Source organism: Pseudomonas sp. B1(2018) (genome assembly GCF_003097365.1).
GTDB lineage: Bacteria > Pseudomonadota > Gammaproteobacteria > Pseudomonadales > Pseudomonadaceae > Aquipseudomonas > Aquipseudomonas laurylsulfatiphila.
Window position 1 is genome coordinate 1 of the sequence record NZ_PYUK01000004.1, and the last position, 55,553, is coordinate 55,553.

Annotated in this window: 53 protein-coding genes and 2 tRNA genes (1 of these 55 running past the window's edge); 22 read left to right on the forward strand and 33 right to left on the reverse strand. The window is 60.2% G+C overall.

What is annotated here, in order from left to right; genetic code table 11:
- Positions 1 to 42: 42 nt before the first annotated feature.
- Together C9422_RS07015 and C9422_RS07020 are read right to left on the reverse strand one after the other, a co-directional pair.
- A tRNA-Met gene (locus C9422_RS07015) sits at positions 43 to 119 on the reverse strand.
- Between the two features lie 231 nt (positions 120 to 350).
- Positions 351 to 427 (reverse strand) — tRNA-Met (locus tag C9422_RS07020).
- A gap of 301 nt (positions 428 to 728) precedes the next feature.
- Here C9422_RS07020 and dinB point away from each other — a divergent pair.
- Complete coding sequence (dinB, locus tag C9422_RS07025) at positions 729 to 1,790, forward strand: DNA polymerase IV (RefSeq protein ID WP_007977673.1); 1,062 nt, start codon at positions 729 to 731, stop codon at positions 1,788 to 1,790.
- Positions 1,791 to 1,879: 89 nt separating this feature from the next.
- On the opposite strand, the gene C9422_RS07030 is transcribed toward dinB, so the two are convergent.
- The 4 genes from C9422_RS07030 to C9422_RS07045 all read right to left on the reverse strand — a co-directional run bounded on the left by C9422_RS07030 (position 1,880) and on the right by C9422_RS07045 (position 6,669).
- Positions 1,880 to 2,833, reverse strand: coding sequence for a hypothetical protein (locus tag C9422_RS07030; protein WP_102674170.1), 954 nt, complete (start codon positions 2,831 to 2,833; stop codon positions 1,880 to 1,882).
- A gap of 19 nt (positions 2,834 to 2,852) precedes the next feature.
- Entirely contained in the window at positions 2,853 to 4,568 is a 1,716-nt protein-coding gene (locus C9422_RS07035; RefSeq protein ID WP_116580135.1) for a proline--tRNA ligase, read from the reverse strand.
- 143 nt (positions 4,569 to 4,711) lie between these two features.
- A complete protein-coding gene (locus C9422_RS07040; protein ID WP_116580136.1) occupies positions 4,712 to 6,271 on the reverse strand; it encodes an AmpG family muropeptide MFS transporter in 1,560 nt (519 codons plus the stop codon).
- A 44-nt stretch (positions 6,272 to 6,315) separates the two neighbouring features.
- Complete coding sequence (locus C9422_RS07045; protein WP_007971652.1) at positions 6,316 to 6,669, reverse strand: MGMT family protein; 354 nt, start codon at positions 6,667 to 6,669, stop codon at positions 6,316 to 6,318.
- 164 nt (positions 6,670 to 6,833) lie between these two features.
- Here C9422_RS07045 and C9422_RS07050 point away from each other — a divergent pair, with 164 nt between their 5' ends.
- Entirely contained in the window at positions 6,834 to 7,841 is a 1,008-nt protein-coding gene (locus C9422_RS07050) for a DUF481 domain-containing protein (protein ID WP_116580137.1), read from the forward strand.
- A 125-nt stretch (positions 7,842 to 7,966) separates the two neighbouring features.
- Here the strand turns inward: C9422_RS07050 and C9422_RS07055 are convergent, their stop codons facing one another.
- Entirely contained in the window at positions 7,967 to 8,176 is a 210-nt protein-coding gene (locus tag C9422_RS07055) for a cold-shock protein (RefSeq protein WP_002554837.1), read from the reverse strand.
- A 353-nt stretch (positions 8,177 to 8,529) separates the two neighbouring features.
- Between C9422_RS07055 and dcd the strand changes: the two genes are divergently transcribed.
- The 3 genes from dcd to C9422_RS07070 all read left to right on the forward strand — a co-directional run bounded on the left by dcd (position 8,530) and on the right by C9422_RS07070 (position 10,041).
- A complete protein-coding gene (dcd, locus tag C9422_RS07060) occupies positions 8,530 to 9,096 on the forward strand; it encodes a dCTP deaminase (RefSeq protein WP_007940589.1) in 567 nt (188 codons plus the stop codon).
- Between the two features lie 107 nt (positions 9,097 to 9,203).
- Positions 9,204 to 9,413, forward strand: a complete 210-nt coding sequence (locus tag C9422_RS07065; RefSeq protein ID WP_033047523.1) for a hypothetical protein — start codon at positions 9,204 to 9,206, stop codon at positions 9,411 to 9,413.
- Between the two features lie 247 nt (positions 9,414 to 9,660).
- Complete coding sequence (locus C9422_RS07070) at positions 9,661 to 10,041, forward strand: hypothetical protein (RefSeq protein ID WP_256589874.1); 381 nt, start codon at positions 9,661 to 9,663, stop codon at positions 10,039 to 10,041.
- A 55-nt stretch (positions 10,042 to 10,096) separates the two neighbouring features.
- Here the strand turns inward: C9422_RS07070 and C9422_RS07075 are convergent, their stop codons facing one another.
- The 8 genes from C9422_RS07075 to C9422_RS07110 form a co-directional block, all read right to left on the reverse strand.
- A complete protein-coding gene (locus tag C9422_RS07075; RefSeq protein WP_116580139.1) occupies positions 10,097 to 10,861 on the reverse strand; it encodes an ABC transporter ATP-binding protein in 765 nt (254 codons plus the stop codon).
- A gap of 13 nt (positions 10,862 to 10,874) precedes the next feature.
- Entirely contained in the window at positions 10,875 to 11,993 is a 1,119-nt protein-coding gene (locus C9422_RS07080; RefSeq protein ID WP_116580140.1) for a succinylglutamate desuccinylase/aspartoacylase family protein, read from the reverse strand.
- A gap of 26 nt (positions 11,994 to 12,019) precedes the next feature.
- Positions 12,020 to 12,730 (reverse strand): ABC transporter permease, encoded by a 711-nt coding sequence (locus C9422_RS07085; protein ID WP_007971647.1) that lies wholly within the window; start codon positions 12,728 to 12,730, stop codon positions 12,020 to 12,022.
- Positions 12,727 to 13,455, reverse strand: coding sequence for an ABC transporter permease (locus tag C9422_RS07090; RefSeq protein ID WP_007971646.1), 729 nt, complete (start codon positions 13,453 to 13,455; stop codon positions 12,727 to 12,729). The genes C9422_RS07085 and C9422_RS07090 overlap by 4 nt, the downstream gene beginning before the upstream one ends.
- Positions 13,456 to 13,511: 56 nt before the next feature.
- Positions 13,512 to 14,294, reverse strand: a complete 783-nt coding sequence (locus tag C9422_RS07095) for a transporter substrate-binding domain-containing protein (protein ID WP_056720873.1) — start codon at positions 14,292 to 14,294, stop codon at positions 13,512 to 13,514.
- A 225-nt stretch (positions 14,295 to 14,519) separates the two neighbouring features.
- Entirely contained in the window at positions 14,520 to 16,190 is a 1,671-nt protein-coding gene (locus tag C9422_RS07100) for an ATP-dependent DNA ligase (RefSeq protein WP_116580141.1), read from the reverse strand.
- A complete protein-coding gene (locus C9422_RS07105; RefSeq protein ID WP_116580142.1) occupies positions 16,187 to 17,221 on the reverse strand; it encodes a ligase-associated DNA damage response exonuclease in 1,035 nt (344 codons plus the stop codon). Before C9422_RS07105 ends, C9422_RS07100 begins: the two co-directional genes overlap by 4 nt.
- 216 nt (positions 17,222 to 17,437) lie before the next feature.
- Positions 17,438 to 19,888: a penicillin acylase family protein gene (locus C9422_RS07110; RefSeq protein WP_116580143.1), complete on the reverse strand. Its 2,451-nt coding sequence runs from the start codon at positions 19,886 to 19,888 to the stop codon at positions 17,438 to 17,440.
- Positions 19,889 to 20,121: 233 nt separating this feature from the next.
- Here C9422_RS07110 and C9422_RS07115 point away from each other — a divergent pair, with 233 nt between their 5' ends.
- A complete protein-coding gene (locus C9422_RS07115) occupies positions 20,122 to 20,679 on the forward strand; it encodes a cysteine hydrolase family protein (protein WP_116580144.1) in 558 nt (185 codons plus the stop codon).
- A gap of 121 nt (positions 20,680 to 20,800) precedes the next feature.
- Here the strand turns inward: C9422_RS07115 and C9422_RS07120 are convergent, their stop codons facing one another.
- The 4 genes from C9422_RS07120 to C9422_RS07135 all read right to left on the reverse strand — a co-directional run bounded on the left by C9422_RS07120 (position 20,801) and on the right by C9422_RS07135 (position 22,568).
- Entirely contained in the window at positions 20,801 to 21,013 is a 213-nt protein-coding gene (locus tag C9422_RS07120) for an SEC-C metal-binding domain-containing protein (protein ID WP_015093814.1), read from the reverse strand.
- Positions 21,010 to 21,504 (reverse strand): LEA type 2 family protein, encoded by a 495-nt coding sequence (locus C9422_RS07125; protein WP_116580145.1) that lies wholly within the window; start codon positions 21,502 to 21,504, stop codon positions 21,010 to 21,012. The genes C9422_RS07120 and C9422_RS07125 overlap by 4 nt, the downstream gene beginning before the upstream one ends.
- Positions 21,505 to 21,579: 75 nt before the next feature.
- Entirely contained in the window at positions 21,580 to 22,068 is a 489-nt protein-coding gene (locus tag C9422_RS07130; RefSeq protein WP_116580146.1) for a YchJ family protein, read from the reverse strand.
- A 2-nt stretch (positions 22,069 to 22,070) separates the two neighbouring features.
- Entirely contained in the window at positions 22,071 to 22,568 is a 498-nt protein-coding gene (locus tag C9422_RS07135; RefSeq protein WP_007971634.1) for a DUF6231 family protein, read from the reverse strand.
- Between the two features lie 189 nt (positions 22,569 to 22,757).
- On the opposite strand from C9422_RS07135, the gene C9422_RS07140 reads away from it, so the two are divergent.
- From C9422_RS07140 to C9422_RS07155, 4 genes are all read left to right on the forward strand, one after another.
- Positions 22,758 to 23,447 carry an OmpA family protein gene (locus C9422_RS07140; protein WP_007971631.1) on the forward strand — a complete coding sequence of 230 codons (690 nt, stop codon included), beginning with the start codon at positions 22,758 to 22,760 and terminating at the stop codon, positions 23,445 to 23,447.
- 91 nt (positions 23,448 to 23,538) lie between these two features.
- Positions 23,539 to 24,246 carry an OmpA family protein gene (locus C9422_RS07145; RefSeq protein ID WP_116580147.1) on the forward strand — a complete coding sequence of 236 codons (708 nt, stop codon included), beginning with the start codon at positions 23,539 to 23,541 and terminating at the stop codon, positions 24,244 to 24,246.
- Between the two features lie 148 nt (positions 24,247 to 24,394).
- On the forward strand, positions 24,395 to 24,673 hold the full coding sequence (locus C9422_RS07150) for a DUF1145 domain-containing protein (RefSeq protein ID WP_007971627.1): 279 nt from the start codon (positions 24,395 to 24,397) through the stop codon (positions 24,671 to 24,673).
- A complete protein-coding gene (locus C9422_RS07155) occupies positions 24,666 to 25,424 on the forward strand; it encodes a collagen-like protein (RefSeq protein WP_116580148.1) in 759 nt (252 codons plus the stop codon). Before C9422_RS07150 ends, C9422_RS07155 begins: the two co-directional genes overlap by 8 nt.
- 174 nt (positions 25,425 to 25,598) lie before the next feature.
- Here C9422_RS07155 and C9422_RS07160 read toward each other — a convergent pair whose 3' ends face one another.
- Positions 25,599 to 26,063, reverse strand: coding sequence for a CopD family protein (locus C9422_RS07160; protein WP_102702551.1), 465 nt, complete (start codon positions 26,061 to 26,063; stop codon positions 25,599 to 25,601).
- A gap of 99 nt (positions 26,064 to 26,162) precedes the next feature.
- On the opposite strand from C9422_RS07160, the gene dinG reads away from it, so the two are divergent.
- From dinG to pdxH, 5 genes are all read left to right on the forward strand, one after another.
- Entirely contained in the window at positions 26,163 to 28,307 is a 2,145-nt protein-coding gene (gene dinG, locus C9422_RS07165; RefSeq protein ID WP_007971623.1) for an ATP-dependent DNA helicase DinG, read from the forward strand.
- Positions 28,308 to 28,403: 96 nt separating this feature from the next.
- On the forward strand, positions 28,404 to 30,902 hold the full coding sequence (locus tag C9422_RS07170; RefSeq protein ID WP_116580149.1) for a beta-galactosidase: 2,499 nt from the start codon (positions 28,404 to 28,406) through the stop codon (positions 30,900 to 30,902).
- A gap of 191 nt (positions 30,903 to 31,093) precedes the next feature.
- Positions 31,094 to 32,239 (forward strand): serine hydrolase domain-containing protein, encoded by a 1,146-nt coding sequence (locus C9422_RS07175; protein ID WP_116580150.1) that lies wholly within the window; start codon positions 31,094 to 31,096, stop codon positions 32,237 to 32,239.
- 112 nt (positions 32,240 to 32,351) lie between these two features.
- Positions 32,352 to 33,365: an OmpA family protein gene (locus C9422_RS07180; RefSeq protein ID WP_116580151.1), complete on the forward strand. Its 1,014-nt coding sequence runs from the start codon at positions 32,352 to 32,354 to the stop codon at positions 33,363 to 33,365.
- A 24-nt stretch (positions 33,366 to 33,389) separates the two neighbouring features.
- Positions 33,390 to 34,037, forward strand: a complete 648-nt coding sequence (gene pdxH / locus C9422_RS07185) for a pyridoxamine 5'-phosphate oxidase (RefSeq protein ID WP_116580152.1) — start codon at positions 33,390 to 33,392, stop codon at positions 34,035 to 34,037.
- Between the two features lie 5 nt (positions 34,038 to 34,042).
- On the opposite strand, the gene C9422_RS07190 is transcribed toward pdxH, so the two are convergent.
- Positions 34,043 to 34,279 (reverse strand): hypothetical protein, encoded by a 237-nt coding sequence (locus C9422_RS07190; RefSeq protein ID WP_116580153.1) that lies wholly within the window; start codon positions 34,277 to 34,279, stop codon positions 34,043 to 34,045.
- A 164-nt stretch (positions 34,280 to 34,443) separates the two neighbouring features.
- Between C9422_RS07190 and C9422_RS07195 the strand changes: the two genes are divergently transcribed.
- Positions 34,444 to 34,908, forward strand: coding sequence for a glycine zipper 2TM domain-containing protein (locus C9422_RS07195; protein WP_007971612.1), 465 nt, complete (start codon positions 34,444 to 34,446; stop codon positions 34,906 to 34,908).
- Between the two features lie 104 nt (positions 34,909 to 35,012).
- Here C9422_RS07195 and nhaA read toward each other — a convergent pair whose 3' ends face one another.
- The gene (gene nhaA, locus C9422_RS07200) at positions 35,013 to 36,200 is read right to left on the reverse strand and encodes a Na+/H+ antiporter NhaA (RefSeq protein ID WP_116580154.1); all 1,188 of its coding nucleotides are present in this window, start codon (positions 36,198 to 36,200) and stop codon (positions 35,013 to 35,015) included.
- Positions 36,201 to 36,447: 247 nt separating this feature from the next.
- On the opposite strand from nhaA, the gene C9422_RS07205 reads away from it, so the two are divergent.
- Entirely contained in the window at positions 36,448 to 37,545 is a 1,098-nt protein-coding gene (locus tag C9422_RS07205; protein WP_178082416.1) for a PLP-dependent cysteine synthase family protein, read from the forward strand.
- A gap of 123 nt (positions 37,546 to 37,668) precedes the next feature.
- Here C9422_RS07205 and C9422_RS07210 read toward each other — a convergent pair whose 3' ends face one another.
- Positions 37,669 to 39,282 (reverse strand): NAD(P)/FAD-dependent oxidoreductase, encoded by a 1,614-nt coding sequence (locus tag C9422_RS07210; RefSeq protein WP_116580156.1) that lies wholly within the window; start codon positions 39,280 to 39,282, stop codon positions 37,669 to 37,671.
- Positions 39,283 to 39,377: 95 nt separating this feature from the next.
- On the reverse strand, positions 39,378 to 40,046 hold the full coding sequence (locus tag C9422_RS07215; protein WP_116580157.1) for a COG3650 family protein: 669 nt from the start codon (positions 40,044 to 40,046) through the stop codon (positions 39,378 to 39,380).
- Between the two features lie 173 nt (positions 40,047 to 40,219).
- Here C9422_RS07215 and C9422_RS07220 point away from each other — a divergent pair, with 173 nt between their 5' ends.
- Positions 40,220 to 40,576, forward strand: coding sequence for a hypothetical protein (locus tag C9422_RS07220; protein WP_116580158.1), 357 nt, complete (start codon positions 40,220 to 40,222; stop codon positions 40,574 to 40,576).
- 12 nt (positions 40,577 to 40,588) lie between these two features.
- Here the strand turns inward: C9422_RS07220 and C9422_RS07225 are convergent, their stop codons facing one another.
- Positions 40,589 to 41,188, reverse strand: coding sequence for a short chain dehydrogenase (locus C9422_RS07225; RefSeq protein ID WP_116580159.1), 600 nt, complete (start codon positions 41,186 to 41,188; stop codon positions 40,589 to 40,591).
- A gap of 106 nt (positions 41,189 to 41,294) precedes the next feature.
- On the opposite strand from C9422_RS07225, the gene C9422_RS07230 reads away from it, so the two are divergent.
- The gene (locus C9422_RS07230) at positions 41,295 to 42,203 is read left to right on the forward strand and encodes a LysR family transcriptional regulator (protein ID WP_116580160.1); all 909 of its coding nucleotides are present in this window, start codon (positions 41,295 to 41,297) and stop codon (positions 42,201 to 42,203) included.
- A 163-nt stretch (positions 42,204 to 42,366) separates the two neighbouring features.
- Here C9422_RS07230 and C9422_RS07235 read toward each other — a convergent pair whose 3' ends face one another.
- The 5 genes from C9422_RS07235 to C9422_RS07255 all read right to left on the reverse strand — a co-directional run bounded on the left by C9422_RS07235 (position 42,367) and on the right by C9422_RS07255 (position 47,370).
- The gene (locus C9422_RS07235) at positions 42,367 to 43,068 is read right to left on the reverse strand and encodes an ABC transporter ATP-binding protein (protein ID WP_015093834.1); all 702 of its coding nucleotides are present in this window, start codon (positions 43,066 to 43,068) and stop codon (positions 42,367 to 42,369) included.
- Positions 43,069 to 43,836, reverse strand: a complete 768-nt coding sequence (livG, locus tag C9422_RS07240) for a high-affinity branched-chain amino acid ABC transporter ATP-binding protein LivG (protein WP_007976644.1) — start codon at positions 43,834 to 43,836, stop codon at positions 43,069 to 43,071.
- Entirely contained in the window at positions 43,833 to 45,089 is a 1,257-nt protein-coding gene (locus C9422_RS07245; RefSeq protein ID WP_007976646.1) for a high-affinity branched-chain amino acid ABC transporter permease LivM, read from the reverse strand. Before C9422_RS07245 ends, livG begins: the two co-directional genes overlap by 4 nt.
- Entirely contained in the window at positions 45,086 to 46,009 is a 924-nt protein-coding gene (gene livH, locus C9422_RS07250; protein ID WP_007976647.1) for a high-affinity branched-chain amino acid ABC transporter permease LivH, read from the reverse strand. Before livH ends, C9422_RS07245 begins: the two co-directional genes overlap by 4 nt.
- A gap of 233 nt (positions 46,010 to 46,242) precedes the next feature.
- Positions 46,243 to 47,370: a branched-chain amino acid ABC transporter substrate-binding protein gene (locus tag C9422_RS07255; protein WP_116580161.1), complete on the reverse strand. Its 1,128-nt coding sequence runs from the start codon at positions 47,368 to 47,370 to the stop codon at positions 46,243 to 46,245.
- Between the two features lie 350 nt (positions 47,371 to 47,720).
- Here C9422_RS07255 and C9422_RS07260 point away from each other — a divergent pair, with 350 nt between their 5' ends.
- Complete coding sequence (locus tag C9422_RS07260) at positions 47,721 to 48,026, forward strand: DUF2288 domain-containing protein (RefSeq protein WP_102674187.1); 306 nt, start codon at positions 47,721 to 47,723, stop codon at positions 48,024 to 48,026.
- A 284-nt stretch (positions 48,027 to 48,310) separates the two neighbouring features.
- Here the strand turns inward: C9422_RS07260 and C9422_RS07265 are convergent, their stop codons facing one another.
- The gene (locus C9422_RS07265; protein ID WP_116580162.1) at positions 48,311 to 50,509 is read right to left on the reverse strand and encodes a hypothetical protein; all 2,199 of its coding nucleotides are present in this window, start codon (positions 50,507 to 50,509) and stop codon (positions 48,311 to 48,313) included.
- A 196-nt stretch (positions 50,510 to 50,705) separates the two neighbouring features.
- Between C9422_RS07265 and C9422_RS07270 the strand changes: the two genes are divergently transcribed.
- Positions 50,706 to 51,602, forward strand: a complete 897-nt coding sequence (locus C9422_RS07270) for an NAD(P)-dependent oxidoreductase (protein WP_116580163.1) — start codon at positions 50,706 to 50,708, stop codon at positions 51,600 to 51,602.
- Here the strand turns inward: C9422_RS07270 and C9422_RS07275 are convergent.
- Both C9422_RS07275 and C9422_RS07280 read right to left on the reverse strand, forming a co-directional pair.
- Positions 51,559 to 53,775, reverse strand: a complete 2,217-nt coding sequence (locus tag C9422_RS07275) for a bifunctional diguanylate cyclase/phosphodiesterase (RefSeq protein ID WP_305887998.1) — start codon at positions 53,773 to 53,775, stop codon at positions 51,559 to 51,561. The two genes, C9422_RS07270 and C9422_RS07275, sit on opposite strands and share 44 nt — an antisense overlap.
- 146 nt (positions 53,776 to 53,921) lie before the next feature.
- A complete protein-coding gene (locus tag C9422_RS07280) occupies positions 53,922 to 54,287 on the reverse strand; it encodes a YkgJ family cysteine cluster protein (protein ID WP_116580165.1) in 366 nt (121 codons plus the stop codon).
- A gap of 268 nt (positions 54,288 to 54,555) precedes the next feature.
- On the opposite strand from C9422_RS07280, the gene C9422_RS07285 reads away from it, so the two are divergent.
- On the forward strand, positions 54,556 to 55,553 hold the 5' portion of the coding sequence (locus tag C9422_RS07285) for an MFS transporter (RefSeq protein ID WP_116580166.1). 352 nt of this gene lie beyond the right edge of the window; 998 of the gene's 1,350 nt are visible here — the first part of the coding sequence; it begins with the start codon at positions 54,556 to 54,558; the stop codon falls past the right edge of the window.

Below are 55,553 nucleotides of genomic sequence, written 5' to 3' on the forward strand. Positions count from 1 at the left end.
ATACAAAAAAGGCCACTCTTTCGAGTAGCCTTTTTTGATGTTTGGTTGCGGGAGCCGGATTTGAACCGACGACCTTCGGGTTATGAGCCCGACGAGCTACCAGACTGCTCCATCCCGCGTCTGTGTGGCGGCATTCTATAGAGAATCGTCAGGGTGTCAACCGTTAATCCCGAACCAGGTCAAATAAACGTTAAAGCGCGGCAAACGGTCGCAGCCTTCGCCTAAGTTTCGGAATCAGAACGATTTCTGCTGACTGCTCGGGCCAGCAGGGATGGCGAGTTTCGCTGCCGGCGTTACAAAACAGGCACGCACAAAAAAGGCCACTCTTTCGAGTAGCCTTTTTTGATGTTTGGTTGCGGGAGCCGGATTTGAACCGACGACCTTCGGGTTATGAGCCCGACGAGCTACCAGACTGCTCCATCCCGCGTCTGTGTGTCGGCATTCTATAGAGATACGCTGGGGTGTCAACCTGCAATTCAGATAAAACCTGTTCATCTTCAATCGGTTAGCTTGCCGATGAGTGGGTTGGTCAGCCTGTGAGGCAGGCGGGGCAAGGCCTGCGGCTCTATCGGGAATGTTTTTCTGATTGAAAAAATAAATTTACCAACGACATTTCCCACGCCTCGAAAAGAACATTCAGACTACTGGTGCTATATACAGGTGTCGGTGAGATACTGGATGTCCGTCACACCAATACGCCTTTTCCTTGCCATGAACTCTGCTTTGCCATGACTCAGCGAAAGATCATCCACGTCGACTGTGACTGTTTCTACGCCGCCATTGAGATGCGTGATGACCCGCGTCTGGCCGGCAAGCCATTGGCGGTGGGCGGGTCGGCGGACCGGCGCGGGGTGATCGCCACCTGCAATTATGAGGCGCGGGCGTACGGGGTGCGTTCGGCGATGTCTTCAGGGCATGCCTTGAAGCTGTGCCCGGACCTGACCATCGTCAAGCCACGCATGGATGCCTATCGAGAAGCGTCCAGGGAAATCCACACGATCTTTCGCGATTACACCGAGATCATCGAACCGCTCTCGCTCGATGAGGCCTACCTCGATGTGTCGGACAGCGCGCATTTCGCTGGCAGTGCAACGCGAATTGCCCAGGACATCCGGCGCCGGGTCTCCAATCAGTTGCACATCACCGTGTCGGCGGGCGTGGCGCCGAACAAGTTTCTGGCCAAGATCGCCAGTGACTGGAAAAAGCCCAACGGACTGTTCGTCATCACGCCGGATCAGGTCGAGGACTTTGTCAGTGGCTTGCCGGTGAGCAAGCTGCACGGGGTCGGCAAAGTCACTGCCGACAAGCTTGGCAAGCTGGGTATCACGGATTGCCTGCAATTGCGCGAATGGGACAAGTTGGCGCTGGTGCGTGAGTTCGGCAGCTTTGGCGAGCGACTCTGGAGCCTGGCCCGTGGGATTGATGAGCGTGTGGTGCACAATGACAGTCGTCGTCAGTCAATCAGTGTCGAAAATACCTACGACGTTGACCTGCCGGACCTGAAGAGTTGTCTGGATAAGTTGCCCGAGCTGCTGGAGACCCTGGCCGGTCGCATGGCGCGAATCGACAGCAGTTATCGTCCGGGCAAGCCATTCGTCAAAGTGAAATTTCACGACTTCACGCAGACGACATTGGAGCAGGCCGGGGCAGGGCGGGATCTGGGAAGTTATCAGTTGATGCTGACCCAGGCCTTCAATCGTGGCGGTAAACCGGTGCGGTTGTTGGGCGTGGGCGTGCGGCTGGAGGACTTGCGGGGCGGGTTCGAGCAGATGGAGTTGTTTGAGCGGTAGGCCTGAAACATAAAAGATCGCAGCCTGCGGCAGCTCCTACAGAAGAATGCGATCTGTTGTAGGAGCTGCCGCAGGCTGCGATCTTTTGGTTAGTTCAGCCCCGGATTCGCCACCAGTCGCTCGCCGTTGCGGGCCAGCGACTTCAGGAACTCGGTCTGCAATTCCGGATCGTTGCGCGTCAGCTCGATCAGGCTCTGTTCCAGCTCACTGGCTTCTTCTTCAAGACCCAGCTCCGACAGGCGTTTGACCCGGTGGACCCACTGGCTGACTTCGTCGCCTTCGAGATCGTCATAAATCAGCCCGTGGGCCTCATAGAGCTTGCTGCGCAAGGTGCTGCTGACGGCCAGGGTGGCATCGGTGTGCACGTTGTCCTGGGCAGCCTCAACACGAATCAGCAAGCGGCTCAGATGATTGATGTCATGTTCAGCGAACGGGTTATCCAACAGATTCAGGCGCAACACGCCGTTTTTGTCGGTGGTCAGTTCGAAGATTTCCTTGCCGGCCTTGACCTCGACCGGGCGCTCGCTCCAGGGCAGGCTTGAGTACTCCGTGCGTTTGTCGCGCTGGACTTCATCAATACCGGCCAGGTTCTGCTGCGCTCGGCCATGGGACTGCACGTTCATGAACGGGTTGAGCCCGGCGAAACCGTAGCTCAGCCAGTCTTTGGTCACGCTGTCCGGCAGATTGCCGAGGGCGAACACATTGACCACGTTGGCACCGACACCCGCCACCACGGCCACCGCGCCCAGCGGGATTTCATAGATCTCCCGCCAGGGTTGGTACGGCGTATAGCGGTCATAGTGACGCGTGACTTCGTACTCGGTGACTTCGAAAGTCTTCTGCTCGTGGATTTTCACCCGCCGTTGCGGCAGCTCAAGCACCTTGGGCTCACCGACATCGATCTGCAGGCTGTGATCGAGCAATTTGCGCTCGACCCGTTCCTCGTGCTCGCTGCGTTGTGACATGTGGTTGGCACAGCCGCTGACCAGCAGGGTGCCGCACAAGGCGGCACCACCGAGGCCTAAGGTGTTTCGCTTGAACATGACGTCTCTATATCTGCTATCAGCGGCGGATGCGGGCCTGAAGGAAGGACAGCACGTCGGCGACCGGCAGCGCTTGTGCGTCGGCCTCGGTACGGCTCTTGTATTCCAGGTTGCCTTCGGCCAGGCCGCGGTCGCTGACCACGATCCGGTGTGGAATGCCGATCAGTTCCATGTCCGCGAACTTGATGCCCGGGCTGGTTTTCTTGTCACGGTCGTCCAGCAGCACTTCGAAGCCGGCAGCGGTCAGTTCCGCGTACAGCTTGTCGGTGGCTTCGCGAACCTGCTCGGTTTCGTAGCGCAGCGGCACCAGGGCAATCTGGAACGGCGCGAGCGTGTCGCTCCAGATGATCCCGTTTTCGTCGTTGTTCTGCTCGATGGCAGCCGCCACCACGCGGGACACGCCAATGCCGTAGCAGCCCATTTCCAGGGTGACCGGCTTGCCGTTCTCGCCCAGTACTTCGCACTTCATCGCTTTGCTGTACTTGTTGCCCAGCTGGAAGATGTGCCCGACTTCGATGCCGCGCTTGATTTCCAGGGTGCCTTTGCCGTCCGGGCTCGGGTCACCGGCCACGACGTTGCGCAGGTCGGCAACGGTCGGAACAGGCAGGTCGCGCTCCCAGTTCACGCCGAAGTAGTGTTTGTCGTCGATGTTGGCACCGATGCCGAAGTCGCTCATCAGCTCGACCGAGCGGTCGATGATGATCGGCAGCGGCAGGTTCAACGGGCCGAGGGAACCGGCGCCGGCGCCAATGGCTTCGCGCAGTTCGCTTTCCGAGGCCATGACCAGAGGGCTGGCCACGCCTGGTTGGTTGGCGGCCTTGATTTCGTTCAGCTCATGGTCGCCACGGATGATCAGGGCGATCAGCTTGCCTTTCTCTTCAGCGTGCACCACGAGGGTCTTGATGGTTTTCTCGATCGGCAGGTTGAAGCCTTCGACCAGTTGCGCAATGGTCTTGGCGTTCGGGGTGTCGACGAGGCGCAGTTGTTCGGTCGCAGCGGCGCGCGAGGTTTCCCGTGGCACGGCTTCGGCTTTCTCGATGTTCGCGGCGTAGTCGGAGCCGTTGCTGAACACGATGTCGTCTTCACCGGACTCGGCCAGCACGTGGAACTCGTGGGAGCCGGCGCCGCCGATGGAGCCGTTGTCGGCTTCAACAGGGCGGAACTTCAGGCCCAGACGGGTGAACACGTTGCAGTAGGCCTGGTGCATGCGATCGTAGGTGACCTGCAGCGAAGGCTGGTCGGCGTGGAACGAGTAGGCGTCCTTCATGATGAATTCGCGGCCGCGCATCAAGCCGAAGCGTGGGCGGATTTCGTCACGGAATTTGGTCTGGATCTGGTACAGGTTGATCGGCAGCTGCTTGTAGCTGCTCAACTCGTTGCGCATCAGATCGGTGATGACTTCTTCGTGGGTCGGGCCGGCGCAGAAGTCGCGGCCGTGGCGATCCTTGAAGCGCAGCAATTCAGGGCCGTACTCTTCCCAGCGCCCGGATTCCTGCCACAGCTCGGCCGGTTGCGTGCTCGGCATCAACACTTCGAGAGAGCCGGCGGCGTTCATTTCTTCACGAACGACGGCTTCGACCTTGCGCATTACCCGCAAGCCCATCGGCAGCCAGGTGTACAGGCCCGAGGCAAGCTTGCGGATCATGCCGGCGCGCAGCATCAGCTGGTGGCTGATCACGACCGCGTCGGAAGGCGTTTCTTTTTGTGTGGCGAGCAAAAATTGACTGGTGCGCATGGTTGGCCGTTATCGATTGCTGATGACGAGAAATGACGGAGCATTGTACGGGCGAGATCCGCTGGCGTACAGGCGTGCGGTCGGTGGTGTGGCAGGAGGGCGCGATTCACTCGGCCCTCCGCGATTATTCCTGCGTAAAAAACCTACGATTCTTCGGCAATCGGGGTCTGCAGCGGTTCCGGGGTGGGTGTCGGACCTGCGCGGCGGTTCTCCTGGAACCAGTGCAGGGCGATCAGCAGCAGGGTCGGGACGCCCAGCAGGGCGGTAATCAGGAAGAAATCGTGATAACCGAACTTCTCCACCATGACCCCTGAGTAGCCGCCGATCAGGCGCGGCAGCAACAGCATGATCGAGCTGAGCAGGGCGTACTGGGTGGCGGAGAACTTGAGGTTGGTCAGGCTCGACAGGTAGGCCACGAAGGCCGAGGTGGCCAGGCCTGAACTGAAGTTGTCCAGGGATATGGTCAGTACCAGCATGTTCAGGTTGGGACCCATGTCGGCGAGCATCAGGAACAGGATGTTGGTCGCCGCGGATGCGAGGCCGCCGATGAACAGGATCGGCAGGATGCCGAAACGCACGATCAGCAAGCCGCCCATGCCGGCGCCGACCAGGGTCATGATCAGGCCGAAGATCTTGCTCACGCTGGCGATCTGGTCCTTGGTGAAGCCCTGGTCGATATAGAACACGTTGGCCATCACCCCCATGACCGTATCGGACATCCGATAGGTGGCGATCAGGCCGAGCAACAGCAGCGCTTGCCAGCGGTATCGCAGGATGAAGTCGTTGACCGGCGTCAGCACCGGTGCCAGGCCACGACGGCCCATGGCCGAGAGGCACAGGGCGGTGAGCGTGATGTAGAGGATGGCCCGCAGGAATGCGCGGTCTTCAAGCAGCAGGTCGAGCAGGCTCACGCCTTCGAACAGTACGCTGGTGAAGTCGGTGTTGTAGAGCTGGGTGAACATGGCGGGCACGGACACCAGCAAAATGATCAGCACGAACACCGAGGCCAGCTGATGCATGAAGCTGTAGCGCCCGGCCTGCAGTTGCGTGCGCAACGGCACGGGTGGTTCGCGCATGAACAGGGATGTCAGCAGTGCCGGGACCATCAGCGCGCCGAACAGGATGTAAGTGCCGGCCCAGGCCGAATGCTTGTAGTTGAAGCCGGTGGAGCCAAAGCCTTCGGCGAAGTACAGCGCGCCTGCGGTCGCCAGCAGCGCAGCGACCCGGTAACCGGACATGTAGCTGGCGGCCAGGGCGGCCTGGCGATTGTCTTCGGCGATTTCCAGGCGATAGGCGTCTACTGCAATGTCTTGCGTCGCTGATGCGAAAGCGACGACCACGGCAATGGCGATCAGCCAGGACAGATGCTTTTGCGGGTCACAGAAACCCATCCCGATCAGGCCCAGGATGACCAGTGCCTGGGACAATACGAGCCAGGATCGTCGTCGGCCGAGTTTGCCGAGCAATGGCAGTCGCCATTGGTCGAGCAAGGGCGACCAGACCCATTTGAAGGCATAGGCCAGGCCGATCAGGCTTGCATAACCAATGGTTTCACGCGCCACGCCGGCTTCACGGAGCCAGACCGAAAGTGTCGAAAACACCAGCATGTAGGGCAGGCCGGCGGCGAAGCCAAGCAGCAACAGCACGAGTGTCGAGGGGCTGGCATAAGCGGCGAGCGCGGCGCGCCAGGTTTTACGGGGCATGGGCTGGAGTCTGCCTCAAGAAATACGGAAACAAAGCGCGCACTCTAACCGCTGTGCTCTACCGGACGCCAGCCATGGCGCTGAATATCAACACGATTATTCAGGACACTGATGCCCTCCATGCGTAATCGTGCGCGCTGCTCATCGCCCGAAGGGCTGCCGACCGGCAGGCTGATACGCCCGTTTGCGCCCAGAACGCGGTGCCAGGGCAGTTTGCTGTCGCTCGGCAATTGGCTGAGCGTGCGGCCTACCCAGCGAGCGGCGCGACCCAACCCTGCAAGCTCGGCCAACTGGCCGTAGCTGACGACTTTGCCCTCGGGAACTTGCGCCAGAGTCAGGTACAGCGCCGTGCGTCGGATTTGCGCTGCGCTCTCGGGTTCATCGGTTGGATCGGTCACGTCCGTCAGTCCTGAAGAAGTCTGCTTTACCGTCTGTAGAGTAATTCCTGCACGGGCGCTTGAGAAATGAACTCAATAGAAATAGTCGGGTCAGTCCTTGTCAGGGCCTTATTCCTACGGATAATGCCGATTTTTTCGCAATCCCGAGCGCCTGTATTTTGCTTATGTTGTCCAGATCCCTGCTATGTCTCGCCGTCCTTGGCGCCTCCACTCCCTTGCTAGCCGATACCGTGTGGTTGAAGAACGGTGACAAGCTCAGTGGCAAGATCACGCTGTTCGATGGCGGCAAGCTGCTGATCCAGACCGAGTATGCCGGTGCGGTGACGATCGACTGGAAGCAGGTCAAGACCCTGGACAGCGATCAGGAGTTGCTGGTCAAGCAGGATGCCTACACGGGCGAGAAAGCCAAGTCGCTGAAAGCGGCGGACGCCGGCAAGGTCACGCTGGCCAATGGCGAGGCGCCGAAGACGGTCGAACTGGCAAGCATTCAGCAGATTCTCAAGCCAAAACCGGTGGTCGAGGATCTGGTGTGGAAAGGCAATGTCGATGTCGCGCTGGATTATCAGCGGGCGGAAAACGACACCGATGACTACGACATCGATTTCAAGACCACTGCGCGCCACGGTCGCTGGCGGCATACCGCTGAAGGCGAATACAACCGCGAGTTCCAGGACGACGTGGTGACCACGGACAACTGGCGGGCCGAGTATTCCATCGACCGGTTCCTGACCGAGCAATGGTTCTGGCAGGGGCGCCTGGTGTACAAGCGCGACAAGGTCGAAGACCTTTCCCGTCAACGCACCGTTGGTACGGGCCCTGGCTATCAGTTCTGGGATAACGAACTCGGGGCGTTCTCCCTGGGCTCGCTGGTCAACCGCACGGACTATGAGTTCGCCGATGGCAGCAAGGAAAATTTCTACGCCCTGGCCATGACGTGGGACTACAACCGCTACCTGATCGGCAAACGTGTGGAGTTCTTCACCAATGGTGAGGTCGGCAAGCCGTTGTCGGGTGTGGCTGACTACGCACTCGATGCCGAGATGGGGTTGCGCTACAAGGTGACTGACTGGGCTTCGCTGAACCTGAAGGCGGAGCGGGACATCATCAGCGGCACCGACGATGCGGATCTGGACAAGACACGCTACACCGCAGGGTTTGGCGTGACCTGGTAAGACGCTAAAAGATCGCAGCCTGTAGGAGCTGCCGCAGGCTGCGATCTTTTTTACCTGTGAAAAACACACAGGCACAAAAAAGCCCCGCTGTTGAGGGCGGGGCTTTTTACTAAAGCAAGTACAAGTTAGATAACTTGAACTTCTTCAGCTTGCATGCCTTTCTGACCGCGGGTAGCGATGAAAGAAACCTGTTGGCCTTCTTTCAGGCTTTTGAAGCCGTCGGACTGGATAGCTTTGAAGTGAACGAACAGGTCGTCACCGGATTGTGGGGTGATGAAGCCGAAGCCTTTTTCATCGTTGAACCACTTAACGGTACCGGTTTGGCGATTAGACATGGTGTAACTCCTTGAACAAAGATAACTGCGACTCAGGAAGAACCCTGGCCGAGACTGAGTGCAAAGAGCAGGAAAAATTCTTGTAGATGGTTGGATCGAAATTCAACATATCGTGTAGAGATTCTCAGTGACACAAGCAGCACAGTGGCGCCACCTTAACCCTTTTTCCGAGACGTGCCAATGCTTCTTGCGAAGGTTTCTCTGTTTTAAGGATCGGCGGTGTGACGGTTCGTCGCCAACGCGCGTAATTCCTGCCTGTTCAGCGAGAATTGCACCCCGGACTTTGAACCCGGCGGCGCGCCCGGTAAGATGCCGGACAGAATTTTTCGACCTCGCAATTCAGGACACCCGCCATGAGCATCAAATCGGACAAGTGGATTCGCCGCATGGCGCAGGAACACGGCATGATCGAGCCTTTCGTCGAGCGCCAGATGCGCGGCAGCGACGATAGCCGTGTGATCTCCTACGGCGTGTCGAGCTACGGCTACGACGTGCGTTGCACTAATCATTTCAAGGTGTTCACCAACATCAATTCGGCCATCGTCGACCCGAAAAACTTCGATGCCGGCAGCTTCGTCGATATCCACAGCGACGTGTGCATCATTCCGCCGAACTCCTTCGCCCTGGCCAGCACCGTCGAATATTTCCGCATTCCGCGCAATGTATTGACCATTTGCCTGGGTAAAAGCACCTACGCGCGCTGCGGCATCATCGTCAACGTCACGCCGCTCGAGCCTGAGTGGGAAGGTCACGTGACCCTGGAGTTCTCCAACACCACCAATCTGCCGGCGAAAATCTACGCCAACGAAGGCGTGGCACAGATGCTGTTCCTCGAGTCGGACGAAGAGTGTGAAGTGTCCTACAAGGACCGTGGCGGCAAGTATCAGGGCCAGCGTGGCGTGACCCTGCCGCGTACCTGAGTCAACCGTCCGACAAATGTCGGGAATTCCTGGGCGGGCGTACACTCTATGGAGTGTACTGTTCCGATCCGCGCAAGGCGGGTCGGGCCATCGCCCAGGAGCGCCGAATGAAGATCGATCCGCGAATCAGTGCCGAGCTGGCAAGGCTTGAACCCAATCAGGTTGGCGTTCTGGCCTGGTCGTTATTGGCACATCCGCCCGTCAGCATGGCAGGGGGCATCCCCGGCCAGCCTGATCCTGATACCCCGAATGAACAGCCCAACGAGCCAGGAGAGCCTACCCTGCCGGATGAGCCACCGCCTGCGCCTGTTGCCTGATTTTCGATGTCCGCCATTTATGGTCGGTGAACGGGGGGGTGTCTTCAGCAAGCAGGCCTGCGTCTGTTGTTGCCGTTCACGAACCTGGCGTCTGAGTCAGCCTGAACATATTCGGAAGTAACTGTGTCTGTCGTCGAAACCAATCGACGGGTATGGCCGTGGTTCTATCTGTGAGCCGCGTGCCCTGTGGCCGTTGGCAATGGGGGGCGCCAGTCAGTTAACGACGAATATGAAAAGGAACATTCAGATGAGTGCAAATCGATCGGGACATATGAGTGCCGAGGTCATCACGACAGACGGCTCCATGCAGTTTCGCGTAACGGATGGACTCGATTTTTACCAGCAGTCAAACATTCATTGCATTGAGGCGGATAACGGTCAGGGGACAGCGTTTTTAGTGTACTTGCCGATAGGCATCCAGAGTGGCAGCTTCAGCTTGGAGCTCAGCGGGACAACTCCCAAGGTCATCCATGTGACCGGTAACTCGGAGGCTGAGCTTTATCCAGGAACGCTCGAGTTGACGGTGGGAGGTGACGCGGAGTTTGCCGGACGCTTCAGCGGGACGGACGCTAATGGTCTGCAAGTGAGTAATGGCAGTTTCAGGTTGGAAAACCAAGCGGGGGCATAACGGTTGATGGATGTTGGAAGCCGGGCAAGCCGGCTTCCACTCTTGCTGCCGGTGGTTATTTCAGGTTGCCACTGAGGAACTGCTTCAACCGCTCGCTTTTCGGGTTACCCAGCACGTCTTCCGGCGCGCCTTCTTCCTCCACCAGGCCCTGGTGCAGAAACAGCACCTGGCTCGACACTTTGCGGGCAAAGCTCATTTCGTGGGTCACCATGATCATGGTCCGGCCCTCTTCGGCAAGGCCCTGGATCACCTTGAGCACTTCGCCCACCAGTTCCGGGTCCAGCGCCGAGGTCGGTTCGTCGAACAGCATGACTTCCGGTTCCATGGCCAGTGCGCGTGCAATCGCCACCCGTTGTTGCTGGCCGCCGGACAGGAACGCCGGGTATTGGTCCGCCACACGGGAGGCCAGCCCTACCTTGTCGAGATAGCGCCGGGCGCGGTCCTCGGCTTCTTTCCTGTCGCAGCCCAGCACCCGGCGCGGCGCCATGGTGATGTTTTCCAGCACCGTCATGTGGCTCCACAGGTTGAAGTGCTGGAACACCATGGCCAGGCGTGTGCGAATCCGCTGCAGTTCCGCGGCATCGGCCACGTGCATGCCGTGGCGATCCTTGATCATGCGGATGTTCTGCCCGTCGAGGCTCATGGCGCCGTCGTTGGGTTGTTCCAGGAAATTGATGCAACGCAGAAAGGTACTTTTACCCGAGCCGCTGGCGCCGATCAGGCTGATGACGTCGCCGGTCTTGGCCTTGAGCGAAACACCTTTGAGGACTTCATGGTCGCCATAGCTTTTATGCAGGCCTTCGATGGTCAATTTGTACATGGGGCGTGCATCCTCAAGGCGAAAGTAGATAGCCGCTGCGATAGGCTTCGGTGCCCGCGACGTGGGCGATCACCATGCCGGCAGTGGCCATGCGACGCAGCGAGCGGGCGTACATCAGCCCGGCGGCGCAGCAGTGGACGGGAGTGACGCGATCGTTGATCGGATCAATGACCTCGGCGATCAGTTGCCCGGCTTCCAGGTATTGCCCCGGCAGCGCGGTGAACACCAGCAGCCCGCCGGCAGGCGTGGCCACTGGCTCTACACCGGCCAGCGGTGTCGCCGGATAGGGCAGGTCGGGCAGGGGCGCAGGTTCACCGGCGATTGCGCCGAAATGGATCAGGTAGTCGATCAGCGCCTGGCAGTCGAGGCTGGCCAGCGGGTGGTTGACATCGCCCTGACCGCGCAATTCGACGGTCACCGAAAAACTGCCCGGTGGAATGTCGAAGTGTTCGCCGAAGCGCTCTTTCAACTGCCACCACAGCAGGGTGAAGCATTCATCGAACGACTGACCGCCAGAGTCCGTCGCCAGCAGGCTGGCTTCGGCGCCGATGTAACGGGCCAGCGGCTCGACCTGCGGCCAGGCATCCGGGGTGGTGTACAGATGCGCGACCGCTTCGAAGTCGCAATGCAGGTCGAGCACCATGTCGGCGTCACAGGCCAGTCGTTGGAGGGTCAGGCGCTGGGATTGCAGTTGGGTGTCGGCAGTCTGCCGGGCCAGCGCTTCGCGCAGGCTGCTGCGGATCAGTTGCTGGTTGCGCTGCGGATCGTCACCGAGCTTGCCCTCGATCGCATTGCCGACTTCTTCACTGAGGTCGAGGAACCAGCGGTTGAAGTTCTGGCCGCTTTCCAGCTCGTAGCGGCCCAGCGGCACATCCATCAGCACCTGTTCCAGGCCCACCGGGTTGGCGATGGGCACGAGCACGATTTCGCTGCGCAGGCGACCGGCGGCTTCCAGCTCTGCCAGGCGTTGCTTGAGGTGCCAGGCCACCAGCATGCCGGGCATTTCGTCCGCGTGCAGGGAGGCCTGGATGTAGATCTTGCCGTTGGCCGGTTGTGGGCCGAAGTGAAAACTGTGGATCTGTCGTGCGGTCCCCGGCAGCGGGGCCAGCAGGTCATGTTTCTGGTGGCGCATCTGTTGTTCCTGAAGCAGGTTGAGACCTAGTGGGTCGGCCCGAGGAAGGCCAGCCATCGGCGTTCGGCAAGGCGGAACAGGCCGACCAGCGCAAAAGTGACGGTCAGGTAGATCAGCGCGGCGATGCCGAACGACTGGAAGGTCAGGAAGGTTGCCGAGTTGGCGTCCCGTGCGACTTTCAGGATGTCCGGGATGGTCGCGGTGAAGGCCACGGTGGTCGAGTGCAGCATCAGAATCACTTCGTTGCTGTAGTACGGCAACGAGCGACGCAGGGCCGACGGCATGATCACGTAGGCATACAGCTTCCAGCCTGTCAGGCCGTAAGCCTTGGCCGCTTCCACTTCACCATGGGCCATGCTGCGGATTGCCCCGGCGAAAATCTCCGTGGTGTAGGCGCAGGTGTTCAGGGCGAAGGCCAGGATCGTGCAGTTCATCGCATCGCGAAAGAATGCGTCCAGTACTGGCTGGGCCCGAATGGCGGCCAGGCTGTAGATCCCGGTGTAACAGATCAGCAACTGGATATAGAGCGGCGTGCCACGGAACAGGTAGGTATAGAACTGCACCGGCCAACGGATGTAGAAGTGCGGCGATACACGGGCGATGGACAGCGGGATCGACACGAGAAAACCGAAGAAGATCGACGCGCTGAGCAGCCACATGGTCATGGCCAGGCCGGTGATGTTGTTGCCGTCGCTATAGAGGAAGGGTTTCCAGTATTCCTGCAGAAGTTCGATCATCGTACGGCCTCCCGGGTACCGGCGGAGTAACGACGCTCAAGCCAGCGCAGAATGAAGTTGGACGCGCTGGTGATCACCAGGTAGATCAATGCGGCAAGCACCAGGAAGTAAAACAGCTGATAGGTACTTTTACCGGCGTCCTGGGCTGCCTTGACCAGGTCGGCGAGGCCGATGATCGACACCAGGGCGGTGGCCTTGAGCATCACCATCCAGTTGTTGCCGATCCCCGGCAGGGCATAACGCATCATCTGCGGGAACACCACGATCCAGAAACGCTGGCCGCGCTTGAGGCCATAAGCTGTGGCCGCTTCGACCTGACCCCGTGGGACGGCGAGGATCGCGCCACGGAAGGTTTCGGTGAAATACGCACCGTAGATGAAGCCCAGGGTGATGACCCCGGCACTGAACGGGTTGATCTCGATGTATTCCCATTCCATGTAATCGGTAAAGGAGGTCAGCCAGGTTTGCAGGCTGTAGAAGATCAACAGCATCAGGACCAGGTCCGGAACGCCGCGAATGAGGGTGGTGTAGAGTTGGGCAGGCACGCGCATCAGTTTGACTTTTGACAGCTTGGCACTGGCGCCGAGCAGCCCGAGCAACACGGCCACCAACAGCGACAACGCCGACAACTTGATCGTCATCCAGGTGCCTTGCATCAGCAGCGGACCGAAGCCCTTGAGGCTGAAGGCAGAGAGCCCCAGATTTTCTAATAGGTTTTCGAACATAAATCAGCAACCTGATCGGATGAAAAAAGCGCCCATCGCGAGATGGGCGCCGGGCATTATTTGCCGCTGTACAGATTCAGATCGCCAAAGTGTTTCTTCTGAATGGTGGCGTAGGTGCCATCATCGTGTAACGCTTTGATACCTTTATCCAAAAGTGCTTTCAGCTCGGTGTTACCTTTCTTAATGCCGATGGCTGTCTTGGCTGGCAGCAAAGCGTTGTCGACCGGCTTGCTGACATCGTAGTCGGCGCCCTGTGGCGACTTCAGGAAGCCCAGTTCGGCTTGCAGCATGTCCTGAATCCCTGCATCGAGACGACCGGAAGTCAAGTCGGCGTAGACCTGGTCCTGGTTGGCGTAGGCCTGGGTTTTCACGCCGGCCTTGTCCAGCACGGCTTTGGCATAGGCTTCCTGAATGGTGCCTTGTTCGTAGCCGACGGTCTTGCCCTTGAGCGAGGCGACGTCTTCAGTCACACCCGAACCTTTCTTGGACACGTAGGCGGTTGGGCCGGAGAACAGTTCGCTGGAGAAGTCGATGACTTTTTCACGGGCTTCGGTAACGGTCATCGACGAGATCACGCCGTCGAATTTGTTGGCTTTGAGGCCAGGGATCATGCCATCGAAGTCACTTTCGACCCACTTGCACTTGACCTTCAGTTCGGCACAGATCGCGTTCCCCAGATCGATGTCGAAGCCTACCAGGCTGCCATCGGCCGCTTTCGACTCGAACGGTGCGTAGGAAGGGTCAACGCCGAAACGCAGTTCCTTGTATTCTTTCGCCATGGCGGAGCCAGCAGCCATGCACAATGCCAGTGCAGAAAGGGTCAGCAATGCTTTTTTCATTATTCAATCCCTAAAACCAATATGAGCGCTCGTGGCGCAGAATTATTGTTACTGGAAAGCGTAAGACCTGTTGAAAGTAGCAATTTCCGAACCAGAGTGCCGAACAAGCGTTTTAAAAGGTGTCTGGAAATAGCCGGAGACAGATTTATGCACGAAAACGGGCGCAGGGAAATGGCCGCACCAGTTCGACTCAAAAAGAAAAATATTTGAGGACGGATAGAAGGGTTAGCTGAGCAGATTTTGCAGGGTCGTCAAACTGTCGGCTTCGTCGACCGACTTATCCTTGCGCCAGCGCAACATACGGGGAAAGCGCACGGCAATGCCACTCTTGTGACGACGGGAGAGGGCGATTCCCTCAAAGCCCAATTCAAACACCAGGCTTGGCTGGACGCTGCTCACGGGGCCGAACTTTTCCACGGTGGTCTTGCGCACGATGCTGTCGACCTGGCGGATTTCGTCATCGCTTAGCCCGGAGTAAGCTTTGGCAAACGGCACCAGGGTGCGTTCACTGGCCTCTGGCGGGCCGTCCCAGACGGCGAACGTATAGTCGCTGTAGAGGCTGGCCCGGCGCCCTTGCCCCCGTTGCGCATAGATCAACACGGCGTCAACGCTGAACGGGTCGACTTTCCATTTCCACCACACGCCCATGTCCCTGGTCCGGCCGACGCCGTACAGGGCATCGCGCGCCTTGAGCATCAGGCCTTCGACACCGAGGGCGCGGGATGCCTCGCGCTGGCGGGCGAGATCGAGCCAGGTGTCGCCGGTCAACAATGGCGAGAGACGCAAACGAGGGTTGGCGCAGTCACCGGCCACCCGTTCCAGTTGTGCACGACGCTCGGCCTGACTCCGGTTGCGCCAGTCTTCTCCCTGCCATTCGAGCAAATCGAAGGCAAGCAGCACCACCGGGACTTCATCGAGGATTTTCCGGTCCAGGGTCTTGCGACCGATTCGTTGTTGCAGGAGGGCGAAAGGTTGCACTGCGGGCTCAAAAGCCTTTTCGGTGCCGGTTGGCGCAGATCTCAAGGCGACGATCTCGCCGTCGATCACTGTCCCGTCGGGAAGGCCCAGAATCAAACTGTCCAGTTCAGGGAAGCGTTCGGTGACCAACTCTTCACCCCGCGACCAGATCCACAGTCGCCCGCCGCGCTTGATCACCTGGGCGCGAATGCCATCCCATTTCCATTCCGCCTGCCAGTGCCGTGCCGGACCGAGCTGCACTTCGAATTGTTCCACGGGCGACGACAAGGCATGGGCGAGAAAAAACGGGTAGGGCTGGCCGCCACGCTGGGCATGCTCATCCGGGGATTCGGCGGCGATCAGTTTCAGGTAGCTGGCGGCGCTGGGTCGGTGGGCCTGATCGGTGTAACCCACCAGCCGCTGCGCCACGCGTTTGCTGTCGAGACGGGCCATGGCTGCCAGGGCGCGGGTGACCAGTAATTTGGACACCCCGACGCGAAAGCTGCCGGTGATCAGTTTGATGCAGACCATCAGGCTTTCCCGATCCAGTTGCGCCCACAGCTGCGGTAACTTTTGCGCGAGGGATTGCGGTGTTTCGCCGCGCAGTGGCAACAGCTTGTCCTCCACCCACGTGGCCAGCCCATCGGCTGATCGGTGCGGCGCTTGCGGCAAGATCAGCGAAATGGTTTCCGCGAGGTCACCGACGGCCTGGTAACTCTCTTCGAACAGCCATTGTGGCAAACCGGAAAGCGCCACCGCGAGTTCGCGCAGTACCCGCACAGGTACCAATTGCCGGGGACGTCCTCCCGACAGAAAGTACACCGCCCATGCGGCATCCTCCGGTGCAGCCTCGGCGAAGTAGTTTTGCATCGCCGCCAGTTTCGCATTGTTCGATGTCGAGGCGTCGAGCCTGGCATACAGCTCAGCGAATGCCTTCATGGCAGTACCTCGGCGAGTTCGGCCTCGGCGAGGGCGGGGTCTTCTTCGTCTTCACCATATCGGGTATCGAACGCCATGGCATCAAGCCCCTGCTCGCGCAGATAGCGTACCAGTGCGCCGCTCGATCCATGGGTCACCATGACCCGTTCGGCACCGGTCTGTTCGATGGCCCACAGCAAACCTGGCCAGTCGGCGTGGTCGGACAGGACGAAACCTCGGTCTACACCGAGCCGCCGACGTGTTCCGCGCAAGCGCATCCAGCCACTGGCGAAACCATCGCTGTAATCGACAAAGCGACGCATCCAGCTGCTGTTCGCCGCTGAAAGCGGCACGAGTACCAGCGCCTTGCGCATCATCGGGTCGCTCTTTTTGATGTCGGCGGCATCCATCGTGGGCGGTAAATGAACCCCCGCTTGGCGGTAGATCCGGTTGATGGGTTCCACGGCGCCATGCACGAGAATGGGGCCCAGTCGTGCGTCGATGCCATGGAGAATGCGCTGGGCCTTGCCGAGCGAATGACAGAACAGCACGCTGGTTTTTTCGACAGCCGCGTTGGCTTGCCACCATTGATTGATCTCGGCAAACACTTGTAGCTGGGGTTGCCAGCGGTAAATCGGCAGGCCAAAGGTCGACTCGGTGATGAAGGTGTCGCAGCGTACGGGTTCAAACGCGGCACAAGTGCCGTCGGGCTCGGTCTTGTAGTCCCCGGAAGCCACCCAGACTTCTCCACCGTATTCCAGTCGTACCTGCGCCGAGCCGAGTACGTGGCCGGCGGGATGAAAACTGAGGAACACGCCGTGATGCAGCAGGCGTTCGCCGTAGCGCAGGGTTTGCAGGTTGATGTCCTGGCCCAGTCGAACACGCAAAATGGCGTCGCCCGGCGCTGCCGCCAGGTAGTGCTGATTGCCGGCGTGGGCGTGGTCACCGTGGGCGTGGGTGATCACGGCACGTTCGACCGGTCGCCACGGATCGATATAGAAGTCGCCGGCAGGGCAGTACAAACCTTCGGGACGCGAGATAACAAGGTCCATGGCGTTGCCAGAGTGGAGAGACTTGTTAGGTATGAGGTCGGCGCGGGGCGAGAAGTTCTATCGGGCTTATGGGCGGATGAAATACGAGTGTGGGAGCGGGCTTGCTCCGGGCGGCGTTCCGACGAAAGCGATTGAACATTCAACAATTACTTTGAATGTCAGTCCGCTTTCGTCGGAACGCCGCCCGGAGCAAGCCCGCTCCCACAGGGATCAGCGTTACTTGCCGGGTGTCAGCGTCAGTCGATTCTTGCCATAGGCGTTGTCGAAGTTTTGCGGCTGCATCGGCAGGCTCATGTACTGGCCCTTGAGCCAGGGTTCTATGCTGTTGAGGTAGTTCGCACTGGCCGGGTTGCCGGACTGACCGGTACCGTTCTGCGCCATCAGCGGTTCGGACTGGCCGAAGTCGACGATAAAGCGCATGGCGGGCGCCAAGGTGGTGTTGAAGTCCTGGCCCCAGGCGAATGCGGCGGTGTTGAGTGTGGTGTGATCGCCACCGGCCGGCAGCGGACCGCGTACCGTCTGGCCGCTGTTGTTCCTCCACTCATAGCGGTGCAGTTTGCCCCACTGCCAGGCCTTGTGATCGCCGCCCAACTGACTGTCGCCGGCGCTGATCGCTGCGGCGAGGCTGCGCGCGAGGATGGCCGGTTTGTCTTCTTTCTGCGCGGTGCGCACGTCATCCCAGAGCGGGCTGTCCTCACGCCCGAGCAAGTGATCGGCCTGGGCCGCGTAGGACAACTTGCCATCGGCGACAAAGGCCTTCCACGCCGGGCTGCTATCCGGGCCCAGTTCGTCGAGGAAGATCTGCCGGCTGCTTTCCTGCAGGAACAGTTCGTAGATGGCCGCATCGGTGGAAGTCGGGCTGAGCTTGCCGTCGAACGCCATCAAGCGGCTGTAGGCTTCGTGTGCCTTGGCGCGATCGGCCGCCGGCAAGGCGTCGATGGCTTGTTTGAGTGGCTGGGCCATGCCCGGCGCTTCGAACATTTTCTTCAGCTTGGCCGCGAAGGTCGTGGTCTGGTCGTACTGCATGGCGATCAGGCTACGGCTGTCGTGTTTGCCTGCGCCGGCCAGTTCGGCCAAGCGCTCGCCGCGCTCCGGTGCGGCCCAGGAGTTGGACAGCTGCATGCCGTAGCCATGGGGAATGACCCGCTGGTTGGCGGTGCCGAGCCAGCCTTGGGCCGGGTCCTGGTCGTACGGGTGCAACATAGGGTCGGCATAACCGTCCCAGTCGTAGCGACCTTCCCAGCCCGGCGAGGGCAGCAGGCCTTCGCCTTCGCGGCGGTTCGGGTAGCGGCCGGTGACCTGCCAGCCGATGTGGCTGGCGTCGGCAAACACCAGGTTCAGTGCGATGGCGCGGATTTCGCGACTGGCATCCGAAGCTCTCTCGGCGCTCTGGGCGCGGGACAGGTCGAAGAACGCGTCCAGGGACTTGTCGTCGGTGAAGTTCGGCATCTGCAAGGCCAGGCCGAAACCATTGGCCAGCGTGGTGCCCTGGGCGCTGTTGAGCAGCGGGCCATGGCGGGTTTCGTACACCGCCTCGCGAATCGGCCGCTGGCCTTTGACGAAATAGGTTTCGTTGCGCACGATCGCCGGCTGCCACTTCCCGGCGTTTTCGTAGGTAAGCCCGTTGCCCTGGCGCTTGATCTTCTCAAGGAACAGGTCCTGGTTGTCGCCCATCACGGACGCCATGCTCCACGCCACTTTACCGTTGAAACCACCGAGCACCATCGGCAGGCCCGCGATGGTCACGCCGGACGCCTGATACTTCGGTGCGCGAATCTGCACGTAACTGAACAATGAAGGCACGCCCAGCGGGCCATGACTGTCACTGGCCAACAGGCTCTTGCCGCTGCGGCTGCGTTGCGCGGCAATGGCCCAGTTGTTCGACGAGGTAGCGCCCAGCAGGTTGAGATCCGACAGTTGTCCCGTGGCTTTGCTGAGTTCGGCCAGGCCCGGTACTTGCCCGTTGAGCTTGAGGCCCTGGAGTTTTTCGCTCTCGGCGACCGGCAGTTTTTCGTCGGGGGCGGACGGCGTCAGCCACGCCAGTTTGTCGGTGGTGACGGTCTGGGCCAGTACCAGCGAGGAAATTTCTTCCGGCAGGTTGGTCGACTGGCTGAAGTTCAGCAGGCAGAAAATCAGCGCCGAATCTTCCGGCTGCCAGTATTCAGGCTGGTAGCCGGTGGCCGCGAGGTCCGCCGGCAGTTTGTCGCGGTAGCGGAACAGGTAGGCGTTCACGCCCCGCGCATAGACTTCGAAGAAACGCTTGAGGCGCGGCGAAGAGGCCTTGTACAACTCGCCGGCACTTTTCTTCAGGTTGACCGCCCGCATGTAACGGTCGGCATCCAGCAGGTCCGCACCGTGCATCTCGGCCAATCGGCCCTGGGCCAGCAGGCGCAGGGTGACCATCTGCGTGATGCGGTCGCTGGCATGCACGTAACCGAGGGTGAACAGCGCGTCGTGGAAGCTGTTGCTTTCAATCAGCGGCATGCCCATGGCATTGCGGCGCACCGAAACGTTCTGCGCCAGGCCCTTGAGCGGTTGCACGCCGGAGGTCGGCGGAAGGGTGTCCTGGGCATTGAAGTTCTGACAACCGGTCAGGCTCAAGACGCCCGCCACTGCTGCGGCAACGCCGAACCGGGGTAGAAAATGAGTAAGGGCTGGCGAGGCCATGGCAAAGCTCCTGCGGGGGTAGAGGCGGTGGGGCGCAATAAAGGCGCTACGTTAGTGAGCAGGCGATGGCCGCGCAAGCGGGGCAAGAGGTTATTTCAGGATTTGTCAAAGATCGGCGTATCTCCGTAGGAGCTGCCGAAGGCTGCGATCTTTTGATTCTCAACAGTGGCTTGTCAGCCGTAACCCGTGATGTTGAAGTGCGACACAATCAACAATCCTGGAGAAAAGTCGGCATGGAGCTCAAGGCAAACGCGGCACTGATCATCATCGATCAGCAAAAAGGCATCCTCCACCCCAGGCTTGGCCGCAGGAATAATCCTCAGGCCGAAGAGCGCATGCTGGAATTGCTCGCTCATTGGCGGCGCACCGCTCGGCCGGTGATCCATGTGCAGCACCTGTCCCGCTCGCTGGACTCTGTGTTCTGGCCGCAGCAGTCGGGGGTGGAGTTTCAGGAGCGCTTTGCGCCAATGGCCGGTGAGCGCTTGATCCAGAAGCAGGTGCCGGATGCGTTTTGTTCGACGGGGCTGGAGACGCAGTTGCGTGAGGCGGGGATCGGGCAGTTGATCATCGTGGGCGTCGCGACCCACAACTCGGTGGAGTCCACGGCGCGCACCGCGGGCAACCTGGGGTTTGATGCCTGGGTGGCCGAGGATGCGTGCTTTACCTTCGACAAGGCTGACTTTTTCGGCCATGCCCATAGCGCCGAAGAGGTGCATGCGATGTCGCTGGGGAATCTGCATGGCGAGTATGCGACGGTGGTCAGCAGTGCGCAGATCCTGTCGGCCGACTAAGTATCTGTCCAATCACTGTGGGAGCTGCATTCACAGGACCGTTGTCTGGCGCAGATCGAATGTAGGAGCAGCCTGCTCGCGATGGCGATTCAATTGGCGAAATCGATATCCGCCCGAAGCATCAAGCGCCGTGGCACTTCTTGAATTTCTTGCCGTTGCCGCATGGGCACGGATCGTTGCGGCCGACGTCTTTCAGGGCATTGCGCACCGGTTCCTGGTGAGCGTGGCCGCAGTTCGGACCGTGGACATGGCCGTGGTCGTGATCATGGTGGTGATGGTCATGATCGTGATCGTGGTTGCAGTCAGGGCCGTGGACATGGGGTTGCTGGGTCATCGGTGTTGCTCCGGAATTAAATCGGCGGCGATTATCACGCCATTGCGTGCCAGGTGCACGTAGTGGGCGATGAATATACCGGTTTCCAGTTCACCTTCCAGACGATAGGGAATGGGTTGGTCGGATTTTTTCAGCAGTTTGGCCAGGTCCCGGACCTTGGACCACAGGTTGGTGCGGATCGGCACCTTGAAGTAGGCACTGTGCCTGGGGCTGATGGTGAACCAGTGTTCGTACTCCCCGTCGGCCAGCAGTATGTCACCCAGGTGAACGCGATACTCCAGGCTGCGCACCGTCAGGTCGCTGTCGTTGGGGTTGTCGATGCGAAAATGCAGGAGGAATTTCTGCTCCAGCAGTTTGGCGCTGACCACCTCGACCTTCACCAGATGGACCTCGGGGTCCGGCAAGTCGTCGTCGAACCACGACGCACAGCCGCCGAGTCCCAGTGTCAGGAACACGGTGAGCAGACAGCGTGTGCAGCGGCGGATGATCATCGTGGTGGTTCTCCCTTGAGTCCCAGTCTAGACCCAAAGGATCGCAGCCTTCGACAGCTCCTGCGTGATGGACCGTCACTCCATGGACTGGCTGCTGAAGTATCCCGCACAACATTTCTTGAACTTCTGTCCACTGGCGCACGGGCAGGGGTCATTGCGCCCGAGTTTGAGTTGCACGGTCGGGTCGATGAAATACCAGCGCCCCGTGTTCTGTACGAACGATGAGCACTCTCGATGACTGTGCTCGCCACTGCTGTCGTGCCACCGCGCGGTGAAGGTCACGAAAGCGTGTTCAGGCTGGCCACCCAGCACTTCGGAGCTTTCCACCTCAAGGCCCAGCCAGGTACTTTGCGCACTCCAGTCGCTGATCGATTGACGGTCCAGGCCGGCCTGTTGGGCGGGCAGGGTGGTGGCCACCAGATAGTCGACCAACCCCAGCACGTAGGCGCTGTAGCGCGAGCGCATCAAGGCTTCGGCGCATGGCGCCGGGTGTCCGGCATGGTAGTGACCGCAGCAGGCGTCAAGCAGGGTGCCGCTGCCGCAAGGGCAAATGGATGTACTCATCGCTACCACCAGTATTTCCCAAAGTTTTCCGGATTGGCCCAGAAACGCGAATTGAGCCAGTCGGGGACTTGTTTGTATTCAAGCAGATCGTAGGTAAACAGGGTCAAGACCTGTTCGTCCCGTTGAAAGCGTTCGCTGGCTTGCAGGGCCAGGGAGAAGAAGTCGGTTTCCTGCCAGCCACAGGCCGGCAGATCCGCCAGCACGGCGATGCGGCTGGCGTTGAGGTTGCGGATGCCGCCCAACAGGTTCAGGCCATCACGTTTGGGCAAATGCTCCAGGCAATCAACCACCAGGGCCAGGTCGAACCGGCGGGCCGCCAACTCGTCGGGCAATGGGCCTGGGGCCGCGAAAGCAACGCAACTGTCCGGGTGTGCGAGTTTGAATGCTTCCAGTGCCGGGAACTCGCTGGCGCCGATCAACAACAGGCGCGCGGGGGCATATCGGTCAAGTAACGCGGCCAGTGCCTGCTGCGGTGTGCGTGAAGAAATACCTGCAATCATCGAAGATCCTCAATCAGATCTGCCAAGACTAGCCTGCCCGGACGTTCGGGCCTAGAGCGGCTTGGCGACAAATGCGCCAAGCTGCCGTTAATGCCTGAATAAAGAGCATGGCCTATTGCTGGCGGAGATTAATACTCGGGTCTTTACTACCTGAATCGGTTCTAAGCCGATCCTTCAGGAGAAAACTAGATGAGCATAGTTCGGACAGCATTACCCTTGGTTCTGCTAACCAGTGTGTTGACTGGTTGCGCAGGTTTGCAGAAAACCGACTGGCCGACCTGTGCGGCGGTTGGTGGTGTCGTGGGTGCGGGCCTCGGTGCGACCGAAAGCTCGGCATGGGCAGGGTATGGTGCTCTGCTCGTTGGCGGTACGGCAGCGGCTTATTGCTGGGTGCACGGTGATGGCGACGAAGACGGCGATGGTGTGCCGGATAGTCGCGACAAGTGCCCGGGCACGCCTAAAGGCGTTCATGTCGATGCCAACGGTTGCCCACCACCAGCGCCTGTGGTCGAAGAGGCGGTTGTGGTCAAGGAAGAAACCATCGTCATCCGCGATGTTCACTTCCAGTTTGATAAAGCCACGCTTACCTCGTCCGATAAACAGGTCCTCGACAAGATTGCCACTCGCCTGAAAGCCGAAGCCCCGACTGCTCAACTGACCGTAACCGGTCATACCGACAGCGTGGGCAGCGACGCCTACAACCAGAAACTGTCGGATAAACGCGCCCACTCGGTGGTTGAATACCTCATCGAGCAAGGCGTACCTCGCAGCAACTTCGTGTCGGTGGTCGGTGCCGGTGAAAGCCAGCCGGTTGCGGACAACAAAACCGCTGACGGTCGTGCACAGAACCGTCGTACGGAAATCAAAATCCAGCGTTGACTCCCCCTCGCATCCGCGCCTTGTGCAGTCGCGGATGCGGGTCTTTACTCCTGTGTAACCGGTATGGGCCGGTGACACAGGAGCTTTCAATATGATCGTTCTCACAAGGACCGTCTTGCCGGTTCTGCTACTTGGCAGCCTCTTGACCGGCTGCGCGACCCACAGCGATGGCACTGCCCCCCTCAATCAACGTACCTGGCCAATCTGCAGCCTCATCGGCGGCCTGGTCGGCGGTGGCCTGGGCGCAATCGAGAGTGGCGCCTGGGCCGCGGGTGGTGCGGCGCTGGGTATCTTGTCCGGCGGCTTGATCTGCTATGCCCAGGATGGCGACGAAGATGGCGACGGCGTTTTCGACCGGCGTGACCGTTGCGCTGATACTCCCGCCAATACCCTGGTCGACCATCGCGGTTGCCCGGTGCCGCTGTACCCGGACCGCGTCCAGACCGAGCCTGCGCAAACCCAAGTCATTACGCTGAACGATGTGATGTTTGTCTTCAATCAATCCGACTTGACCCCAACGGCCAAGAGTGAACTGGATGCGATGATGAGCCAGTTCGAGGATGCCGATGTGGTCAGCATCAAGGTGGTCGGCCATACCGACAGCGTGGGGTCGGATGCCTATAACCAGGCCTTGTCGGAGCGACGCGCCAGCAGCGTGGCGGAATACCTGATCAGCCAGGGTGTGGCGCCGAACAAAGTCACCAGCGAAGGCAAGGGCGAAAGTCAGCCGATTGCCGACAATGATACGGACGAAGGTCGTGCGAAAAACCGTCGCGTAGAGCTGCATATAAACCGCTGAGCCAAGAGATAGAGCCGTCGAGCGACAGTTGTGAGCGCTGCGACGGCCGTTCGGCGGCCTTCATGAAGATTTTTCCATTGCCCTCTGGCTTATCCCGCGCGGAAGCCGTTACTGTGCGCCCAAACAATAATTCTCATCGGGGGAGCATATGAAGGTCTTATGGGGGCTGGGGCGGTTATTGACCCTGCTGTTCTGGTTGGTGGTGCTGGTCAACCAGCTCACGCCATTTGTCTTTCCGCTGCACCCGTTGGTCAATCTGGCCGGCGGCCTGTTGGGGTTCATCCATCTTCTGGAAGCACTGTTGTGCTATCGCAGCCTGCGAGGTCGCGCCCATCCCTGGCTTGACCGCCTGAGGATCGTCATTTTCGGTGTATTCCACCTGCAAACCATTCCAGCCCCCAGCGCTTCGAAGGCTTCCCATGCGTAAACTCTGTCTGCTCGCCGCACTCATCAGTCCATTGGCCAGCGCACAGGTGGTGAGTGTCGAACCCAACTCGCTGATGCGTTTGCCCAACACCGCCAGCACCCTGCAACTGGAACGTCTGGAAGTGGCTGATTACGGCACCTTGCTGATACCTTCGAACGTCACCGAAGTCACCGTGGGTGAGTTGCATCTGGGGCGTGAAGCGCGCATCGCCATTGTGCCGGGAGAGCAGGCGCTGGCGCTGAAGGTCCGTCGCGCTGATTTGTCCGAAGGCAGCCAGATCACCGCGCGGGGCGCGCCCGGAACCTATCAGAAAGCCGCCCGCTCCGGGCGCAATCTTGATCTGCAGATCAAGACACTGAATGCACCACAATTGTTGGTGGACGCTCGAGGCGGTGCAGGCGCACCGGGATTTGTCGGCCTGGATGGCGCCAACGGTCAGGACCCTGGCTGCACCTGGGGCCAGGCCGGTCGCGGTGCCGATGGCAGTGATGGCAGCAATGGTCAACCAGGCGCGCCGGGTGCGTTGGTCAGGCTGTCGGTGCCGCACGACTTTCCGGCAGACCGGATCAAGGTGCAGGTGGCTGGCGGTGCCGGTGGCCTGGCCGGCCCGGGCGGCAAGCCGGGGGCGGGCGGCAAGGCCAAGGGCTGCCTCGTCTACAAGGCCGATGGTGGCAAGAGCGGCAAACCTGGCGCCGACGGCCAGCCGGGGCCAGAAGGTGCGGCTGGTTCGGTGACTGTGCAGCGGTTGTAAAGGTGACCAAGAACTACTGTGGCGAGGGAGCTTGCTCCCGCTCGGCTGCGAAGCAGTCGTAAAAAAGGTTGCAGAGTATATTCTGCTAAAACGCGGCCACCTGTTTCAGGGTCGCTTCGCGACCCAGCGGGAGCAAGCTCCCTCGCCACAACAGCAACTCCGGCCACAGGTACTTCAAAACATCGGCCGAGCCGCCGCAATCGCCACCACAGCCAACCCCACCAACAGATTGATCCCCACCAACCGGCGAATCCGCCCCAGCACACCGGCACCCGCCGGCCAATCCTGTTCGGCCACGGCGGTGCGCAACTCCGGCAGCATCAGCGCCTGAATGCGGATAAACAGCGCGGTCATCACCACATACAGCCCCATCATCACTTGCACATAGCGCGGTGCGGCTTCAAAGCCGTTGAAGTGCATATGCAGCATGCCCACGCCGCTCACCGGCAACAGCACCACCGCCACCCAGACCCAGCGGAAAAAACCTTGAAACACTTCTACCCACAACTTCAGCCGGGCAGGGCCTTCAAGTGCCGTGATCGCGGCGGGGCGCAGGACCATCCAGGCGAAAAACATGCCGCCGACCCAGACCAGGGCCGCCAGGACATGCAGGCTATATATGAGGCTAAAAGGTGTCATTCGGATACTCCGTTCTGCGCAGGATTCATTAGCGGGGTATGATAGCCGTCGATCCGAACCACTGAAAATTTATCCAGCGTTTTTTGCGCCCGACAATCCATGATCAGCACCGAACTCAAAACCACGATCCAGGGCGCCTACTCGCGTTTTCTCGAAGCCAAGAGCCTCAAGCCGCGCTACGGCCAACGCCTGATGATCGCCGAAATCGCCAAGGTCCTGGGTGACATCGACACCGACGACGAAGGCCGGCGCAGTGGCGACCCCGCGATTGTCGCAGTGGAAGCCGGTACCGGTACCGGCAAGACCGTGGCCTACAGCCTGGCGGCGATCCCCACGGCCAAGGCCGCCGGCAAGCGCCTGGTGATCGCCACGGCCACCGTGGCCCTGCAGGAGCAGATCGTCTACAAGGATTTGCCCGACCTGATGCGCAACAGCGGGCTGAACTTCAGCTTCGCCCTGGCCAAGGGGCGCGGGCGCTACATGTGCCTCTCCAAACTCGACATGTTGCTCCAGGAGGGCCACGCGCAGACGGCCACTGCGCAGCTGTTCGAAGAAGAAGGTTTCAAGATCGAGGTCGACGAGGCCAGCCAGAAGCTGTTCACCAGCATGATCGAGAAGCTCGCCGGCAATAAGTGGGACGGCGACCGCGACAGTTGGTCCACTGCCCTGGAAGACGCCGACTGGGCGCGCCTGACCACCGATCACAGCCAGTGCACCAACCGTCATTGCCCGAACTTCGGCCAGTGCGCTTTCTACAAGGCCCGCGAAGGCATGGGCAAGGTCGACGTGATCGTCACCAACCACGACATGGTCCTGGCTGACCTGGCCCTGGGCGGCGGCGCCGTACTGCCGGACCCGCGCGACACCATCTACGTGTTCGACGAAGGCCATCACCTGCCGGACAAGGCCATCGGCCACTTCGCCCATTACACGCGCCTGCGCTCCACTGCCGACTGGCTGGAAACCACCGCCAAGAACCTCACCAAATTGCTGGCCCAGCACCCGTTGCCGGGCGACCTGGGCAAGTTGATCGAGCAGGTGCCGGAGCTGGCGCGGGAGATCAAGACCCAGCAGCAGTTCATGTTCACCGCGTGCGAACAGATCGCCGATTTCAAACCCGGCGAAGACGTCGAAGGCCGCGAGCGCCCGCGTCACCGATTCGTCGGCGGGGTGATTCCCGAGCACATGCGTGAAATGGGCATCGAACTGAAGAAAGGCTTCGCACGGCTGACCGACTTGTTCACCCGCCTGACCGACCTGCTCAAGGAAGGCATGGACGGCGAGGTCAACATTGGCATCGCCAGCAACCAGGCTGAAGAGTGGTACCCGCTGTTCGGCAGCCTGCTGTCGCGCTCTTCCGGCAACTGGGAGCTGTGGACCGCCTTCACCGTCGAAGACCCCGAAGACAACCCGCCCATGGCTCGCTGGCTGACCCTGGCCGAAAGCGGTTCGCTGTTCGATATCGAGGTCAACGCCAGTCCCATCCTCGCGGCGGAAATGCTCCGGCGCAACCTGTGGAACGTGGCGTATGGCTGCCTGGTGACGTCGGCGACCTTGACCGCCCTCGGTACCTTCGACCGCTTCCGCATGCGCGCCGGGCTGCCGAAAAAAGCCGTGACGGCGGTGGTGCCAAGCCCCTTCCATCATGCCGACGCCGGTGTGCTGCGGGTGCCGAACCTGAACGCCGATCCCCGTGATGCAGCGGCACATACCGCCGCGATCATTCGTGATCTGCCGGAACTGGTCGAGGGCTCTCGGGGCACGCTGGTACTGTTTTCCTCGCGCAAACAGATGCAGGACGTGTTCGATGGCCTGGACCGCGACTGGCGCAAGCAAGTGTTCATTCAGGGCAACCTGTCGAAGCAGGAAACCCTGAACAAGCACAAGGCGCGAGTCGATGGCGGGGATTCCAGCGTGCTGTTCGGCCTGGCGAGCTTCGCCGAAGGGGTCGACTTGCCCGGTGCCTATTGCGAGCACGTGGTCATTGCCAAGATTCCATTCTCGGTACCCGATGATCCCGTCGAAGCGGCGCTGTCGGAATGGATCGAAGCCCGGGGCGGTAACCCATTCATGGAAATCTCCGTACCGGACGCCTCGCTGAAACTGGTCCAGGCCTGCGGTCGCTTGCTGCGCACCGAAGAAGACCGCGGCACCATCACCTTGCTCGACCGGCGCCTGGTGACCCAGCGCTATGGCAAAGCCATCCTCAACGCGTTGCCGCCGTTCCGTCGAGAAATTTCCTGAAGCACCGGTGGGCAGTTTTGCCCACCGCGTTGTCTATCTCTCTGCCACCGCTTTTTCACTGGCCCATTGAAGGTCGTTAGGGAGAATTTCGTTCTCATGATTTGCCGTTCGTTGCCTGCCGTATTTGCCCTGTTGTTCGCAACACCGCTGTTGGCTGCACCTGCCAGCCAGCAGACGCTGTTCAACTTTGTACGCCCCGCCGACGTGGTCCAGGTGGCGACACAGGACGCCAGCCTGCCGCAATCCAACGCCGAGCAAACCCCCGAAGGCGAAGTGCTGCGCCGGGTGACCTTCAACCCGGTCGCCCGGCCGACGTTGCGCCTGGCCCCGCAAACCGGTGCCTGGGACTGGTCGCAGTCGGGCGTCATGAGCCTGCGGATCCAGAGCGCGATGAACTGGGCGTTGACCCTGTACGTGACCATTCAGAGCAACGACGGCAAGACCCTGGTCAGCCGCGTCGATCTGCCGGCCGGACCGGCGCAAACCCTGTTGGTGCCGCTGCAAGCGACATCGTCGCTGAGCCAGGGCATGAAGGCCGGCCCGCCGATGCCGATGACCGTTGAGGGCCAGCGTGTATTGCTGGCCAGCAGCGCCGGTGAGCTGGATCGCAGCCAGGTGGTGTCCGTGACATTGTCGATGGACCAGCCCAAAGCCGCGCAAAGCATCCTGCTGGAGCGCTTTGGTGTGCAGGACAGTGAGTCGGTCAGCCAGGCCGTGTATGGCGGGTTGGTGGATGCGTACGGCCAGTCGACCCGGGCCAGATGGCCGGAAAAAGTCAGCAGCGACGAGCAACTGAAAAGCGCCGCCGCCAAGGAACAGCAACAACTGAAAACCTGGCTGGCTGAGCGCGAGAAGTCTTCCCTGGACAAGTTCGGTGGATTGACCAATGGCCCGTCATTCAAGGCCAGCGGCTTTTTCCGCACCGAAAAGCGCAACGGTCGATGGTATCTGGTGACGCCTGAAGGCCACCCGTTCTATTCCCTCGGGGTCAATACCGTGGCCCCGGATGTCAACCAGACCTATGTGGCCGGTCGCGAGTGGATGTTCGAGTCCCTTCCCAAGGCTGACGAGGCGTTGGCCAGCCACTACGGCGAAGGCAACAACCGTGGCGGCAATGGTGCCGATCAAGGGCGGGGCTACAATGCCGGGCGCTGGTACGACTTCTACGGTGCCAACCTGCAACGTCTGTATGGCGATCCTTGCGCGTTGGGCAGCGAAACCAAAGCAGGCGTGGCCGCAGCGGCCAAGGCGGATGCGGTTGAAGCGACAGCGACCAAGGCGGCCGAGCAACCTGTCGCTCCTGCAACCGCCGAGTCCGGCGTCGCCGAAGCCGCCAAGACTGAAGCGACGCTGGCAATAGCGGCACAGCCAACATCGGTCGAACCGTGCAAAGCGTTGTTCGACGAGCAGCGCTGGGCCAGTCGCACCCTTGATCGCCTGCAGGCCTGGGGCTTCAACACCATCGGCAACTGGAGCGCCCCGGTACTGGGCAATGCCGATCGCGTGCCATACACCCTGCCGCTGTCGATCGTCGGCGACTATGCCAGCATCAGCACCGGTACCGACTGGTGGGGCGGCATGCCCGATCCGTTCGACCCGCGTTTTGCCATGGCCACCGAGCGAGCAGTGGCGATTGCCGCCCGCGACCATCGTGACGATCCGTGGCTGATCGGTTACTACGCCGACAACGAACTGGCCTGGGCCGGTCCCGGGGATGATCCGAAAGCCCGTTATGCCCTGGCCTACGGCACCTTGAAAATGACTACCGATGTGCCGGCCAAGCGTGCATTTCTCAAGCAACTGCGTGACAAGTACCGCAATCAGGCGGGTCTGTCGAAAGCCTGGGGCATTGATCTGCCCGCCTGGGAATTGATGGAGGATCCGGGATTCGTGCCACCGCTGCCGAGCGCCGAGCACCCGGAAATCGAAGCCGACTTCAAATACTTCCAGAAGGTCTTTGCCGACACTTACTTCAAGACCATTTCCGACTCTCTGAAGTGGCACGCGCCAAACCAGTTGCTGCTCGGCGGCCGTTTCGCCATCAGCACGCCGGAAGCCGTGGAGTCCTGCGCCCAGTATTGCGACGTGCTGAGCTTCAACATGTACACCCTGCAACCCCAGGATGGTTACGACTTCGCCAAGTTGCGCAGTCTCGACAAACCGGTGCTGATCACCGAGTTCAATGTCGGTTCGGCTGATCGTGGGCCGTTCTGGGGCGGCGTCACGCCGTTGGCGAAAGAGGAGGACCGTGGTACGGCGTATGCCAACTTCCTCAAGCAGGCAATGAGCGAGCCGTCGATTGTCGGCGTGCATTGGTTCCAGTACCTCGATCAACCGGTCACCGGGCGCTTGCTTGATGGTGAAAACGGTCACTTCGGGTTGGTGGGGATCACGGATCTGCCGTTCCAGGGCTTTGTCGACAGCGTGCGCAAGAGCAACCTGGCGACGGTCGAACAATTGGGCAAAGAGGCCGGGAAGGCGGCTGACGCCGACAAAGCCAGCCACGACGCCGAGGGCGGTCGCAAGGCCGAGGCCGGCAAGGGGCCGGGGAAGGGCGCTGAACATGCAGGTGGGCATTCGGGGAAGGGCCATTAATCTCTGACACCTGAAAAAGATCGCAGCCTTCGGCAGCTCCTACAGGGGGTATGCCTTGCCACTGTAGGAGCTGCCGAAGGCTGCGATCTTTTGATCTTGAATGGACCGCCCAGCCCATCCCTGTTCCCAAAACCCTCAAGGGCTGGAACAATGCCCGCCACTTTGTCGAGCGTTAATCCGGGGAGTTGCGGGTGCAGATTCAGGGTCATTACGAGCTTAAGTTCGAAGCGGTGCGAGAGGCTTTCGCGGCGCTGTTCGACGATCCCCAGGAGCGTGGCGCAGCATTGTGCATTCGGATTGGTGGCGAAACCGTCCTTGATCTGTGGGCCGGCACCGCCGACAAGGACGGGGCCGAGGCCTGGCACAGTGATACCATCGCCAACCTGTTCTCTTGCACCAAGACCTTTACCGCCGTCGCCGCGCTGCAACTGGTGGCCGAAGGCAAGCTGCAACTGGATGCGCCGGTGGCGCGCTACTGGCCCGAGTTTGCCGCTGCCGGCAAAGCGTCCGTCACCTTGCGTCAACTGCTCTGCCATCAAGCCGGCCTTCCGGCATTGCGCGAGCTTCTGGCCCCCGAAGCCCTCTACGACTGGCAAGCCATGGTCGACGCCCTGGCTGCCGAAACGCCGTGGTGGACGCCGGGCGAAGGCCATGGGTATGCGGCGATCACTTATGGCTGGCTGGTCGGCGAATTGCTGCGTCGTGCCGACGGTCGTGGGCCGGGGGAATCCATTGTTGCGAGGGTCGCCAAACCGTTGGGCCTGGACTTCCATGTGGGGCTGGCCGACGAAGAGTTCTATCGCGTGGCCCACATTGCGCGGGGCAAGGGCAATGTCGGCGATGCCGCCGCCCAGCGCCTGCTGCAAGTGACCATGCGTGAGCCAACGGCCATGACGACCCGGGCGTTCACCAACCCGCCGTCGATCATGACCAGCACCAACAAACCCGAGTGGCGACGCATGCAGCAGCCAGCCGCCAATGGCCATGGCAATGCCCGTAGCCTGGCCGGTTTCTACGCCGGCCTGCTCGACGGCAGTCTGCTGGAAAGCGAAATGCTCGATGAGTTGACTCGTGAGCACAGCCTCGGCGAGGACAAGACTTTACTGACCCGGACCCGTTTCGGCCTGGGGTGCATGCTCGATCAACCGGACGTTGCCAATGCCACCTTCGGCCTTGGCCCGCGGGCGTTTGGTCATCCGGGTGCCGGCGGCTCCATCGGCTTTGCCGACCCGGAGCACGATGTAGCCTTCGGGTTTGTGACAAATACCCTGGGGCCCTACGTCTTGATGGACCCGCGCGCGCAAAAGCTGGTGCGGGTTCTGGCCACTTGTCTGTAAAAGCGGCTATCGGTCTCCAGGGCTGGAACCCGATAGCCTTTTCAGTTTCAAAGCGTCAGTTTGTGCGGGCCGTCGTGGCCTGATTTTTTGACTTCATTTTTGTGGATATCCAATGTCATCCAATAAAACCCTCGCTTTGGCCCTGTGTTTCGCCATTACCGGTTGCGCACAGACTCCACAGAAAGACGCGACGGCACCTGTCGCCAAGACTGAAAGCGCCAGCCACTGGTACTGGCCGTTCGGTTCCGACGACAGCGCCGGCAAGCCCGTGGCCAAGCAGGAGGTGAAACCTGAGGTCAAACCCGTGGCGGTGGCCAAGGCCAAGGCCGAAACCGATAGCGGCAGCAAGTGGTGGTGGCCGTTCGGCGGCAATGAGCAGAGTGCCGCCAAGGCCGTGCCGATGCCCGACCCGAAAGTCACCCAGGCCTGGCTTGACGACTACGAACCGCGTCTGCGCGAGGCGGTCAAGGACAGCAACCTGCAACTCGAGCGCCGCGAAAACGTGCTGGTAGTAACTGCACCGGTCGAAGGCTCGTTCAACCCTGATCGTCCGGCCATGCTGCTGCCGGTCACGCTCGGTCCGTTTACCCGCGTTGCCAAGATCCTTGAAGCCGATCCAAAGACCGCTGTCTTGATCCTCGGCCACAGCGATACGTCCGGCGCGGCGCCTGCCAACGTCAAACTGAGCCAGGAACGTGCCCAGTCCGTTGCGGCGATTTTCCGTCTCAGTGGCTTGCAGCGTGATCGCCTGATGTTGCGTGGCCTGGGTGGTGATGCGCCGCGTGCCGCCAACGACAGTGCGCAAGGCCGTGCGTTGAACCGCCGTGTGGAACTGCTGGTGACCCCGCAGAACACCATGGTCGCGCTGTTGAGCAAGTACAACATGCCGGCCCCGGCCCCTGTGAACATGGTTGCAGCCGCTGACGTCAAGCCGGTCGCCAAGCCTGTGACACCGGCCCCGGCGACTAAAAAGGCTGCTGTTCCAGCGACGAAAAAAGCCCCGGCGAAAAAAACGGCGGCCAAGAAAGCACCTGCAAAAACCGCAACGCCGGCGAAGAAAACCACCCCAGCCAAAGCCTCCACGGCTGACAAGAAAGTCGCCGCCACTGATACTGCAAAGCAGTGATCCGTTAACCAAAAGGAATGCGCCATGACCCAGGGCCTGGCTGATATGCGTCGTGACTACACCCGTGACGGACTGACCGAGGCGCAAGCCCCGGCCGAGCCATTTGCGTTGTTCCGCCAGTGGTTCGCCGACGCGGTGAAAACCGAGCAGGCGCCGGTGGAAGCCAACGCCATGACCCTGGCCACCGTCGACCAGGACGGTCGACCGCACTGTCGCATTCTGTTGCTCAAGGGCCTGGACGAGCAGGGGTTCACCTTTTTCACCAACTACGAAAGCGCCAAAGGCCAGCATCTTGCCGCGAACCCGTTCGCGGCCATGACGTTTTTCTGGCCGGCGCTGGAGCGCCAGGTGCGCATCGAAGGGCGGGTGGTGAAAGTGACGCCCGAGGAGTCCGACGCCTATTATCAGGTCCGTCCACTGGGCAGTCGCCTGGGGGCCTGGGCATCGCCGCAAAGCCGCGTGATCGCCGATCGTGGCGAGCTCGAAGCGCTGCTCAAGGACACCGAGCAACGTTTCAGCGACACCCAGCCGCATTGCCCGGAACACTGGGGCGGTTATCGCCTGTTGCCGGAGCGCATCGAGTTCTGGCAGGGCCGTCCGAGTCGCCTGCACGATCGCCTCAATTACCGCCAGCAGGGCGCCGACTGGATTCTTGAACGTCTGGCACCCTGAACAGTCTACCGATCGGGATAGCCTGCCGCAGCGGCCTCCAGCCACTTCGGCAGGTCTCGACGCTTGATCTTCTGCGCCTGGGCACTCGCCAACTGTTCGAGCATGAAGGCTTTTTTCTGCTCATCATTGCCAGCCAGCGCTAGCGCCAGATCGCGGTCCATCCAGCGTTTGATCCGTACATACAGCCACCAGTGGAAGTACAAACCGGCAACCGTCGTGACGACGATGATAAAGTAGTCCATTGAAATCCTTGGCCTGTGGGCGGTTTTCCGAATTTGCCGCTACTGTGTGAGTTCGTGGAGGCGCCTTAACGGAGCCTGAATCAAAACAATTTTACCCGGGCGGTGCCGTGACAGGCGTCAAGCTGCGGAGTTTAATGAACATCTGTTTCTTTGGAGTTGATGCTATGCGTAAGTCTGTTCTGCTGGTTGCTTCCTTTTCCACGATGGCGATGTTGCTCACTGGTTGCCAATCGAGCTTGACCGGTGACTCCTACTCCCGTGACGAGGCGCGTCGCGTGCAGACCGTTCGCATGGGCACTATCGAAGCATTGCGTCCGGTGAAAATCGAAGGCACCAAAACCCCGATCGGCGGCGCTGCAGGCGCAGTGGTTGGCGGCGTTGGCGGCAGCGCCATCGGTGGCGGCAAAGGCAGTATCGTTGCTGCGGTCATCGGCGCAGTCGCCGGCGGCCTGATCGGTTCGGCCGCAGAAGAGGGCATGACCCGCACCCAGGGCGTGGAAATCACCGTGCGCGAGGACGATGGCAGCATGCGCGCCTACGTTCAGGAAGTTCAGCCGAACGAAGTGTTCCGTGTTGGCGAACGTGTGCGCATCGCCAGTGTGAATGGCACCAGCCGCGTTTCGCACTAAGCGCAAACACCGGATAAACAAAAAACCCGATCAGGCGACTGATCGGGTTTTTTGTTTTTCAGCTGATGTGAGTCTTGATTGGCGTCAGGCGATATCGCGGATTATCAGGAGGCCAGGCCGGAGCTCTTGCGACTCGCCATCGCGGTTACCGCATAACCGATCAGCGCGGCGAGAATCGAACCGGTCAGGATTCCCATGCGGTCCATCCCGGCGAAATCACTCACGCCCGGCTCGAAGGCCAGTGAACCGACGAACAGACTCATGGTGAAACCAATGCCGCAGAGAATCGCCACGCCCAGTATCTGGCCCCAATTGGCGCCTTGGGGCAGGGCGGCGATACCGGTTTTCACTGCCAGCCAGGTCAGGCCGAAGACACCGACAGTCTTGCCCAGCAGCAGCCCGATGGCGATGCCCATGGGAACGTGATGAGTGAAGCTTTCGACGGTGACGCCGCTCAGGGACAGGCCGGCGTTGGCGAAGGCGAACAGTGGCAGGATGCCGTAGGCGACCCACGGGTGCAGGGCGTGTTCCAGGGTCAGCAGTGGCGAAGGTTCGGCATTTTTTGTGCGCAGCGGAATGCAGAAGGCCAGGGTTACGCCGGCCAGTGTGGCGTGGACACCGCTCTTGAGTACGCAGACCCAGAGGATCAGGCCAATGATCATGTACGGCCCGAGCTTGACTACGCCAAGCCGGTTCATCCCGATCAGCGCCGCAATACAGGCGGCGGCCAGCGCCAGGGACAGGGTCGACAGGGCACCGGAATAGAAGATCGCAATGATGATGATCGCGCCGAGGTCGTCGATGATCGCCAGGGTCATCAGGAACAGTTTCAGCGAAACCGGAACTCGTTTGCCAAGCAACGCCAGCACGCCAAGGGCGAAGGCAATGTCGGTCGCGGTCGGGATTGCCCAGCCGTTGAGGGCCGGTGGCGTGTCGCGGTTGAGGTACCAGTAGATCAGCGCCGGCACCACCATGCCACCAATGGCCGCCGCGCCGGGCAGGACGATTTGCGACGGTTTGGACAACTGGCCGTCGAGGACTTCGCGCTTCACTTCCAGGCCGATCAGCAGGAAGAACAGCGCCATCAGGCCATCGTTGATCCATAGCAGCAACGGCTTGGCGATTTTCAGTGCGCCGATCTGGGCCACCACAGGAGTGTCCAGCAGGCCGTTGTACAGCCACGACAGCGGTGAGTTGTTGATGATCAGAGCCAGAACGGCAGCGGCGATCAGTAACAGACCGCTGGCAGCTTCCAACTGAAAGAAACGCGTGAAAGTGCTACGCAGAGGCAAGGTCGCTCTCCATCTGTGAATTCAAAAGGTGTTACACCCTAACAAGTACCGTTAGTTGTTAAAACAAAAGTTATATTCTTTTTTGTTATATACCGTTACAGAGTGATCCGTCGCCAGCGAGCTGAGCCTAGCAGTTGTCGGACGTATTGGATCTCAGCTGTACCTGTGCCGGATGCAGGATTTTTCCTAAGCTGGTTGGAAGGGCCTTGTACCAAGGCCAACTCCTGCCCGATTCAACGAGAAAACCATCATGAGCGACAACCGACAGTGGTCCCGCGAGGCGATCCGGATCATCGAAGCCGATTTCCAGCGCAGCGCCGACACCCACTTGATCCCCTTGCCGCTCCCGGGCTTTCCGGGCATCGAGTTGTATTTCAAGGATGAGTCCAGCCACCCCACGGGCAGCCTCAAGCACCGCCTGGCCCGTTCGCTGTTCCTGTATGCGCTGTGTAACGGCTGGCTCAAACCCGGTGCGCCGGTCATTGAAGCTTCCAGCGGTTCCACGGCGATCTCCGAGGCGTACTTTGCGCGCATGCTGGGCTTGCCGTTCATTGCGGTGATGCCGGCAACGACCTCAAAGGAAAAGATCGCGCAGATCGCCTTCTACGGTGGCCAAAGTCATCTGGTCGACGACCCGACCCAGATCTACGCCGAGTCCGAGCGCCTGGCTCGTGAGCACGACGGACACTTCATCGATCAGTTCACCTACGCCGAGCGCGCCACCGACTGGCGAGCGAACAACAACATTGCCGAGTCGATTTTTCAGCAGATGCGATTCGAGCAGCATCCCGAGCCGAGCTGGCTGATTTCCAGCCCCGGTACCGGCGGCACCACAGCCACACTGGGCCGCTACGTGCGTTATCGCCAGCATTGCACCCGCGTGCTGTGTGCCGATGCCGAGCGCTCGGTGTTCTTCGATTACTACCAGACCGGCGATGCCAGCCTGCGACTTGACCACGGTTCGCGCATCGAGGGCATCGGCCGGCCGCGTGTGGAAGCGTCGTTTCTACCCAAGGTGATCGACGCCATGGTCAAGGTGCCGGATGCCCTGTCACTGGCGGCCATGCACTACCTGGCGGAGCGCCTGGGACGCCATGTGGGCGGGTCGAGCGGGACCAACCTGATCGGCGCCTTGATGGCCGCTCAGCACATGAAAGCGGCAGGGGAGATGGGGTCGATGGTGGCGATTCTGTGTGACAGCGGCGAACGCTACGCCACGACCTATTACGATCCGCAGTGGCTCAAGGCCCAGGGCTATGAGTTGAGTGGTTTGATGGCTTCGGTCGCGGCGACGGTAGAGCGGGGTGAGCCGCTGCCCGCGAGCGTGCTGCGCGCCAATATCTGACACAAATGAAAAGATCGCAGCCTTCGGCAGCTCCTACAAAGGATGGTGTAAATCCTGTAGGAGCTGACGAAGGCTGCGATCTTTTGCTTTAAACCTTAAACCTTAAACCTTAAACCTTAAACCTTAAGCCTCAAGGCCAAGGATATCCCGAGCCACAGCCTCGGCGATCCGAATCCCGTCCACACCCGCCGACAGAATCCCGCCCGCATAACCGGCACCTTCACCGGCCGGGAACAAGCCTTTCACGTTCAGGCTCTGCATCGACTCGTTGCGGGTAATACGCAGCGGCGAGGAGGTGCGGGTCTCGATGCCGGTCAGCACCGCGTCGTGCAGCGAGTAACCACGAATCTGCTTCTCGAACGCCGGCAAGGCTTCGCGAATCGCTTCGATGGCGAACGCCGGCAATGCCAGGGCCAGATCACCCAGGGCAACGCCCGGCTTGTAGGACGGCTCGACGCTGCCCAGTTCGGTGGACGGTTTGCCCGCGATGAAGTCGCCGACCAGTTGCGCCGGGGCTTCGTAGTTGCTGCCGCCCAGCACAAAGGCGTGGGACTCCAGGCGTTCCTGCAGTTCGATACCGGCCAGCGGGCCGCCCGGATAATCGACTTCCGGGGTGATGCCGACAACGATCCCGGAGTTGGCATTGCGCTCGTTACGCGAGTACTGGCTCATGCCATTGGTGACCACACGGTTCGGCTCGGACGTCGCCGCCACCACGGTGCCGCCCGGGCACATGCAGAAGCTGTAGACCGAACGGCCGTTCTTGGCGTGGTGCACCAGTTTGTAGTCGGCGGCGCCGAGTTTCGGGTGCCCGGCGTACTTGCCCAGCCGCGCGCGGTCAATCAGCGACTGCGGGTGCTCGATGCGGAAACCCACCGAGAAAGGCTTGGCCTCCATGTACACGCCACGGCCGTGGAGCATGCGGAAGGTGTCGCGTGCACTGTGGCCGAGGGCCAGGATCACATGCTTCGAATGGATCTGTTCGCCGCCATTGAGCTCGACGCCGACCAGTTGGCCGTCGTCGATCAGCACATCGGTGACACGCTGCTGGAAGCGTACTTCGCCACCCAGAGCGCGAATCTGCTCACGCATGTTTTCCACGACGCCGGTCAGGCGGAACGTACCGATGTGTGGTTTGCTGACGTAGAGGATTTCTTCCGGTGCGCCGGCCTTGACGAACTCGTGCAGGACCTTGCGACCGAGGAACTTCGGATCCTTGATCTGGCTGTACAGCTTGCCGTCGGAGAATGTCCCCGCGCCGCCTTCGCCGAATTGCACGTTGGATTCCGGGTTGAGCACGCTTTTGCGCCACAGGCCCCAGGTGTCCTTGGTGCGCTGGCGGACTTCGGTGCCGCGTTCGAGGATGATCGGCTTGAAGCCCATTTGCGCCAGCAGCAGCCCGGCGAAAATCCCGCACGGACCGAAGCCGACGACGATCGGACGTGCGCTCAGGTCGGCCGGTGCCTGGCCAACCATTTTATAGCTGACGTCCGGCGCCACGTTGACGTTACGGTCATCGGCGAACCTGTGCAGCACCGCCGCCTCGTCGCGAACTTCAAGGTCGATGGTGTAGATGAAGCACAGCTCGGAGGACTTTTTGCGCGCATCGTAGCTGCGCTTGAACAAGGTGAAGTCGAGCAGGTCATCGCTGGCGAGCCCCAGGCGCTGCACGATGGCGGGGCGCAGGTCTTCATCGGGATGGTCGATCGGCAACTTGAGTTCGGTGATTCGTAACATGGCGGGATCCGGTTCGCGGGGCGCACAACTGCGCCAGGGCGTTTGAAACCCGCGATTATAAGCCTCAAAGGCGCAGGCCCGTGAGGCTTAAACGATCAGTCGTCGCGCGATCCGCCGAAATACCCGCAGCCGCGCTGTACCTGGCCGTCGATGCGCAGCTCGGCGCTCATGTGCTGGATGCTGCCGGTGCTGCTGTCGACGCAGCGTTGCGGTGCAACCCACAGTTCAATGTGCTGGTTGTTGGCTTCGGTGCTGAGGTTGAAACGGCCATCGCCCAGTTGCTCTTCGACGTAAGGCACGGCCAATGGCGGCTGGCCGGCCCGGTCGAGGACCATGCCTTTGCCGCTGACTTTCACGCTCCACTCCGGGGTGTGCCCGGCGGCACGCAGGATCAGCAGCTTGAAATTCGGATCCTCACACGCGTTGCTCGAGCGCTCGACGCGGTACAACTGCTCCAGATCGAGCTGGCCGTCACCACCGCTGCCGGCCACAACCCGCCCGCGCACGTCGGCAAACAGCTTGCCTTGCTTGTCCGCCAGGCTGGCGGCCTGCTGCAGGACGCTGGTACCGCCGGTGTCGTTGACCACGTAGCGCGCAGACTGGTTGCACGGCTGGAACAGCAGTTTGCCGTCCGCCGCGGTCAACTGGCCTTGCATGCGTGTCTGGCCGACATGGGAGGCGTTCTGCCGCTCACCCTCGAACAACTGGCAAGCGGCGAACAGCGGAAGCAGGGCAACGAGGACTAGGGAACGGGCAACACGCATCTTGGGGTCTCCTGGCAAGTGCCGCCACGTTACTCAGGCTGACCGTTCATCACAAGGCTGGAATGGATCTCTGGAAAAGTAGAGGGCGATTTGCGGCAACATCCTGTGAATTATTCCGATGCCGAGTATCAGGATGCCAAAGGTAAGCTGCCGTTTTTTTGCTGGGGGCAGATATGAAGCAGGCAATGGGCTGGAAGATCGGGGTGTTTCTGTTGGTGATGACGGGGGCCACGGGCAGTCACGCTGCCGAGATCAATTTGTCTTCGGCAACCGACTTCACCCGGATGGAGTTGCTGTTGAAGGACAGCGACAGGCTTCAATCGGGATATGAAATGAATGTCACGCTCAGTCCTGAAGCAGCTGAGCGTATGACGCGCATTACCCATGAATCTATAGGCCAGAAATTGACGCTGTCGATCAATGGCTGGAAAATTTCTACGGCGACAGTGCAATCGGCCTTGGGCGCGCAGTTCCTGGTGTTCATCCCGAAAACCGTCGCCAAAGACCTATTGCCCACGTTGATCGATTGAGCAGGAACCGGCTCAGCCGACGTGAAAAGTCTGTCCTGTCTGCAGGCCTTCTACGCTTTTGGCGTAGGCCAAGGCCACATCTACTGCTGGCACGGGCTTGAAGCCACGGAAGTACGGCGCGTACTTGCCCATGGCTTCGACCAGGACGTTGGGGCTGATCGAGTTCACCCGCAGGCCGCGCGGCAGTTCGATGGCGGCGGCGCGAACGAAGCTGTCCAGTGCACCGTTGACCAGCGCCGCCGAGGCGCCACTGCGAATCGGGTCGTGGCTGAGTACGCCGGTAGTGAAGGTGAACGACGCGCCGTCATTGGCGAAGTCGCGGCCAATCAACAGCAAATTGACCTGACCCATGAGCTTGTCTTTCAGGCCCAGGGCAAAGCTTGCTTCGGTCATCTCGCTCAGCGGTGCGAAGGTCACGTTGCCAGCGGCACACACCAGGGCATCGAATTTACCGGTCTGCTCGAACAGTTTGCGAATCGAGGCGCTGTCGCTGATGTCCACCTGAAAGTCGCCGCTGTTGCGGCCAATCCGGATGATTTCGTGGCGTTGCGACAGTTCCTTGTCGACTGCCGAACCGATGGTGCCGTTTGCGCCGATCAAAAGAATTTTCATGGGGGTTGATCCTCGTATGGGTTGAACGAGGTATCAGTGTAGGGTGGTTTTTTTTCTAGATAAGCGCGCTAATAGGCAACCTTTGGTTTTCAAATGGAAACAATCCATGAGCGAGATGGATGACCTGGCCGCGTTCGCCGTATTGATCGAAGCGGGAAGTTTCACCCTGGCGGCGCAGCAGCTCGGTTGCAGCAAAGGCCAGCTGTCCAAGCGCATCAGCCAGCTGGAAGCACAGTTTTCCGTGGTGCTGTTGCAACGTACCACTCGCCGCTTGAGCCTGACCGCCGCTGGCGCTGCGTTGTTACCCCAGGCCCAGGCGCTGGTGGTGCAAGTCGAGCGAGCGCGCCAGGCCCTGGCGCGACTGAAGGACGATATGGCCGGGCCGGTGCGGATGACGGTGCCGGTGTCGCTCGGGGAAACCTTCTTCGACGGGCTGTTGCTGGAGTTCTCGACCCAGTATCCCCAGGTGCAGATCGAGCTGGAGCTCAACAACAACTACCGCGACCTGTCCCGCGACGGCTTCGACCTGGCGATTCGCTCTGAGGTGGCCCTTGACCAGAGACTGGTGGCGCGCCCGTTGCTGGCGTGGCAAGAGTTGACCTGTGCCAGCCCGGCCTATCTGGAACAATACGGTGAACCACACACACCCCAGGCGCTGGCCGAGCATCGCTGCCTGCTCAACAGCCATTACAGCGGCCGCGAAGAATGGCTGTATCACCAGCAGCATGAGTTGTTGCGGGTTCGGGTGTCGGGGCCGTTCGCCAGCAACCATTACAACCTGTTGAAGAAAGCCGCGCTGGTCGGCGCCGGTATTGCACGCCTGCCGTCCTACTGCTTGCCAACGGAGCTGGCGGACGGGCGTTTGCGATGGCTGCTGCGCGATTATCAGACCCGCAGCATGCCGATGTACCTGGTGCATCCGTATCAGGGCGGATTGCCCAAGCGTACGCAGGTGCTGGCGGATTACTTGATCGGGTGGTTCAAGCGCAGCGGGGAAGCGCTGGATCGACTTTGAACCCACACACGGACCCTTGTAGGAGCTGCCGCAGGCTGCGATCTTTTGATCTTAAAAGATCAAAGTCAAAAGATCGCAGCCTGCGGCAGCTCCTACAAGGATCGTATTCGCAGGCATAAAAAAACGGCCCGCAAAGGCCGTTTTTTTGTTTTACCGCAAAGGCTCAGCCACCGAGGTACGCTTCGCGCACTTTCGGGTCGGTCAGCAGCGCTTCACCAGTGCCTTGCATCACTACCCGGCCGTTCTCCAGAACGTAGGCGCGGTCAGCGATTTTCAGTGCCTGGTTGGCGTTTTGCTCGACCAGGAACACCGTCACACCGTCCTTGCGCAGCTGTTCGATGATGTCGAAGATCTGCTGGATGATGATCGGTGCCAGACCCAGCGACGGCTCGTCGAGCAGCAACAGCTTGGGCTTGCTCATCAGTGCACGGCCGATGGCGAGCATTTGCTGTTCGCCGCCGGACATGGTGCCGCCACGCTGGTTGAAGCGCTCTTTCAGGCGTGGGAAAAGTCCGAGGACCTTGTCCATCTGTTCCTGATAGTCGCCCTTGGCGGTGAAGAAACCGCCCATCGACAGGTTTTCTTCCACGGTCAGCCGGGAAAACACCCGACGACCTTCCGGCACCACGGCGATGCTCTTGCGCATGATCTGCGACGAGTCCTGGCCGACCAGTTCCTCACCCATGTAGCGGATGCTGCCGCTGTGGGCGCGCGGCGAACCGCAAAGCGTCATCAGCAGTGTGGACTTGCCGGCACCATTGGCGCCGATCAGGGTCACGATCTCACCCTGGCGGACTTCGACGTTGACGCTGTGCAGGGCCTGGATCTTGCCGTAGAAGGTGGAAACGTTTTCGAACTGCAGCATTTACGCTTCCCCCAGGTAGGCTTTGATCACTTCAGGATTGTCGCGGATCTGTTCCGGCGTGCCGTTGGCCAGGGGCGTACCCTGGTTGATCACGACGATGTGGTCGGAAATGCTCATGACCAGTTTCATGTCGTGTTCGATCAGCAGGACGGTCACGTTGTGCTCTTCACGCAGCACGCTGATCAGCGCCTTGAGGTCTTCGGTTTCCTTCGGGTTCAGGCCGGCGGCCGGTTCGTCGAGCATGAGGATCCGTGGGCGGGTCATCATGCAACGGGCGATTTCCAGGCGACGTTGCTGACCGTAGGCCAGGGTGCCGGCCGGACGGTTGGCGAACTCACGCAGATTGACCTTGTCCAGCCAGTATTCGGCGTATTCCATGGCCTCGCGCTCGCTCTTGCGGAACGATGGGGTCTTGAACAGGCCGGACAGGAAGTTGGTGTTCAGGTGACGGTGCTGGGCGATCAAGAGGTTCTCGACCGCGGTCATGTCCTTGAACAACCGTACGTTCTGGAAGGTGCGCACCACGCCTTTGAGGGCGATCTTGTGACCCGGCAGGCCTTCGATCGGCTCGCCGTCCAGCAGGATGCTGCCGCCGCTCGGCTTGTAGAAGCCGGTCAGGCAGTTGAACACGGTGGTCTTGCCAGCGCCGTTAGGGCCGATCAGTGCCACCACTTGTTTCTCTTTCACGCTCAAGGCCACGCCATTGACCGCCAGCAAGCCGCCGAAGCGCATGCTCAGGTTTTCTACTTTCAGGATCTCGCGGCTCATTTGCGCAGCTCCATGTGAGGACGTTGCATGGGCAGCAGACCCTGAGGGCGCCAGATCATCATCAGTACCATCAAGGCACCGAACATCAACATGCGGTACTCACTGAACTCACGCATCATTTCCGGCAGCAGGATCATCACCACGGCAGCGAGGATCACGCCCAGTTGCGAGCCCATGCCACCGAGCACCACGATGGCGAGGATGATCGCCGACTCGATGAAGGTGAAGGACTCCGGCGTCACCAGGCCCTGGCGAGCGGCGAAGAAACTGCCGGCGAAACCGGCGAAGCTCGCACCCAGGGTGAAGGCCGACAACTTGATGATGGTCGGGTTCAGGCCCAGCGCACGGCAGGCGATCTCGTCTTCACGCAACGCTTCCCAGGCACGGCCCAACGGCATGCGCAGCAAACGGTTGATGACGAACAGTGCAGCCAGTGCCAGGAACAGCGCAACGAGGTAAAGGAAAATCACCTTGTTGATCGAGTTGTATTCCAGACCGAAGTACTCATGGAAGGTTTGCAGGCCTTCCGCGGCCTTGCGTTCAAAGGTCAGGCCGAAGAACGTCGGTTTCTCGATGTTGCTGATGCCATTCGGACCGCCAGTGAGACCGGTCAGGTTGCGCAGGAACAGACGAATGATTTCACCGAAGCCCAGGGTCACGATCGCCAGGTAGTCACCGCGCAAGCGCAGTACCGGGAAACCGAGCAGGAAGCCGAAGGTGGCCGCCATCAGGCCGGCAATCGGCAGGCAGATCCAGAAGCTCAGGCCGTAGTAGTGCGACAGCAGCGCGTAGCTGTAGGCGCCGACGGCATAGAAACCGACGTAACCGAGGTCGAGCAGGCCCGCCAGGCCTACCACGATGTTCAGGCCGAGGCCGAGCATCACGTAGATCAACACCAGCGTGGCGATATCCACCGCACCGCGGGAGCCGAAGAACGGCCAGACCAGGGCACCGGCGATCAGCGCGATGATGATCCAGCGTTGCGTGGTCGGCAGGGTCAGGAAGTTGCTGGCCTTGGCCGGAATCAGCGGCATGCTTGGCGACGAACGCCAGGCCGAGCTGATCTGCTGGTCGAACAGCACACGCAGGAACATCAGCACCGAACACACCGCGATGGTGATCAGGGTGGCGTCACTGGTGCCATGAACTTCGAGGTTGATGCCGACGATGGTCAGCTTCAGACCGAGTACCGGGTAGGCCACGGCCCACACCAGCAAGGCGCTGAACAGCGCCTGTTTAAGATTCCTAGTCATACCTTCTCAACCTCCGGACGGCCCAGCAGGCCGGTTGGCCGGAACAACAGCACCAGAACCAGCAGGCCGAACGCCACGACGTCCTTGTACTGGTCGCCGAAGATATCGGCACCAAAGGCTTCCGCCACACCCAAGACGAGCCCGCCGAGCATGGCGCCCGGAATGCTGCCGATACCGCCCAGTACCGCTGCGGTGAAGGCCTTGAGGCCGACGAGGAAACCGGCGTTCGGGTTGATCACGCCGTATTGCATGCTCAGCAGCACGGCGGCGATGGCCGCCAGCGCGGCACCGATGACGAAGGTCAGGGCGATGATGTTGTTGGTGTTGATACCCAGCAGGTTGGCCATCTTGATGTCTTCGGCGCAGGCGCGGCAGGCGCGGCCCAGACGAGAGCGGGAGATGAACAGCGTCAGGCCGAGCATGGCGACCAGGGTCACCACGAACACCACGATTTGCATGTAGGAAATCAGCACTTCATGTGCGCCACCTGGCCCAAAGGCAATATTGCCCGGAATCAGGTTGGGGATGGATTTGTCCTTGGAGTCTTGCGCCAGCAGAACGGTGTTCTGCAGGAAGATCGACATGCCGATGGCGGAGATCAGCGGGATCAGACGGTTGCTGCCGCGCAGGGGGCGGTAGGCGATCCGTTCGATGCTGTAGCCATAGGCACTGGTGACAACGATGGTTGCAAGGAAAGCGGCGGTCATCAACAGCGGAACGCTGTCGAGTCCCAGCATGGCCAGCCCGGCGATGGCGATGAACGCCACGTAGGAGCCGATCATGTACACCTCGCCGTGGGCGAAGTTGATCATTCCAATGATGCCGTAGACCATCGTATAGCCGATGGCGATCAGGGCATACGTGCTGCCAATGGTCATGCCATTAACCAGCTGTTGGAAAAAGTGATAGATGTCAGGCATTACAGCGCTCCTAAAAACCTGATACGCATTTCACTGGTGGAGTCATTTTCCCGCCCGAGCCCCGTGGATCTGCATCCACTTCGAATTCGGGGTTTGCCAGCGAACCGCTGATGACGGTTTTGAGATTTTCAGGTGGGGAGACTGGCGGATCACGCCAGCGCGGCCCAAGTACGTTCGTAAAACAAAGCCCACGGCACGCCGTGGGCTTTATTGGCAGTCAGTCAGGCAACGCCTTACTGAGGCTTGGCTTCAGTTTTTGGTTTGCCGAAGTGCCACTCGTAAACCACGAATTTGAAGTCTTTCAGGTCGCCTTTCTCGTCGAAGCTCAGGTCGCCGGTCGGGGTCTTGAAGGTGCCTTTGTGGATGGCTTCAGCCACTTTGGCGGAGTCTTCGGACTTGGCAGCCTTGATGCCTTCGGCGATCACTTCCACAGCCGAGTAGGCCGGGAACACGAACGGACCGCTCGGGTCTTCTTTCTTGGCCTTGAACGCGTCAGCCAGGGCAATGTTGGCCGGATCCTGGTCGAAGGATTTCGGCAGGGTTACCAGCAGGCCTTCGGAAGCGTCCTTGGCGATCTGCGAAATGGAGTCGTTACCCACGCCTTCCGGACCCATGAACCTGGCTTTCAGGCCTTTTTCCTGGGATTGACGCAGGATCAGACCCAGCTCTGGGTGGTAGCCGCCGTAGTAGACGAAGTCGACGTTGGCTTGCTTGAGCTTGGAGATCATCGAGGAGAAGTCTTTGTCGCCGGCGTTGACGCCTTCGAACACGGCGACTTTTACGCCTTTGCCTTCCAGCGTTTTCTTCACGGCGGTGGCGATGCCTTCACCGTACTGCTGTTTGTCGTGCAGGACAGCAACGATCTTCGGTTTTACGAAGTCGGCGATGTAGTTACCGGCGGCAGGGCCCTGGGCGCTGTCCAGACCGATGGTGCGGAACACCATTTTGTAACCACGATTGGTGATGTCCGGGCTGGTGGCAGCCGGGGTGATCATGATCACGCCTTCGTCTTCGTAGATGTCCGAAGCCGGTTGAGTGGAGCTGGAGCACAGGTGGCCAACCACGAACTTGACGCCGTCGTTGACGACTTTGTTCGCGACCGCTACCGCTTGTTTTGGATCACAGGCGTCATCGTATTCAACGGCTTCGAGTTTCTTGCCGTCTACGCCGCCTTTGGCGTTGATCTGTTCAATGGCCATTTTGGCGCCGCTGAACTGCATGTCGCCGTATTGGGCTACAGGACCGGTTTTAGGGCCGGCGATGCCGATCTTGATGGTGTCAGCTGCGAACGAATGGCTGGCAACCCCGGCCAGAACCATAGCGGCAAACAGTTTGGAAATCTGCTTAGTAGCCTTAGTCATAGTGCTCCACTCTTACTGTTGTAGTTTTTATAGTCCTGGCGCCGAAAGCAGCAGAACCGGGTCAGATATCTACGACATTCCCCGGAAAAGCCCCTCGGCAACTGTACCGGTACAGTGTAGAGCGCCGATTGTCAGCCTGGGAAGGCAGCGCCGAGGGGCAAAACCTGCAAGTGTCGCTTTATTGAAAGAAAAAGACAGAATTGCGGCGGGGCGTTGAGGGGCTTATAGCCGTATTCAGTGCATTCCCTGGCTTTCCTGCGCTTTTCATTTCGGTCACTCAATTGCAACCGGGTTTTTCTGCCAGTCCACCGACGTTATCATCTGCGTCGATTTCTTTTCCGGACAGTCCCATGAATCAAGAACCTAGCACCCTCTATGCCAAGCTGCTTGGTGAAACCGCATCTATTACCTGGAAAGAGTTGGAGCCATTCTTTGCCAAGGGTGCCCTATTGTGGGTCGATCCTGGCCTGGATCTGATCGCCGCCGCCGAGGCCGTGGCCCAGGATGAAGGGGAGAAAGTGGCTGCCTGGCTGGCTGCCGACAAGCTCGCCAAGCTGTCTGAAACGCGGGCGCTGGATCTTTTTGAACGTGATCCGCAGTTGTGGGCGGTGGTTGTTTCGCCGTGGATTCTGATCCAGGAAAGGGCGCAGGTTTGAAAGGTTGCACCGGCTTGGTGCGCGCCTTTCCCGCAAGAAAGTGTGTAGCCGAGTAGCGTGATGGCATGTTGCCGTAGAGAAAGGCCACAGCCTCACGGTGACGTAAACGTAACGGGAACAGTTGAGAGGGCAGCTGAACGGCTGCTCAATTGTTTCTGGATGTTGATTTGCGGTGAATTCAAGGCCGCCATCGCGAGCAAGCCCGCTCCCACATTTAACCGTGTTCTTCCAGAAGGAATGCAGTCGAATGTGGGAGCGGGCTTGCTCGCGAATGGGGGCGACGCTTAGTAAGCGGTCTTGCCCGTATGGTTATTCAGCGAAATAACCTTGGTCTTGCCAATGCGGTGACGATAGATCTCGCGCAGGTACTTGATCGCTTTCTTCACGCAATCGCGCGACAGGCGGATGTCGTTGATCGAGACGAATTTGTCCTTGTCGTTGATCAGCTCGCGATATTTCTTCTCGTACATCGGCTTGATCGCGTACCAGTTGGTATCGAGGATCTTCGCCGGGTTCTCGAATTCATTGAGCAAGTCGTCGATACGGCCTTCGTCGAATTCTTCCTGGACGATGAAGTCCAGGATCGAGTTGTCCAGGGTTTCGTCGAAACGGTAGGCAGGCTTCGCAAAGCAGCGTTTGATAAAGGCTACGATCAGCGTCAGGAAATCGTCCGACAGGCACGGGCTCTTGGCGATCAGGGTGGTCAGGGACAGGTTGGCCGAGGCACCGATCACCAGCGCGTAGCGCTTGAGCGTGGTGTTGGGGAACAGGCTGTTGAGGTGGGTCTTCAACCGGTTCAGGTCCATGTAGGACAGCTTGTAGTCCTTCGGCAAGGAAACAATCGACACCACCGACGAGCAATTCTTGAAGAAGTGCAGGTCGTGCAGGGCCGCCGCGTCGTAACCCGAGTTCTTGTACTGCTCCAGCGACGCGCGATAACGCTTGGACTCGATCGGCAACAGGCTGATGCCTTCGATGGCCTGGGTGACCTTGTTGAAGTGCGGCAGGTCGATCGAACGGAAAAACAGGTCGTCGATGTTCAGGCGCGCCGGCTCTTTCTCGAACACCTTGAACTTGTCGCTGCTTGGCGGCGGGGTTTCCGGCACCACGGACTCGGCATAGGCAATCGCCACCGGGCCGGCCAGGCTCATGAACAGGTCGTTGGCGTCCAGGCGAATGGTTTCGCCGATGTCGATGCCGGCCCGACGGAAATAGTTCTGGTCGTAGTCGGTGGTAACTGCCTGAGCCGTCAGAATGTTGAATATCTGCTGCGAGATGTACTGGTTGGCGTGCTTTTCCATGGCATTGACATCAATGTTCTGGATATTGCCGTCATCGTTCTCTTCGGCGTAACGCATGATGTCGTTGGAAATCAGCATCATCGCGTTCCATGGGCGGATGCGGCCCATGACGCTGGCTTCGCTGCTGTCTTCGTTGGCGAAGTTGTAGGAGAAGTCCCACTCTTCCGACAGGTATTTGCACAGCAGGCGGCCGGCGTTGATGTGCAGGGCCTCGGACATTTCACTGCGGTGATCGGAAATGTTCGGCAGTACACAGATGCCGCTGGTAAAGATCGGTTCGAAGACGAAGGAGTGGCCGCTCTTGCTGTCGTGCTCGTCCATCGGTTTGGTGTCGAACGTCTTGTTCATGTACGAGTGCTGCTGGGCCAGGCCGAACTCCGAGGCCATGCCCGAACCGGTACCGCCGCCGGCACTGAAGATCGAGAAATACAGGCGCGACTGGTTGGCCTTGATGCCGCAGCTGTCGATCAGGTACGAGTGAATCATTTTCCAGTCTGGGCTGGAGAAACGCTGGGTGTCCTTGTTCAGGATGATCTTGGCCAGGTACTGGCCGAGGATCGGCGCGTTACCGGCGCCACCGGCGTGGACTTCCGACAGGTCCATGATTTTCATTTTGCTGTAGTCGCGCAGGAAGCCGCTTTTCTCGCCCTTGCGTGAGAAACGGATGCGTCCGGCGATGTCCTTGTCCAGGTCGCCGAGCATCACCAGCGGCTCGACCAGAAACACCGGTTTGGTGTTCTTGTTCTGGCCCAGGCGCAGGTTGTTGCGGATCCACTGGGCCGGGCTGTAGCCCTTTTCGGCAAAACGCTTGTCCGGTGACAGGCGATCTTCGTTGTTGAATTCGTTGAGGTAGAACTTGCGGGCGTTGTACACCAGCTCTGCCACGTCCAGCGCAATGTTCGAGCCGCAGCGGCCCAGGCCGATCAGGCACACCGAGGGGAATTCCTGGTCGCTGTGTTGTTCGCTGTCGCCTTCCGGATGCGGTGGTCGCGGGAACACCATGTCGCGCAGGCCGTCGAGGTTATCGAGGATACGGTCGGTGTTGGTTTCGGTGAAGTAGAGGTATTGCTGGGTCGCCAACGGGCGGGATTGAATCAATGGCTTCGGTGATGACGGGCTGTTGGCCGCGGGGCTCAACGTCAGATCGGTTACCGCAGTGGCCGGGTTGTTTTTAGAAGTCATTGTTCGCCATCTACCTGGGCTGATTGGTTGGCCGACTCTCTGTCGTCGACCCGTCACGGAGTGGAATCGCGTCTTTTTTCAGCGCGCACCTGGACCATGCCTTGGTCTTTGGCCTGAGCATTGCTCGGGGGGAATCCTTTCCCAAGTCATGATGAATCGGCCAGTATTTGGCGATCTTTAATCAAAAGGAGGCTAAATGATGTCAACACTACCTTCGCTGGGGTTTGCCGGGATCGGCCTGATGGGGTTGCCGATGTGCCGGCGACTGCTGGCCGCGGGGTATCCGCTGGCGGTATGGAATCGCAATCCGGACAAGTGCAAACCTCTGGTCGAGGCTGGCGCACGCCAGGTCGCCAGCCCGGCCGAACTGTGCCAGCACGCTGACGTGGTGATGTTGTGCCTGGCGGATACGGCGGTCGTGCGCGAGGTAGTGTTTGGTCCGGCGGGCATTGTCGAGGGGGCAAGAAAAGGCCAGCTGCTGGTGGACTTTTCCAGCCTGGAGCCTAACGCCACGCGGGAGATGGCCGCAGACCTCGCCGGCAGAACCGGCATGGGCTGGCTCGACACGCCGGTGTCCGGTGGCGTGGTCGGTGCAGAAGCGGGAAGCCTGGCAATCATGGTCGGCGGTGGCGCACAGGATCTGGAACGGGTCCGGCCTGTCCTGTTGAGCCTGGGGCAACGTGTGACACACATGGGCGGTGTCGGGGCGGGGCAGGTGACCAAGGCGTGCAATCAGATGATCGTTGCCTGCAATGCATTGGTGATCGCCGAAGTGGTCGCGCTGGCGGAGCGTTCCGGGGTTGATGCAAGCCTGATCGCCGAAGCGCTGGCCGGCGGCTTTGCCGATTCCAGGCCCTTGCAGTTCCTGGCCCCGCAGATGGCTGAAAACCGTTTCGAACCGGTCAAGTGGCACGTGCGCACCTTGCTCAAGGATCTGGATGCCGCGGTGAAGTTTTCCCGTGAGCAGGGCTCGTCGACACCGATCACCGGTCTGGCCGCGCAAATGATGCGCCTGCACGGGAGCCAGGGTTTCCTTGAAAAGGACCCGTCTACATTAGTGCAGATGTACCGTGAGCCAGACTCAACGCCGTGACGGTGTAGGTGTGCTTGCGCTGGTTGATTTCGTTCAGCACCGGGAGTAACTCGGTCAGTGGCACTGGCCGACTGAGCAAATAGCCCTGAACGAAGTCACAGCCATGCTCTTCCAGGAACTGGTATTGCTCGAAGGTCTCGACCCCTTCGGTGACCACTTGCAGTTGCAGGGTATGGGCCATGACGATAATGGCCTGGACAATTTCCATGTCCTGGGTTGCCTTGGGAATGTCCTGAATGAACGAGCGATCGATTTTCAGCGTGTTGAGCGGCAAGCGCTTTAGGTAGGCCAGGGAGGAATAGCCGGTGCCGAAATCATCGATCGACAGCGATACGCCGAGGGCGCGTATCTGCCGCAGCAACACCAGTGTGTTGGCGATATTGCCCATCAAGGCGTTTTCGGTGACTTCCAGTTCCAGCCGATGGGGCTCGACACCGGCGGCCCGTAATGCGTACTCGATCTCATCGGCCAGTTCTTCGCGCGCCAGGTTCAGGGGCGAACAGTTCACGGCGATCTTGAGGTCTTCACAGCCTTGGCGCGACAGCTCGCCCAGATCTTCGCAGGCCTTGCGCAGCACCCAGTTGTCCAGTTCGGCGATCAGGCCATTGGCCTCGGCGATGGCGATAAAGCGATCCGGCGCGAGGAATCCGTGGACCGGGTGTTGCCAGCGGATCAAGGCTTCGAGCTTGCTGACCTGACCCGTCTTGAGGTCATAGATCGGCTGGTAATAGAGCATCAGGCCGGTGTCTTCACGCAGTGCGTGGCGCAACTCTTCTTCCAGTTGCAGCTCGAGGGTGGCGCGGGTTTTCAGGTTGGCACTGAAAAAATTCAACCCGTTGCGGCCGCTGCCCTTGGACTGATACAGCGCGAGGTCGGCGTTCTTCAACAGTTCCTCACACGTCTTGCCGTCTTCCGGAAACAGGCTGATACCGATGCTGGTGGTCATCACCATGCGCCGGCCAGCCAGTTCGATGGGCTCCTTCATTTTCAGCATGATGCGTTGGGCCAACTGTCGCGCTTCGTCACGATCATGCAGGTCGATGAGCAGGCAGAACTCGTCGCCACCGAAGCGTGCGACCACATCCTCGTGACTGCGAACCGAGCTCTTGATGTGCGCGGCAAGCACCTTGAGCAGTTCGTCTCCGGCATCGTGGCCAAGGCTGTCGTTGATCCGCTTGAAATGGTCGATGTCCAGGAACAGGACTGCCAGCATCCCGCCTTCGTTGGTTTTCTCGATGAGTTTTTCGGCGAAGATCTGGTTGAACCCGCGACGGTTGATCAGGTTGGTCAGCGCGTCGTAGTGCGCCACCTGCTGCAGCGACATGCGCGCCTGGTCCAGTTGGCTGAGCAGGGAGTTGACCCGCTGCAGGTCGTGGTCCTTGTGTTGCAGTTTCTTGTCCGCCAGTGCCGCGCTGATGCTGCTCCCGATGATCAGCAGGGTCATGACCGTCACGGTCAACGCCAGTTGCATATGGCTGTGTTCGCCGGTTTGCACTGGCAGGCTGTCGTTGGGCAACACCAGATTCAAGGCGGCCATGGCGGTGAGGTGCATGCTGAGGATGCCTGCCCCGAGCAGCAGGCTGGCGCAGTATTTGAAAAGCTGATGCAGCATGCCGGCGCCGTTGCGCAGATACCAGGCCAGCAACAGGGCTGCCAGCGCGGCACCGATCGCGATCGCGATGGAAAGGGCAAACAGGCCCGGATGGTAATAGACCGAAGCGCTGGAGTGCATCGCCGTCATGCCCACGTAATGCATGGTCGCGATACCCAGGCCGATCCCGATCGAAGCCTTGAGGCACTGTCGAAAGCTCAGATCGGGAAGGCTGAGGGTATGCATGGCCAGCCACGCAGCGAGCAGCGCGATGGTTAGCGAGAACACCGTGACGGGCAGTTGGTAGTGAAGGTCGACAGGCGCCTGGAATGCCAGCATCCCGACGAAGTGCATGGCCCAGATACCGCCCGCCAGGCAGCCGCTACCCACCCAGCGCCAGCGCGTTTGGGACGCGGTTTTTTCCGCGTGGGCCACCCGTTCGGCCATGTCCAGTGTCGCGAAACAGCCGACACAGGCGACCAGATAAGCCAGCAGCACCAGAAAAGGGTCATGTGTGCAATTGAGTATGACCTGCCCACTCTCTGGTAGCTCGGTAATGAAATGCAGACCAAGCCACTCCATAGCATGCCCCATCGTTATCCCTCGGGCCGGTGCAAGAGCGCCAGCGAATGTCATGGAGTATAGAGGGCATGGATGGAGCGCAAGCGGTAGTGGCACATTGGTGCCAAATATTTTGACATTAATCTAATAGCGATTGGTGCTATTACTTAGGCGATTTGCTTCTGAGGCGTCTCGAACAGCGGTTGCAGGGCCGGCAAGCCGAAGGCGGCACGGGCTGCGTCGCAATCGGGATTGGCCTGGCCATCAACCCATGAAGCATCGAACTCCCGGCAGGTGCTGGAGCGCTTTTCGTAAATCGAGCACTGCACCGTACTGCCCACCTCTCCAACCAGGCTGGTGCAGCGCACGGGTTTGCAGCCAGTGCCGATCATCGCGACCCGGCTGGGGCTGATCTGCTCGACAAGCTCATCGGGTACCGTCCCCCCGGACGAGGCGCACTCACCCCAGAAAAATGACACGCGAAAATGAGAACAGCAGGCACCGCAATTCAGACACGGACTGGCTTCGGACATGGGCGATTATCGTAAGGAGGAGTGGAGACACAGGGGGGAATCAAGGCCGCTATTCTAGGCTTCGGCAACAGCTTGGGAAGGGGGGGCGAGAGGTATTTTTCATCGGCCGGACGAGCTGCGAAATACCCGGCCTGCGAAAGCTCCCACAGGTTGTGCACCATGGGCAGGTATCAGCCTGGCGAATAATGAAAGACAGGTGTGGCCGGCCTGTCTAGATTGCAAAGTCCGGGGGCAGTGACGCCCCAAAAACAATAAAAGAGACGGACCCATGCAGAACTCGACCCAAGCGGCCAATGCCTGGCGCATCCTGTTCCTGTTGTTCCTGGCCAACCTGTTCAATTTTTTCGACCGCACCATCCCGGCCATCATCATCGAGCCCATTCGCATGGAGTGGCACCTCAGTGATTTCCAGTTGGGGATCATCGGTACGGCATTCACCATCGTCTACGCCATTGCCGGCTTGCCGCTGGGGCGCATGGCCGATACCGGCTCGCGCAGCAAGCTGATGGGCTGGGGACTCGCGGTGTGGAGCGGGTTGACGGCCGTCAACGGCATGGTGGGCAGTTTCTGGAGCTTCCTGATCGTGCGCATGGGCGTCGGCATCGGCGAGGCCAGTTACGCGCCAGCCGCCAACTCGCTGATCGGCGACTTGTTTCCGGCGCACCGCCGGGCACGGGCCATGGGCATCTTCATGCTGGGGCTGCCGTTGGGGCTGTTGCTGGCGTTCTTCACCATCGGTGCGATGGTCAAGGCCTTCGATAGCTGGCGCGCGCCGTTCTTTATCGCGGCGGTGCCCGGGTTGATCCTGGCGATCTTCATGTTTTTCATCAGGGAACCGAAACGCGGCGCCGCCGAGAGCGTTCAGGTGTCGCAGGCAAAGATCGATCGACCGATCCGTCGGGTACTGGCCGTACCAACCTTCCTGTGGCTGGTGATGGCGGGCCTCTGTTTCAACTTCGCCACCTATGCCTGCAATTCGTTTCTGGTGCCGATGCTGCAACGCTACTTCCTCATGCCGTTGCAGGAAGCCGCAGTGGCGACCGGAGTTATTGTCGGTGTGACCGGTTTGGTCGGCCTGACCCTCGGCGGCTGGGTCGCCGACAAGATTCACCAGCGGGTCGCCAACGGGCGGCTATTGTTTGCCGCCTTCAGCCTGGTGATCTCGACGGTCTGCACCGCGTGGGCGCTGCATGCCGGGCGAATCGAGATCGGTGTGTTCGTCGCCGTATTCAGTGTCGGCTGGCTGTTCGCCTACAACTTCTATAC

Bases quoted from the DNA above. Each gene is read 5' to 3' on its own strand.
- C9422_RS07260 (WP_102674187.1), top strand. From the start codon at position 47,721: ATGAATCAAGAACCTAGCACCCTCTATGCCAAGCTGCTTGGTGAAACC.
- C9422_RS07255 (WP_116580161.1), bottom strand. From the start codon at position 47,370: ATGACTAAGGCTACTAAGCAGATTTCCAAACTGTTTGCCGCTATGGTT.
- C9422_RS07110 (WP_116580143.1), bottom strand. From the start codon at position 19,888: ATGGCCTCGCCAGCCCTTACTCATTTTCTACCCCGGTTCGGCGTTGCC.
- C9422_RS07125 (WP_116580145.1), bottom strand. From the start codon at position 21,504: ATGATCATCCGCCGCTGCACACGCTGTCTGCTCACCGTGTTCCTGACA.
- C9422_RS07245 (WP_007976646.1), bottom strand. From the start codon at position 45,089: ATGACTAGGAATCTTAAACAGGCGCTGTTCAGCGCCTTGCTGGTGTGG.
- C9422_RS07160 (WP_102702551.1), bottom strand. From the start codon at position 26,063: ATGACACCTTTTAGCCTCATATATAGCCTGCATGTCCTGGCGGCCCTG.
- dinG (WP_007971623.1), top strand. From the start codon at position 26,163: ATGATCAGCACCGAACTCAAAACCACGATCCAGGGCGCCTACTCGCGT.
- C9422_RS07155 (WP_116580148.1), top strand. From the start codon at position 24,666: ATGCGTAAACTCTGTCTGCTCGCCGCACTCATCAGTCCATTGGCCAGC.
- C9422_RS07035 (WP_116580135.1), bottom strand. From the start codon at position 4,568: ATGCGCACCAGTCAATTTTTGCTCGCCACACAAAAAGAAACGCCTTCC.
- C9422_RS07145 (WP_116580147.1), top strand. From the start codon at position 23,539: ATGATCGTTCTCACAAGGACCGTCTTGCCGGTTCTGCTACTTGGCAGC.
- C9422_RS07265 (WP_116580162.1), bottom strand. From the start codon at position 50,509: ATGACTTCTAAAAACAACCCGGCCACTGCGGTAACCGATCTGACGTTG.
- livG (WP_007976644.1), bottom strand. From the start codon at position 43,836: ATGAGCCGCGAGATCCTGAAAGTAGAAAACCTGAGCATGCGCTTCGGC.
- C9422_RS07230 (WP_116580160.1), top strand. From the start codon at position 41,295: ATGAGCGAGATGGATGACCTGGCCGCGTTCGCCGTATTGATCGAAGCG.
- C9422_RS07170 (WP_116580149.1), top strand. From the start codon at position 28,404: ATGATTTGCCGTTCGTTGCCTGCCGTATTTGCCCTGTTGTTCGCAACA.
- C9422_RS07150 (WP_007971627.1), top strand. From the start codon at position 24,395: ATGAAGGTCTTATGGGGGCTGGGGCGGTTATTGACCCTGCTGTTCTGG.
- C9422_RS07080 (WP_116580140.1), bottom strand. From the start codon at position 11,993: ATGCGCCACCAGAAACATGACCTGCTGGCCCCGCTGCCGGGGACCGCA.
- C9422_RS07275 (WP_305887998.1), bottom strand. From the start codon at position 53,775: ATGGAGTGGCTTGGTCTGCATTTCATTACCGAGCTACCAGAGAGTGGG.
- C9422_RS07115 (WP_116580144.1), top strand. From the start codon at position 20,122: ATGGAGCTCAAGGCAAACGCGGCACTGATCATCATCGATCAGCAAAAA.
- C9422_RS07270 (WP_116580163.1), top strand. From the start codon at position 50,706: ATGATGTCAACACTACCTTCGCTGGGGTTTGCCGGGATCGGCCTGATG.
- C9422_RS07100 (WP_116580141.1), bottom strand. From the start codon at position 16,190: ATGAAGGCATTCGCTGAGCTGTATGCCAGGCTCGACGCCTCGACATCG.
- C9422_RS07220 (WP_116580158.1), top strand. From the start codon at position 40,220: ATGAAGCAGGCAATGGGCTGGAAGATCGGGGTGTTTCTGTTGGTGATG.
- C9422_RS07215 (WP_116580157.1), bottom strand. From the start codon at position 40,046: ATGCGTGTTGCCCGTTCCCTAGTCCTCGTTGCCCTGCTTCCGCTGTTC.
- C9422_RS07065 (WP_033047523.1), top strand. From the start codon at position 9,204: ATGAAGATCGATCCGCGAATCAGTGCCGAGCTGGCAAGGCTTGAACCC.
- C9422_RS07120 (WP_015093814.1), bottom strand. From the start codon at position 21,013: ATGACCCAGCAACCCCATGTCCACGGCCCTGACTGCAACCACGATCAC.
- dinB (WP_007977673.1), top strand. From the start codon at position 729: ATGACTCAGCGAAAGATCATCCACGTCGACTGTGACTGTTTCTACGCC.
- C9422_RS07055 (WP_002554837.1), bottom strand. From the start codon at position 8,176: ATGTCTAATCGCCAAACCGGTACCGTTAAGTGGTTCAACGATGAAAAA.
- C9422_RS07095 (WP_056720873.1), bottom strand. From the start codon at position 14,294: ATGAAAAAAGCATTGCTGACCCTTTCTGCACTGGCATTGTGCATGGCT.
- C9422_RS07280 (WP_116580165.1), bottom strand. From the start codon at position 54,287: ATGTCCGAAGCCAGTCCGTGTCTGAATTGCGGTGCCTGCTGTTCTCAT.
- livH (WP_007976647.1), bottom strand. From the start codon at position 46,009: ATGCCTGACATCTATCACTTTTTCCAACAGCTGGTTAATGGCATGACC.
- C9422_RS07105 (WP_116580142.1), bottom strand. From the start codon at position 17,221: ATGGACCTTGTTATCTCGCGTCCCGAAGGTTTGTACTGCCCTGCCGGC.
- C9422_RS07225 (WP_116580159.1), bottom strand. From the start codon at position 41,188: ATGAAAATTCTTTTGATCGGCGCAAACGGCACCATCGGTTCGGCAGTC.
- C9422_RS07180 (WP_116580151.1), top strand. From the start codon at position 32,352: ATGTCATCCAATAAAACCCTCGCTTTGGCCCTGTGTTTCGCCATTACC.
- C9422_RS07140 (WP_007971631.1), top strand. From the start codon at position 22,758: ATGAGCATAGTTCGGACAGCATTACCCTTGGTTCTGCTAACCAGTGTG.
- C9422_RS07090 (WP_007971646.1), bottom strand. From the start codon at position 13,455: ATGTTCGAAAACCTATTAGAAAATCTGGGGCTCTCTGCCTTCAGCCTC.
- C9422_RS07030 (WP_102674170.1), bottom strand. From the start codon at position 2,833: ATGTTCAAGCGAAACACCTTAGGCCTCGGTGGTGCCGCCTTGTGCGGC.
- C9422_RS07195 (WP_007971612.1), top strand. From the start codon at position 34,444: ATGCGTAAGTCTGTTCTGCTGGTTGCTTCCTTTTCCACGATGGCGATG.
- C9422_RS07210 (WP_116580156.1), bottom strand. From the start codon at position 39,282: ATGTTACGAATCACCGAACTCAAGTTGCCGATCGACCATCCCGATGAA.
- C9422_RS07135 (WP_007971634.1), bottom strand. From the start codon at position 22,568: ATGATTGCAGGTATTTCTTCACGCACACCGCAGCAGGCACTGGCCGCG.
- pdxH (WP_116580152.1), top strand. From the start codon at position 33,390: ATGACCCAGGGCCTGGCTGATATGCGTCGTGACTACACCCGTGACGGA.
- C9422_RS07050 (WP_116580137.1), top strand. From the start codon at position 6,834: ATGTTGTCCAGATCCCTGCTATGTCTCGCCGTCCTTGGCGCCTCCACT.
- C9422_RS07235 (WP_015093834.1), bottom strand. From the start codon at position 43,068: ATGCTGCAGTTCGAAAACGTTTCCACCTTCTACGGCAAGATCCAGGCC.
- dcd (WP_007940589.1), top strand. From the start codon at position 8,530: ATGAGCATCAAATCGGACAAGTGGATTCGCCGCATGGCGCAGGAACAC.
- C9422_RS07070 (WP_256589874.1), top strand. From the start codon at position 9,661: ATGAGTGCAAATCGATCGGGACATATGAGTGCCGAGGTCATCACGACA.
- C9422_RS07040 (WP_116580136.1), bottom strand. From the start codon at position 6,271: ATGCCCCGTAAAACCTGGCGCGCCGCGCTCGCCGCTTATGCCAGCCCC.
- C9422_RS07075 (WP_116580139.1), bottom strand. From the start codon at position 10,861: ATGTACAAATTGACCATCGAAGGCCTGCATAAAAGCTATGGCGACCAT.
- C9422_RS07130 (WP_116580146.1), bottom strand. From the start codon at position 22,068: ATGAGTACATCCATTTGCCCTTGCGGCAGCGGCACCCTGCTTGACGCC.
- C9422_RS07085 (WP_007971647.1), bottom strand. From the start codon at position 12,730: ATGATCGAACTTCTGCAGGAATACTGGAAACCCTTCCTCTATAGCGAC.
- C9422_RS07190 (WP_116580153.1), bottom strand. From the start codon at position 34,279: ATGGACTACTTTATCATCGTCGTCACGACGGTTGCCGGTTTGTACTTC.